Genomic DNA, 43,538 nt, shown 5'->3' with positions numbered 1-43,538 from the left:
CTCGTAATGCGTAGGTCGACGGTTCGATTCCGTCAGGCGGCTCGGGGTAGCAAAAGGCCCTGGTCACTTCGGTGACCAGGGCCTTTGCCGTTGCTCGTATCGGTGTCCGGCTATCAGGAAGATCGGCGGCGGCGGCGCTCGGTGACAAGATCGGTGACAGTGGCCAAGTTCTCCGGCTTCGCCGCAGGCTGGCTCGGACCGAACATCCCGGCCTCCATCGCCGCGGCGGCACGACGGGTTAGCTCCACCCCGACGTCCTGGTACCCACGGGTCGTGCGGATGTCCGTGTGCCCCAACGTCTCCTGAACGATGGAGATGTCCACACCCATTTCCAGCAGCGCCGTTGCGGTGGAATGCCGCATCACATGCACGCGGGCTTCCGGCACCCCAGCTTCCCGGAGAATCTCCTTCCACTCCGCCCAGTCGACGCGCGGATCTATCGGCCGGCCGTCCCGATGGCAGAACACGTAATCGTTCGCCTTCCACCAGGTGCCCGCCTCGCGCATTTCGGCCTTCTGCGCCTCCTGGTGCTCCCGCAGCAACTGGGCCACCCCGGGCGGCAACGCGACAACACGCGGATGCGGCCGGCGTCGCCAACCCTTCGGACGCGTAATCACCAGTCCTCCATCCTGTTTGTTCGGGCACGTTGATGCGTGTCCCTCGCAATCGCGCGGGCACGGCGGCGGGCAGCCGCGCTTTCCCTTGTGCCGCTTGCAGTCTTTCGGGCACGGCTCGAACCGGTGCAGCCCCTTGCGATTCTTCGGCCGCGGCCGGGCACCGCACGCGTGCGGGTCGTCGCAGCCGTGCCGCCAGGTGAGCCGCTGCAGCTGCCACTGGATCGTGACGACCTCGTTGTCCAGGTCCAGATCGGGCCAGCGGAGCCCGAGCGTCTCGCCCTGCCGGGGGCCGATGGCGAGCCCTACGTACCAGCGGGCGCCGTTGCGGCGGCGCCGCGCCACCTCCAGGACCGCCCGCGACTCGTCTCGCGACAGGGATTCCCGAGCCGTCGTCGGCGCGCCCGGCGGGTCCATCAGCTTCGCCACGTTCCGGGTAACCCGCCCACGCCGCAGCGCGATCTCCAGCCCTCGCCGGATCACCGCGTGCGTCTTCAGGACGTGCCCCTCCGAGCACGGCTTCGGCTTCTTCGAGTACATCGCCTTGTACAGCCGGTCGAGATCCTCGGTTTCTAGCGCGTCGACCAGGAGCCCGCCGAGGTGCGGGAAGATCCAGTTGCGGCAGCGGGACCAGTAGTCGTCGAGGCTGCGCCGGGCGAGCTGCTTCGCGCCGTACGGGGCGATGTCGGTCAGCCAGGTGGTGAACCACTGCTCGACGGTCGGCGTGCGGCCGACGCGCGGCTTGTGGCCGGCGTCCACCTTCTTCAATAGGTCGCGGAGCTTGCCCCGTACATCGGCTTCCGTCTTGCCGGACCGGTGCCGGCGGTCGAGCTGTCCGTTCGGCTTTCGGCCGACAGTCACCTTGGCGTGGTAGAGCCCGTCGGGGCCGAGGGTGACCGGCACGTCCCGCCAGTGCGGCACATCCATGCTCAGTCCGCCTCGCGCTCGCGGCGACGCCGGGCCAGGTAGCGGATCATGGTACGGATCTCCTGCTTCTCGGCCTCGGAGACGTTGGGATCGCGCAGCCGGCGAGCGACCTCCTGCATGTCGGGTTCCAGATCCAGCGGCTCGGACGGTTGCGGCTCCCCGTCCTCGGCCCATCCGAGCGTCTGGTACGCCACGCGGATCGACACGCCGAGGCCTTCGCAGAAGCCCCGGACCTGGCTGGCGCGCGGGTCCTTTGTCCACTCGCCGCTGCGCCACCGATACAGCGTCGCCGAGCTGACCCCGGTCGCCTTGACGATCTCGTCAATGGTCATGCCGCGCTCGCGGGCCTCGCGTAGCGCGCGGTCAACGAGACGACCGAACTTAGCGGCCCTGACCTGCGCAGATGTTGACATGCGCAGACGGTATTTCCCGTGATCGGGAAGGCCTTCCTGTCCACGGAAGAATTCCCGATCTCGACGACGCCGCGGCGGGCTGAGGAGCCGCATCGGTCGGACCGGGACGCGGCCCCCCAGCAAGCCTGAATTGCTCTGCATGGCTTGACCATAGACGTACAGGAGATCAACAAGAACTGACCGAAAGTATGAGTCCTTCCCGATGTCGAGAACCCGGCCGGTGGCGTACGGTCTTCTCGAACACGAGAAAGGATTTCTCAGTGATTCCCGAGATTGAGAAGACTGCCCCGCCCGCAACCCGCGACCTGTATCCCGTCAACGACGTCGCCTACCGGCTCGGTGTCACCCCCCGCAAGGTCTGGATGCTGATCTCCAAGAACCGCATCCGGACCAAGCGGCTCGACGGCCGCCGGCTTGTCCCCGCCGACGCCCTTGCCGAGTTCATCGCCAACCTGCCGGACGGCGACTCCGACAAGGCGAGCGCGGCATGACGCACCCGGGTGGCGGATCCGGTGGCACCGGACCAGGTGGCGGTGCTGGCACCGGCCCCGGCCGCCTGCACCGCCGCCTCGGCGGGCTCCAGCCACCGCGGCTCGGTGAGCAGTTGGAGCTGGTCGCCGCCGTCACGCAACCGCCGCGTTTGCACCCCGGGCCGCACGTGCCCGCGCCGATCCAGCCGGGCCGGCCGGGGCAGTCGGGGCCGCACGCCCCGAAGCCGACGCCGGTCAGGTAGCAGCACCCGACACGACGCGAGCCCCCGGCCGGTGCAACGGCGCGAGGGCTCCACACCCGGACACACCAACCGCGAAGCAAGGAGTCCAGATGCACCCGAACCCTATCCCGGCCGAGCAGCCGCGCACGATCAAGGCCCGGTACCTGGCGGCCGGCCTGTCCGTCGTCTACGGCGACGGCACCCGCGACCTGGTCGCCGACGTGGTACGCGACGGCGACGACGTCACGGTGACGATGGCGGACGGCGCGGCGGCGTCGTACGACGTCGAGGAGGGCGTCACGGTCCTGCGGACGACCAAGGACGAGCTGACGATCCCCGCTGGCGCGGTCGACGTCCTCGCCGCCCGGATCGCCGACGTCAACGCCGAGGTCGCCGAGGTCGAGTTGGACCCGCGCCGCGCCGCCTACGAGCTGGTGCTCGCCGGGGTCGCCGCCGGCCTGCCCATCCCCGACGAGACGTGGATCCCGTCGAACAACACCGTCTTCACCGTCCACCTGGCCGACAACGACCCGGCCAGCGTGGACAGCTGGGCCGCCTTCCTCGGACTGGAGACGCCGGCCTACGGCAGCACCATGCGGGGGCCCCGGCGGCCGTTCCGGTCCTACGAGGCGAAGGGGCGGAACTGCCCGGGGATGCCGGGTTGGTTGGTGGACGTGCAGAGCTTCTGCGACGTCGCCGAGCTGGAGGCGCAGCAGGCCGGCGGTGTCCAGTGACGGCCCCGGACCTGCCCCCGGTGCAGCCTCTCGGCCCTACCCCCGGCACCGGCTCCGGCAGCCGCCCCGGCCCCGACTTCGACGCGACGGGTCTGCGCTACGACCGCGGCGACCTGGAGGAGCAGCCCACCACCGGCGTGCTGCCGACCGGGGTGGAGGGCTGGTCCGCGACCGGCCGCCGGACCTCCGCCGACGTGTTCACCGTCCAGCTCAAGCCCTGCTGCGGCGACGTGCTGCTCGGCGAGTACTGCGACTGCGCGGAGTTCGCCGCCGGCCTCGACCTCGCCCCGGTGATCGTGATGCCGCCCTTCGACCTGCGCCGGCTCGCCGAGCAGCACGTGACGGCCGCCGAGTGGGACCGGCGCGAGCGGGGCGCTGCGTGATGGCCGCCCTGATCATCGCCGTCGCCGTGCTCGCCGCCACCGTGGCCGTCCTGGTCCGGCTGCTGGTCCTCGCCGACCGGCAGATGCGCTCCCTGTCGGTCCGGGTGCGGCACCAGGCGGACCGCATCCGGGCGCTGCGGGCGGAGGCCCGGTCCCGCGCGGACGAGGTGGACCTGCTGTCGGCGGCCTGCGACCGGCTGACCGCCCGCAACGAGGCCCTGCGCGACGAACTGGACGCCCGGCAGGGCCGTCGCCCCTCGCTGACCGACTGGTGGCAGGCGTACGTGGCCGAGCTGCCTCTGACCCACCCGGGAGATGCCCGATGACGACCACCGACACCCCGACCACCGCGCTGGACCTCGACGCCATCCGCCCCGCCACCGACCTGCTGATCACCCAGCTCCGCGAGGCGCTCGGCGAGATCAAGGCCCACACTCACCCGGCCAGCGGTGAGGACTTCAACTGCCTGAACCTCGTGAGCTGGCTCGGTGAGCGCATGGGGCCGGTCTTGCGCCGGCTCGCCGACGAGCAGGCCGAGACCCGGAAGTGGCAGGAGCGGAACGCCGCGCTGGCCGACGAGTTCACCGCCGAGGCGGACCGGTTCCGCGCCGCCCTGGCCGCCGAGCAGACCCGGACCTCCCGGCTGGAGGACGCGCTCGCCGCCACCGAGCAGCAGGCCGCCTCCATGCGGATCGCCCTCGACCGGGCCGACGCCGAGGCGGAGGGCCGATGAGCACCGACGAGCTGGCCCCGCTGCACCCCGACGCCACCGGCCTCACGCTCTTCCGGGCCCTCCCGAACGACGACTGCCGCGCCTACAGCGAGGTCGAGTTCACCCAGGGCCGGGCCGGCGTCGCGCGCTTCCTCCACCGCCTCCGCGCGCTCGGCTACATCCGCAACAGTTCCGCCGACCCGAAGTCCGGCTACGGCGTCCTCGACGTTCTCAACGCCGACGGGGACATCGTCCAGGACTACGAGGTGACGTCGTCGCGGGCGCACGCCTACATCAAGCGGAAGCTCCGCCTGACGGTCGTGCGCCCGCCCGCCGAGGCGGCCCGGTGAGCCGCGCCTACACCGGCCTGCACCGGCCGGACACCGTCCAGGCCGTCGGCCCCGACTACAGCCCGCTGCACCCGGCGGACCGGCTCCGCCTCAACCCGACCACGTGGCAGGACCCGGCCCGGGCGCTGCCCGCCGGCCCGGAGGAGCGCACCGGCGTCATGCCGGCCGTGACCGCCGCCGACACGGCCGTCATCCCTGCGGTGCCGGCGTCCCGTGACGACGTGCTCGCCGAGATGCGCGCCGACCTGGGCGCCCCGGCCGGGCCCCTCGACCAGTGGGCCACCGCCGGCCACCCCACCACCGACACCCGAGAGGAGCAGCAGGCGTGACCGATCTGGACCTGCGGCTCGCCGACCTCGTCGGCACCGACGACCCGCCCACCCCGCCGCCGGCGCCCGCCACCCGCGAACTCGAGTTCGCCCCGCAGCAGCAGGAAGCCATCCAGCGGATCACCGACTGGTTCGCCGACGACACCAGCCAGGTGTTCCGGCTGTTCGGGTACGCGGGCACCGGCAAGACCACCCTCGCCCGACACATCGTCGAAGGCCTAGGTGTGTCCGCCCTCTACGCCGCGTTCACCGGCAAGGCCGCCTACGTGCTCCGGAGCAAGGGCTGCGACAACGCGTCCACCGTCCACAGCCTGATCTACCAGCCTGTGGAAAAGGCCCGCAAGCGGCTGGAGGAGCTGAAGGCGCAGCTGCGCGACACCGACGACCCGGCCGAGCGGGCCGAGCTGGCCCGGCAGGTTGCACACGAGCAGTCGAAGATCGACTCCCCGGACTGGATCCTCCGCGACGAAACCGAACTGACCGCCGCGAACCTCCTCGTCCTCGACGAGGTGTCGATGGTCGGCGAGCGCATGGCCTACGACCTGCTCAGCTTCGGCACGCGGATCCTGTGCCTCGGCGACCCGGCCCAGCTGCCCCCGGTCGACGGCGGCGGCTACTTCATCAACCACGCCGCCGACCACCTGCTCACCGAGATCCACCGGTCCGCCCTCGACTCGCCGGTCACCCGCATGGCCACCGCCATCCGCAACTCGGAACCCGGCCGGCGCGACTACGGCATCGGCGGCCGCGACGGCGACTCCGGCCGCGTCGACCGCCTGTCCATCGCCGACCTGCTCGCCTTCGACCAGGTCCTCGTCGGCCGCAACGCCACCCGCTGGCAGGCCGTGCACCTCCTCCGGGCCCTGCGCGGCCTCATCGGCGCCCCGCAGTCCGGTGACCGGATCATCGCCCTGGCGAACTCCGGCGAGGCCGAGGTGTTCAACGGCCAGCAGTTCGACGTCATTGACGCTCTGGACTCCGACCGGCCGGACCGGCACCGCCTGGTCGTCCGCGACGACGAGGGGAGCGAACGCGACCTCACCGTCTGGGCGTCCGGCTTCAAGGACCTCGAAGGCGAGAAGCAGGCCAAGCGCGACGGCCGCGGCACCATCGTCGCCGCCACGTTCGCCCAAGCCATCACCACCCACAAGAGCCAGGGGTCGCAGTGGCCGCGGGTGCTGGTCGTCGACGAGTCTTCGGTGTTCTACGGCGCGGCGTACCGCGAGCACGCAAAGACGCTCGGGCCGGCCACGGCCGCCATCGAGGGGCACGTCAACGGCCGCCGCTGGCTCTACACCGCCGTCACGCGGGCAGCCAAGCAGGCCGTCATCGTCCCCAGCCTCAACGGAGTCCTCGCATGAGCCAGATCGACATCGGCGCCGATCAGGACCGCGTTGACGCCTTCAACACAGAGCACTCGGTCGGCAGCTGGGTCCGCTACTGGACCGGCACCCGCCAGGACCCGGCCAAGAGCGGTCAGACCCGCACCGAGGCGCAGCTGCTCAGCGGCCACACCCCGGTTGTCTGGGTGACCGGTCACGGCGCGTGCGTCGCCCTGACCCACGTCGACGTGATCCCGGGCCAGCCGGAGGACATCGAAGACGACAGCCGAGACCTGCCCAACCTCTACGCCGCCGCCGAGCGGGTCGGCGAGTACATCGCCGCCAACGGCGACGGCATCTACGACGTCATCGGCGGCCACCCGCTGTACGCCCGCGACCTGGAGGCCCTGCGCCAGGCCGCCAACGACGTTGAGCAACTGCGCGAGATGCTGCTCAACGAGCGCGAGGCGCACGCCAAGACCATCCGGGACCGCGCATGACCGCCGCTGTCTCCGACGCCGAGCTGGCCGCGCTCATCGCGTCCCTGCGCATCGACCAGCCCGCCCCCGCGCCGGCGCCGGCCGGCCCGCCGCCGTCAACGGTCGCCGAGATGCGGGAGGTCCTGGGCGACCTCGACGCGTCCCGGCCCCGCAGCCAGCAGACCCGCCTCGGCCCGTCCGAACTCGGCACCCCGTGCCAGCGGCAGATCGCCATGAAGCTGGCCGGCATCGTCCGTCAGCCGGAGGACAAGCGGCCGCCGTGGGCGCCGATGCAGGGCACCGCCATGCACGGACTGATGGAGGAAGCCCTGCGCTTCCACAACCAGCAGCTCGGCCGCGACCGGTGGGTCATCGAGGAGAAGCTGACCGTCGACCCCGGGCTGCCCGGCGTCGACCCGATCACCGGCCACGGCGACGCCTTCGACACCGACCACGCGTGCGTCGTCGACTGGAAGTACACCGGCGTCACCGCGCTGCGTGCGGTCAAGCGCAAGACGGTTCCCAACGCCGAGCTGGTCAAGCCGGAGTACCGCATCCAGGCACACCTCTACGGCCGCGGCCACGAACGCGCCGGCCGGGACGTGCGCTACGTGCGGCTCGTCTTCCTGGCCCGCTCCCACGACTACGCCGACAGCGCGGAGTGGACGGAGGAGTACCGACCCGACATCGCCGACTGGGCCATCGACCGGTACTTCGCCACCCACGACCTCATCGGCCCCCACGGCCTGGACGTGGCCACCAACCCCGACCGGTGGCCCGCCGTGCCGGCCACCCCCGGCAAGGCGTGCGACTGGTGCCCGTTCCGCCGGGTCGGCGGGCCCGCCGACGCCACCGGCTGCCCGGGCGACACCGACCAGAAGATCACCAATCAGCTCCGCGGCCTCATCGCGTAGCACACCACCCCTCAAGAAGGAGAACGTCATGAACGTCATGGACGCAAACGCCCTGCTCATGGGTGGCGGAGTCAAGTCCGTCAACTGGAAAGACAACCCGATCGGCCACACCGTCATCGGCACCATCGCCGAGACGCCGAAGGTCGAGCAGATGAAGAAGTTCAACTCCGACGAGCTGGACTTCTGGCCCTCGGGTGACCCGAAGATGCAGATCGTCGTCACCCTCCAGACCGACCAGCGGGACCCGGCCAACGAGCAGGACGACGGCAAGCGGCGCCTGCACATCTCGCCGCGGATGATGAGCCCGGTCCGGGAGGCCGTGCAGCGGATCGGCGCGAAGGGCCTGGAGATCGGCGGCCGGCTCGCCGTGCGGCGGGTCGGCGGCAGCGGCGCCGTCGGCGACCCGTACACCTTCGCCGCCGAGTACGGCGCCCCCGCGATCGACCCCGGCAGCCTCCTCGGTGGCAACGGTGGCGGGCAGCCGGCGCAGGCTCCGGTCAGCCCGGCCCCCGCCGCCCCGGCAGCGCCGATGCTCACGCCGGCGGCCCCCGCCGCCCCGGCAGCGGCGCAGTCCCTCGGCATCACCCAGCCCGCCGCCGGCGCCATCCCGTGCCCGGCCGGCATGGACCCGGAGAAGTGGGCCGCCCTGCCCGAGATGCAGCAGCGGGCCATCGCCGCCGCCATGGCCCCTACCGCGGGCGCCGGCATCCCGTTCTGACCCACCCGCTCAACCGTTCCTAGCAGCCCCCGCCCCGCCCTTCGGGGCGGGGGCTGCCCCACCCAGATCGGAGCATCGATGACCATCACGACGGCAGGCAGCGCGGCAGGCGTCACCATCGACCTGGCCGCCGTCCGCCGCTGGCTCGGGATCCTCCACGGCGACTCCCCGGGCCACGTGCATGTGTGCTCCACCGGCGACTGGACCGGCCGCATCTTCGGCGACCTCGACGCCGCCACCACGTACGCCAGCTACCTCGACCAACAGGGCCGCGAAGGCATCTACCTCCGGATCACCACCCTGCGCACCGACCGCACCATCGGCGGCCGCGGCGGCGCCACCGACTCCGCCGCCCTGCCCGCCCTCTGGGCCGACCTCGACCTCGCCGGCCCCGGCCACGCCGAACAGGACCTCCCCCCGGACGAGACCGCCGGCCGCGCCGTCATCGCCGCCACCGGGCTCCCGGAGCCAACCATCTGGGTGCACTCCGGCGGAGGCCTCTACCCGATCTGGCTCCTCACCGAACCGCACACCATCACCCCCGACAACCTCGACCAGGCCAAGGCCCTCGCCCGGGACTGGCAGCGGATCATCGAACACGCCGCCGCCTCCATGGGCTGGCGGTACGGCCGCGGCGTCGGCGACCTCGCCCGGGTGCTCCGCATCCCCGGCACCGTCAACCGCAAGGAAGGCCTCGCCCGGCCCTGCCGCATCGTCGGCGCCATCCCGCACCGGTACACCGTCGCCCAGCTCCAGGTAGCCCTCGACGCCGCCATGCAGCGCATCGCCCCGGCCCCGGCAACCCCACCGACGGCGGCCAGCCCGATCATCAGCGGACCCACCAACGGCACCCGAGCACCCGGCCAGGTCCACCCCGGCGAGGACTTCAACGCCCGCACCGAATGGTCACAGGTCCTCGGCGTTGCCGGGTGGCGCGAGCACTACCGCTCCGACGACGACGTCACCTACTGGACCCGACCGGGCAAGCCCACCGGCATCAGCGCCTCCACCAACGCCCTCGGCACCGACCGACTCCACGTCTTCACCACCAGCGCGGCCCCGCTTGACGGCGGCGAGTCCTACAGCAAGTTCGGCGCATACGCGGCGCTGCACTTCGGCGGCGACCACAAAGCCGCAGCCCGGGCACTCGGCCAGCAGGGCTTCGGCAGCGGACTGCCCGACCCGGCCACCGAACAGGCCACGATGATCCGCGACCTCGTCGGCCACCTCCACCAGCCCGGCCCGGCCACCGCCACGCCGACTGCCGCCGGCAGCCCTGCGACCGAGCCGACCCCGGCCGACCCGGCCCGCACGCCGCCACGGATCTGGACCCCGGAGATCGACGTCACCAACCCGGCCGTCGCCGCCGACTGGCTACGCGAAGAGGCAGGGCGCGGGAAGCTCGCCGGCCTGTTCCGCCGCCTCGACGCCATCGTCCACACCCCTCGCGAGGGTGAAGACGGGTACGTGCCGCTCACCGACGTCGAGACCAACAACGACGGCCCCGCCCAGGTGCGCCCGGTCAACGACTCCACCCTTGCCAGCAGGATCACCTACACCTACGGCTGCTTCCGCTGGACCAAGAAAGGCGAAGAGGACGTACCCGTCCAGGCTCTCTTTCCCCGGCCCGCCGCACGCACCGCCATCGACGTGCCCGACATGCTGCCCAACCTGCGGGTGCTGCGCGGCGTCATCCACACCCCCGTCGTCCGCCCCGACGGCAGCCTCATCGAAGCCCCCGGGTACGACCCGGCCACCGGACTCCTGCACCTCCCGGAGCCCGGCCTCGTCGTGCCCCGCGTCCCCGAGCAGCCCACCGACAGCGACGTCCGCGATGCCGTGAAGCTGCTCCTGGAGATGATCGACGGATTCCCCTTCATCTCCGAGCACTACCGCGCCAACTACCTCGGTGCCCTGCTCACCCCGCTGCTGCGGTCGCTGACCCCGCCGCCGTACAAGCTCCACGCCATCGAGGCCCACCAGCCCGGCTCCGGCAAGACCCTGCTCGCCAATCTCGCCCGGCACATCCACGGCGGGGTGTTCCGCGCTGAGCTGCCCGAGGACGACGCCGAGCTGCGCAAGCAGATCACCGCCATCCTCTCCATCACCACCGGGCCCGTCGTCGTCCTCGACAACGTGAGCGGCGCACTGAAGAGCAGCACCCTCGCCGGTCTGCTCACCACCGACCTGTGGGACGACCGGCCCTTGGGCTCCACCTCCTGGACGCGGTCCACCAACGACCGCATCTGGACCGTCACGGGCAACAACATCTCCATCGGCGGTGACCTGCCGCGGCGCACCATCCGCACCGTCATCGACCCCGGCCAGCCCAACCCAGAACTGCGCACCGGCTTCGCCATCGACAACTTGGAAGGCTGGGTGAAGGAACGGCGCGGGGAATTGCTCCACGCACTCCTGACCTTGGTGCGTGCCTGGGTGGCCGCCGGAAAGCCGCTACCGGTCGAAAGAGCCAGCGACAGTTACGCCCGATGGGTCCGCACCGTAGAAGGCATTATCACCACCGCCGGAATCGCCGGCCAATTCGATCACGTCTCCACTCAGGTGGAAGTCGGCACCGACGACGACGAATGGTCGGTTTTCTTGGCTGCCGTGTTCAAGGCGTATAAGGATCGGGCCTGGACGGCAAAAGAGCTCCTCAGCGACGTCGACACCGGCAACCTCATCGCGCCTGGGCTGATTCCTGCGGAAGCGCTGCCGGACGAGCTCGCCGCCAAGGCCGCCAAGGCGCCGAAAGGTCCGGTGGGCATCGCCAAGTCTCTCGGTCGGTGGCTCGCCAACCGCGAGGGCCGGTGGGCCGGTGGTCTGGCTGTCCGCTGCATCGGCAAGGACCGCGACGGGATCAAAGAGTGGCAGATACGGGCGAACTCGGACAGGGGTGAGTCGTGAGTTGCGGGGTTTGGGGGTTTGCCGGGTTTCTTTCGGCCCCCCGCGCGCCCCTGAACGACCAAGCGACTACACATCGTAACCGATTGGTTGGTGGCACTCCCGGCGTCCGTCGCAGAAAACCCGGCAAACCCCCAAACCCCGCAGGCGGTCAACCGAGGCGGACCCGATGAGGCAGCACTTCATCTCCACCACCGCCACCGAAGCCCGGTGCCCCCGCTGCCACGCAGCACTCCTCACCGCCCTGGACGAAGGCCTCCCCGTCCGCGTCGACGCCACCCCGCTGCCCGACCGCGCCGCAGAAATCAACGCACTCCTCGATGGCCGATGGACCTACACCCACACCGCCAACAAACACCTCGTCATCCGCGACGAACACCGAATCGCCGCCAACACAATGCGCGGCACCGTCCACGCAGAACACAAATGCACCGGCCCCACCCAACTCACCATCGAAGACCTGATCGGAGAGAAATGACCGGCCCCCGCGTAATCGGACTCGACCTCTCAATAACTGCCACCGGAATCGCATGGTGCGACGGCAGCACCTACACCGTCGCGACGAAGAAGACCGGTGACTCCCGACTGCTCGCCATCACCGACGAGGTATGCCGCGCCGTCGACGGCCGCTCCATCGACCTCGTCGTCATCGAAGACCTCCCCACCCACGCCAAGGCCGCCGGCATCACCGGCATGGTCCACGGCGCCGTCCGCGCCTACCTGCTCCACCTCGGCACCCCGTACGCCCTCATCACCCCCGCGAGCTTGAAGAAGTACGCCACCGGCCGCGGCAACGCCGGCAAGCCCGAGATGGCCGTTGCGCTCTACAAGCGGGCCGGCCGCGAGCTCGCCGACGACAACCAGGTCGACGCCTGGTGGCTGCGCGCCGCCGGCCTCGACCACCTCGGCCACCCGCCGGCCGACATGCCGAAGAACCACCGGGCCGCCCTGGACGCCGTCCGCTGGCCCACCGCCGCCCAGCTCGCCTGACCCGGAAGGACACCGCCATGACCTACGCCGACCGCATCCCGCTCATCCGCCCCGCCGACGCCCTCCGCCAGGCCCGCACCGCCGGCATCTTCGCCCCGGACCGCCCGGCGCCCACCGACGCCGACCGCATCGAGGCCGAGCGTGACGACCTCCGCATCCAGCTCGGCCGCGAGCAGGCCGAGACCCGCAACATGGTCCGCGACCGCGACGAGGTGATCCGCGAGCGCGACGAGGCCCGCCGGGCGTGCGACGACGCCCACGCCACCGCCGACTACTGGCAGGGCATCGTCACCACCGTCTGCGGCGAGCGCGACGAGGCCCTCGGCACCATCAGCCAGGCCTGGGCCGCCCTCAACGCCGCCGGCCTGGCCAGCCCCACCGCCTCCGTCGCCGAGCTGATCGGCCAGCTCACCGCCGAGCGCGACGAGGCCCGCCGGGAGCGCGACAAGCTCGACGCCGAGGCCACCCGGTGGAAGACGCGGCTCGTCGACGACCTCGACCGCGAAAACCGCGCTCACGGCGAGACCGTCAAGGAGTACGAGCGCGTCGAGCAGATGGCCGACAACCTCGCCGCCGCCATCGCCCGCCTCACCGGCGCCCAGATCGGCGAGCACAGCAGCATGAACTGCCCCTGGGAGAACGCCCTCCAGGCCGCCACCGAGCGGGCCGAGACCGTCCCCACGCCGCGGCCCCCCGGTTCCGCCCCGGACCGCGCGCAGGACGAGCCCGCCGAAGAGCGCACCGAGTACGGCGTCCGGCTCATCCTCGCTGACGGCACCACCGAGACGCTCGACAGAGTCGACCTCGCCCTCGCCGAGCTGACCGTTGCCCGCCACGCCCGGGCCCGCGCCGACAACCCGGGCTGGCGGTGCGTCAGCGCCGAGGTCATCCAGCGGACGCTCACCCCCTCGGCGTGGTCGGTGCGTACCGGACCCGTCGACCCGGCGTGCGAGCAGCACTCGCTCGGCCCCGAGTCGACCTGCACCACCACCTGCCCGGCCAACCCGGCCAACACGCCGGTGGAGGGCTGACCGGTGGCCGCGACCCCGCACTCCGCCCGCGTGTTCATCGCCGTCGACCCGGTCCAGGACTACGAGGAGACCCTGACCATCCTCGGCGTGTACGGCTCCCTCGCCGCCGCGCAGGTCGGCGTGCGGCAGCACCGCGCCCGCCCCCACGGCCCGTACGCCGGGTGGCCAGGCCGCTCCACCGAGGTGCAGGAGTGGGTCGGCGACGAGCATCGCAAGACCTGGACGTACCGCCCGGCGACCGGATGGCGGGAGGGCTGACCGGTGCAGGGACAGATGGAACTGTTCGCCACCGATGCGCCCGCCAACGTGGAGACCGCCGCCCCCGTCCGCACCTGGGCCGACGTGCGCCGCGGCGAGCGGCGCACCTACAACGTGCCCGGATCGCCATGGCGCGGCACCTGGACCGTCCGCCGCATCGAGCAGCACCCCAACGCCCCGTACGCGCTGATCGTCGACTTGGTTAACGAGGACGGCCGCGTCTGGCAGTCGTGCCCGCACCGCGACGCCCCCGCCGACGTGGACGCCACCTCGTGACCGCCCGCCGCGTCCTGGCCGTCTCCGCCGCCGCACTGGTGGCGGGGACGGCCGCCACCCTCGCCGCCGCCGCCGACGCCTGGACCCGCGACGGCGCCCTCGTCCTCGTCGCCCTCGCCGCCGTCTGGACCGCCCAGGCCATCCCGCCGCTCATCCGCACCAGGAGGACCAGGTGAGCCAGCCGTGGCGCCGATCCAGCCGCGCCGACCCTCGGGCCCTACCCCTCGCCGACCGCCACTACAACCGCCAGAAGCCCGGCTCGCCGCAGTTCGTCCCACCCGGACGCTGCCTCGTCCTGCTCACCGACCCCGCCGACGCGCTCTGGGTCACCTCCTGGCCCATCGCCGCCTACGTCCGCCATGCCTGGGCCGGCGCGTGGATGAACAGCCTGTTCCGCCGGGAGCCGGAGTGCGAGTACCTCGCCTCCGACCTCATCGCCGCCGCCGTCGCCGCCACCCGCGCGCACTGGCCCGATGTCCCGCCCCTCGGGATCGTCACCTTCGTCGACCCCACCAAGACCCGCCGCAAGCGCGACCCGGGCCGCTGCTACCGCCGCGCCGGCTTCACCCCGGTCGGCGAGACGAAGGGTGGACTGCTCGCCCTCCAGCAACTGCCCGCCGACATGCCCGACCCGATCGACGCCCGCCCCCCGGCCGCCGCCGGTGGCCAGGGCGACCTGTTCGACCTCACCGCCTGAGGAGCACCGTGATCAGCCCGCACCACCTCCACGCCCTGGCCGCCGCCTGGTCGCTTCACGCCGCGCTCGCCCGGCTCACCAAGCTCACCGAGGACGAGGCCACCCAGATCCTCGCTGAGTGCCTCGAAGCCGCCGACAGCCTCCGCTCCCCGAGCTGGGGCAGCCGACACGCCAGCGGCGGCCACAGCGACCCCGTGAGCGGCCTCCTGCTTGCCAGCCAGCGGACGGAACGGATCAACCGGTGGGCGACGCTGGCCGAACGCGCGGAACGCCGCCTCACCGGCATCGCCGGCATGCTCCGAACGCCGGCAGACCTCGGACCGCTCGGCCAGATCATCACCGCCATCCCGCAGCTCCAGCCCGGCACCGCCGCCGTCGTCCACCGGCACCTGGTCGACGAGGACACCTGGGTCCGCGCCGCGGTCGGCCTCAGCCCAGACCGCAAGCCCTTGCCCGGCGTCGCCTGCCCGCACTGCGGGGAGCGGCAGCTCGTCGTGCAGGCCGCCGGCCCCGTCGAGGCCTGGACCGTCGTCTGCGCCACCGGCCGGCTCTGCGTCGGCCGCGGCTGCCCGTGCGGGATGCCCGGCGCGGTGGAGGGTGCCGCTCACATCTGGCCCCGGGCCGCCGTCCTCGGTGCGGTCGCGGGGCCGCACACGCCCAGACCCGCTGACCCGACCGACCCGAGAGGACCGACCATGCCGGTAGAGATCGCGAAGTGGAAGACCGTCCACGCCATCTGCCACCACGTCTACGGCGACGAGTGGGACGACGAGGAGGCAGCCCAGGCGTACGACGAGGAAGGCAACGGCCTCTGCGCCGACTGCGGCTGACCGCTCCGGCCCGGGGTGCGACCGTGCGCCCCGGGCCACCCGACCGTCAGAAGCCCAACGCCGTCAATCCGAGCTCAGCCAGCGTCGATGACGCCGACTGGCCGCCGCGCTGACCAGCAACCTCGGCAAGCGTGACACCAGCAGCGATCAGGGCCTTGATCGTCGTGTCGGCGTCCTCGAAGCTGAGCAGCTTCCGGACCCCGTCCTCGTCGCCTTTCACGGCAACGCTGAGGATGGCCACACCGTGAGCAACGGTCTCTTCAGGGGTCATTGAGCCAGGGTGCCGCACGAGGGCTAGCCCTGCCGGACAGCCAGTGCGCTGGAGCGCTTGCTCGCATATTCACAGCCGGCACTCAGAAAACGCGCATCATAATCGCTGTTATGTGTGGCGCGACCCGCATCAGCCTAGGAAGGTACGGTTAGGACCGTGATCACCGTGGAGGGCCGGGAGTGGGGCACCGCCGAGCAACTCGCCGAGCGCCTGGGCCCCGACGTCACCGTCGCCATGGTCCGCCGCTGGCGCGACCGCAAGGGACTCGCTGTGCGCGCCGGCTACAGCCCGCTCGACGAGGCCGCCGCCATCGAGCACGCTACCCGGACCTCGGCGCGCGGACGGCCTCGTCGACTTGACCTTGCCGCCGCCTGACCGCATCATTTGTTCACATCCCGCGTAGGCGGAGTGTGCCCACAGCCCGGCCGGTTGACCTCAGGTCCCGCCGGGCTGCTGCGTTCCCGGGGACAGGACGCAGGGCGTGACGCGGGCAGGCCGACGTGGTGGCCGGCCTGCCCGCACCAACCACCAGGAACCACCGGGGGCACCGCGAAGTCCGGGGGAGGTGACCATGCCCACCACCACCGACCGCGGCCTGGGCTGGGAGCACCAGCAGGCCAGAGCCCGCGCCCTCGCCGTCCTCAAGCCAGGCACGCCCTGCCACAAGTGCGGCCACCCGATGGACAAGGCCACGCAGAAGCTCGACCTCGACCACCTCAGGCCCCGCGTGTACGGCGGCACCGGTGGACCCCGCCGCCTGGCCCATGCCTCCTGCAACCGACGCGAAGGACAAGCGATCGGCCAAGCGCGACGACGCGTTGCAGCACGAGCGCAGCAGCCTGCGGTCAACTCCCGCCCTTGGTGACGCAGGGTGCGGGTAGGGGGGCACCCTGACGACGCAGAGTGATGCACCCTGACCCTCCGCTCTTCCGTCAGGTTTCTCTCCCCCCGCGCCGGATCTTGGAGGCGGCCATGGCCACGTCGGCAGCGGAACGGCAGCGGCGGTCGCGCCGTCACCGTGCTGGTGACCACTCGCTTTGCGACCCGGCACGTTGTGACGGTGTGACGGTCACACCTGATGTCACAGCCGCTGTGACGCGGGTGCCAGCGAAGCCGGCCGAGGCCCGGCCGCCGGACCTCGGCACCCGGGGCCGCCGAGTGTGGCAGCAGGTGCACGACGAGGGGCCGGAGCTGAAGCCGGCCGAGCGGGTGCTGCTGGAGGAGGCGTGCCGGACGGCCGACCGGTTGGACGTGCTCGACCGGATCCTGCGTGGCGATGAGGACTCCTGGATGACCTTTCAGGCGATGTCCGAGGACGGCGACGTCGTCCGGGTGGTGCTGAACAACGCGCTGGCCGAGGCGAGACAGCAGCAGGTGGCGCTCAAGCAGTTGCTGGCAGAGCTGCGGCAGTCCCGGGCTGGGGTCGTGGGTGGCGGCAGGTCGGGAACGCCGCGTAGGCCGGCGGCGAGCGCTACGGAAGGCGGCGGCGGTGGCATCACGGATCTCACCGCTCGGATTGCTCGGCGGGCGCAGCCCGCGGGTTGACACCCAGCCCGCCTCGGTCGACTCGTACGGGCCGGAGGCAGTCGAGCTGATGCGCCGGGCCGGGCAGCCGCTCGACGCCTGGCAGGAGGATTCGATCCACGCCATGCTCGCGGTCCGCGAGGACGGCAAGTGGGCGTGCTTCGAGTTCTGCGAGTGGTGCTCCCGCCAGAACGGCAAGTCGGCCGTGCTGGAGGCCCGGGCTCTGGCCGGTCTGCTGCTCCTCGGTGAGCGGCTGATCATGTGGTCGGCGCACGAGTACAAGACGGCGATGGAGCAGTTTCGCCGGGTCGTGTGGATTCTGGGTCGGCTCGGCACGAGGCTCAACGACAACCTGTACGACGTTGACGGCATTCTCATCAAGGTCATCAACACCAACGGTGAGGAGTCGCTGGAGCGCCTCGACACCGGCGCCCGAATCAAGTTCGTCGCTAGGTCGAAGGGCTCCGGTCGCGGGTTCAGCGGCGACGTGAACCTCATCGACGAGACGTTCGCGTACACGCCGGTGCACCAGGCGGCGCTGATGCCGACTATGAGCGCCCGGCCGAATCCGCAGGTCGTGTACGCCTCGTCGCCGCCGCTGACCGGCGAGACCGGCGAGGTGATGTTCGCGCTTCGGCGCCGGGGCGACCCGGGCGCACCGAGGGGTGAGGATGACCCGCCGTGGACGCAGGATCCGGCCCTCGGGTACCGGGACTGGGGTCTTGCCGGCGACCTGGACCACCTCGACAAGGTTGATCTGGGCGACCAGCGGCTGTGGGCGGCGACGAACCCGGCCCTGGGTATCCGGATCAGCCTGGAGCACATCGCGCGGGAGTTCCGGGCGATGTCGCCGGAGGACTTCGGGCGCGAGCGGTTGGGCATCTGGCCTCGGTGGGTCGGTGGAGCGGAGCCGGAGTGGCAGGTCATCGGCGAGGCCGAGTGGTCAGACGCGCAGGACCCCGCGTCGCAGCTTGATGGACGGCCGGCGATCGGCGTGTATGTGCCGCCGGACCGGTCGTACACGGCGATCGGGCTGGCTGGGGCGGCTGTGGGCGGCGGTCGGCACATCGAGGTGGCCGGCGACGGCACCGTGCTGGATTACCGGCCGGGCACCGGGTGGGTCGTGGCCCGGCTGAAGGAACTGGAGCGGCATCAGCCGAGCGTGTTGGTGATCGACGACAAGGCGTTGGCCGAGGAGGCGGAGGCCGCCGGGTTGACGGTGCACCGGGCGAACGTCGGGGACATGGTGGCCGGCTGCCAGCTCCTCTACGACGGCATCTGCGGTCCGGACGTGGGTGGCCGGGATGTGGCGCACATCGGCCAGGGCGTGCTCACCGATGCCGCGCGGGGCGCGGTGAAGCGGGACGTGGGCGGGTCGTGGGCTTGGGCGCGCCGGGACGTGGCTGTCGATACCACCACCCTGGCGGCCGTGAGCTTGGCCCTGTTCGGCCACTCCACGCCTCGGCTGCACCGGCCGGTGTCGCGGATCCCGCTGGCCGCATTCGCCTGAGACGAAGGAGGTCCCCGGTGGCGGTGCTTGAGTACGCCGACGTGACGCGGGTGGACCGGGTGGACCGGATCACCGCGCAGGCCCGGCAGTGGCCGGCCGGGCGGACCCTGCTGGGGCTGCTGGCGGCGTTGCTGGTCGGGATCGGCCGCCTGGCGTTCGCCGTGTTCGCCGTGCTGTGGCTGGCGTGCACCTGGTGCGCGGCGGCGGTGAAGGTCGGGTGGGACGACGCCCGGGCTGCCCGGCAGGCGCGCGTCGACGAGGCGATGAGGCGGGCGGACGATGGCGTCAGCGCTTGAGCGGGTGACCGCCCGGCATCAGGCGATGCGACGGCCCGGCGGCGAGGTGAAGGGCTGGTCGGAGCCGCCATTCTGGCGGATGGAGCAGCTGCGCAACGCGCTGATCGGCTCGTCGGCCCCGGACCGGGAGCGCATCGAGCACGAGTTCGAGGGCTACGTCCAGGGCGCGGGCAAGGGCAACGCGGTGGTGTTCGCCTGCTGCTACGCCCGGCTGCGGGTGTTCGCCGACGTGCAGATGCTGTGGCGGGACCGCGTCGACGGGCAGCTCGGCCCGTTCTACGACTCGCCGGAGTTGGCGTTGCTGCGGCGGCCGTGGCCGACGGGCACGCTGGCGAACCTGCTGGCGTGGATGGAGGTCGACGCCACGTACGCGGGCAACTCGTACTCGACGTGGTGCGACGACGTCGGCCGGTTCGGTCGAGCCGCCCGCGGCCCGGGCCTGCGGTTGACGCGGCTGCGGCCGGACTGGGTGACCCTGGTGATCGGCTCCCACTCGGAAGACCCATTCGCGGTCGACGCCCGGGTGGTGGGGCTGCTGTACGAGCCGCCGACGTCGGGGCTGGGTGCCAGCACGCGGGCGAAGCCGGTGCTGCTGACGCCGGACGAGGTGTGCCACTACTCGCCGATCCCTGACCCGGCCGCCCGGTTCCGGGGCATGTCCTGGTTGACGCCGGTGCTGCGGGAGATCGGCGCGGACCTGGCGGCCACCGAGCACAAGTCGCGGTTCTTCGAGAACGGCGCCGCGCTGAGCACCGTGGTCAGCCTCGACAAGGACGTTACGCCGGAGAAGTTCGCCGAGTTCGTCGAGCTGTTCAAAGCCCAGCACGAGGGGCCGCGCAACGCGTACAAGACGCTGTTCTTCGGTGGCGGCGCGGACGTGACGATGCGCGGGGTGGACCTGCGCAGCCTGGACTTCAAGGCGGTGCAGGGCGGCGGGGAGACCCGGATCGCGGCGGCGGCCGGCGTGCATCCAGTGGTGGTGGGCCTGTCCGAGGGCTTGTCCGGGTCGAGTCTGAACGCCGGGAACTACAGCGCCGCTCGGCGCAACGTCGGCGACGGCACGCTGCGGCATCTGTGGGGTGAGGCGGCGGCCAGCCTGGAGACGCTGTTCCCCCTGCCGCGGCCGGCGGCGGAGCTGCGGCCGGACACCCGGGACACGGCGTTCGTGCGGGAGGACGCGAAGGACGTCGCCTCGATTCAGCAGACCCGGGCGACGGCGCTGCGGTCGCTGCTGGATGCCGGCTACGAGCCGGACGCGGCGGTCGAGTACCTGCGCACCGACGACCTGGCCCGCCTGGTGGGCCGACACTCCGGCCTGTTCAGCGTGCAGCTTCAACCGCCCGGCGCCGGCCAGGGCGATCCGTTGACCGAAGGAGGCGCGGCGTGACGTTCGAGGTTCGGAAGATCGCGTACGCGGTGACCGTCAACGTGGTCGACGGGGTGCCGCAGTGTCCGTGCCATCAGGAACCGATGGTCAAGCGCAGCGAGGGCTGGATGTGCGCGGACGGCGCCGTCGTCCTCGACGCGCTCGGGCCGGCCATGGCCCGGCTCGACATGCTGATGGGGGTGGCGTGATGCAGGTCAAGGCGCTGCGCGGGGTGGAGATCAAGGACGTCGACAAGGGCACCGTCGAGGCGGTGTTCTCGACGTTCAACGTGATCGACTCCGACCGGGACGTCACCCTGCCGGGCGCGTTCGAGGACGGCGCGCCGTGGAAGATCAGCGCGTACGGGCACCGGTCGTGGATGGGTGTCCTGCCGGTCGGCAAGGGCACCGTCCGCACGACGAACACCGAGGCGATCCTCGACGGCCAGTTCTTCATGGACACCACCCACGGCCGGGACACGTTCGCCACCGTGAAGGCGATGGGTGAGTTGCAGGAGTGGTCGTACTCCGTGCACCCGACCAAGGAGTCCTACGGCGAGTTCGAGGGCCGGCAGGTGCGGTTCCTGGAGCAGCTCGGTCCCGGCGAGGTGTCGCCGGTCCTCGCGGGCGCCGGGATCGGCACCCGCACCCTGGCGGCGAAGTCCGACGGCGGGCTGCTGCTGCACGAGATCGAAGAGGCGCTGGCGGCCATGGGCGTGGTCGACAGCGCGATGACCAGCGCAAGCAGAGTGGGCGCTCTCCGCGCTGAGCGAGGCAAGTCCCTGTCACGGGTCAACGCCGATGCCCTCGCCCGCCTCGGTGACGAGCTGAAGCGGCTCGGCGAGGCGTACGAGGCGCTGAAGGCCGGCGACCCGGGCACCGACCCCGACGGCGAGGCGGCCGAGGCCGTCGCCCGCGAGTACCTGCGGGCCGTCGCACGAGCAAGGAGAGCGTGAGCGTGAGCGACACCCAGGAGATCGAGTTCCCGGCGCTGAAGGAGGCGCAGGGCAAGCTCGACGCGAAGAACAAGGAGCTGTTCGCCGTCCTCGACGAGGCCGGTCCGGACTACGACATGAAGCTGGTGAAGTCCCTGCAGGGCGACACCATGGCGAAGGTCGAGTGGATCCGGGCGAAGAACGCCGAGATCGACGAGGTCGGCAAGGAGGTCGAGGGCCTGCGGCAGGTGGCCAAGGCCGCCGCCCGTCGTGGCGCCGCCGGCCGGGAGAAGGGTTCCGAGCCGGACTCGACGAAGGCCGGCCGGACCGGGCAGGGCCAGCCGGAGCTGAAGTCGTTCGGTGAGCTGTTCGTCGGCTCGGCCGCGTTCAAGGGCAAGCAGGGGTCGATCGGTCCGGAGGCCACTCTCGACCTCGACCTGAAGACGCTGATGCAGACGTCGGCCGGCTGGCTGCCGGAGACGACCCGCACCGGCCGGATCGTCGACTACGCCACCCGCCCCATCCAGGTTCTCGACTACATCCCCACCACCACGACCGCCCAGGCCGCGGTGGTGTACATGGAGGAGACGACCTTCACCAACAACGCGGCGGAGACCGCGGAGGCGGGCACCTTCCCGGAGTCGGCGCTGGCACTCACTGAGGTGTCCAGCCCGGTTCGGAAGGTCTCCACGTTCATCCCGATCACCGACGAGCAGCTGGAGGACGTCGACCAGGCCCGCGGCTACGTCGACAACCGGCTGCGGTTCATGCTGCGCCAGCGCATGGACGGCCAGGTGCTGGTCGGTAACGGCACCGCCCCGAACCTGCGCGGCATCAACAACGTTGTCGGCATCCAGACGCAGGCCAAGGGCACCGACCCGACCCCGGACGCCTTCTACAAGGCGATGACCCTGATCCGGACCGTCGGGCGGGCGATCCCGGACCTGCACATCATGCACCCGCTGGACTGGCAGGACATCCGGCTGCTGCGCACCGCCGACGGCGTGTACATCTGGGGGTCGCCGAGCGAGGCGGGCCCGGAGCGGCTGTGGGGCCTGCCGGTCGCCCAGTCCGACGCGCAGACGCAGAACACGGGCCTGACGCTCGACACCTCGTTCACGGAGCTGTCGATGCGCCGGGGCATCGTCGTGCAGGTCTCCAACAGCCACGGCACGTACTTCGTCGAGGGCAAGCAGGCGGTCCGCGCGGACGTGCGCGCCGCGTTCATCGTCTACCGGCCCACCGCGGTCTGCACGGTCACCGGTATCTGAGACGGCGCCGGGGGCGGGCCGGTCCGGTCCGCCGCCCGGCGCGCAGAAGGGACATCGACATGCCGATCCTCACGGGCGGTCAGGTGATGCCGGGCAACGGCATCCCCACGAGCGCGTTCACCAAGGCGGGCGCGCTCGCCGCGAACAACTTCGCCGGCCAGTGCGTCGTCGGGTCGCTGGCCATCGACACCTCGGCGGGCGTGCTCTACATCTGCACGGCCACGAACGGCACGACCACGGCGACGTGGGTGACTGTCGGGTCGCAGACCTGATGGCACTCGATATCCAGCGACTCAGGGACCAGGAGGGCCAGCAGATGGCGGGAAACATCAAGGCGGACCGGCGAATCTACCGCACGACCGACGGGCAGCTGGTGCGGGAGAACGACCCGCGCGGCGCGTACCTGGCGTACGCGGTCGGCGACGACGTCGCAGACGGGGAGGCGGACGCCTACCGCGCCCTGGTCGACGGAGACGCCGCCGAGCACGAGGTGCCGGGGCTGATGCACGACCGGCTGGCCACCCAGATCGCCGACGCGCAGCGGGTCATCGCGAACGCCCCGGGCTCCCCGGCGGCGGACGTGGCCGCGGACCGGATCGCCGCGGCGGCCGACCAGGTCGACGCCGGGTCGATCCCCCCGCCGCCCGGCCGGGACCACACCTCGCCGGTGGCGATCGTGCGGGAGTTCGCGGCCAGCGGGGACGGCCAGGACACCGGCCAGCCGGCCGCGAAGGGCCGCCGCCGCGCCGACACGAAGGCGACGGCGAAGCCGGCGGACAAGGCCGTCGACAAGCCCGCCGACAAGGCGTCGGGGAACTAACCCGTGTATGACGTCGGAGACACGGTCACGCTCAGCGCCACGTGCCACGACGCGGCGGGTCAGCCGGCGAACGCGGCCACCGCGACGCTGACCGTGACCCGGCCCGACGGGACCGTGGACCCACAGACGCCGACGAACCCGCCGGCGTCTGCGGGCCTCTACCAGCACCCCTATGTGCCCAGCCAGTACGGCCGGCACGTGGTCCGCTGGACGTTCACCGGTGGGGTGCCCGACCAGGCATACCCGGACGTGGTGAACGTCGCGGACGCGTCCTGGCCGGCCATCGTCGGACTCGGCGAGACCAAAAACCACCTGAACATCGACCCGACCAACACCACCCACGACGACGAGCTACGCGGGTTCATCCTGTCCGCCTCGGAAGTGGTGGAGTCCATCGTCGGGCCGGTCGCCCGCCGCACCGTCGTGGAGACACACGGCGGCGGCGGGCATCAGGTGGTGCTACGGCAGCGGCCGGTGCTGTCGGTGACGAGCGTGGTCGAGAACGGGGCGACCATGCCGCCGTCGGAGTACACGGTGACTCCGGCCGGGGTGCTCAGCCTCGGCTCGTCGTACTGGTGCAACCCCACGGTCACCTACGTCGTCGGCCGGCTCGCCGTGCCCGCCGCCGTGCTCGACGGCACGAAGGAGCTGATCCGCATCAACTGGCGACCCCAGACCGGCGGCAACGGGTCGGTGTTCGACCAAGGCCGCGGCGACACGTTCGGCCCGACCGGGCAGGGCGAAGTCCGGCTGGGGTTCTTCGTGCCGAACACCGTCATGCAGCGCCTGGAAACGGCCGCACGGCCACCGCTGGTGGCGTGATGGCGACGTCCAGCATTCCCGCCGCCGTGGACTACCTGGTGGCCACCGCCCGAACGCTGCCGGGCCTGACGTCTGACTCGGTGTCGGACGGCTTCCCGGCTGGCGTCGCCAACCCAGCGTTCGCGGTCGGCGTGGTCCCGTTCGACGACGGCGACACCGCGAACGAGGTCGTACACGCCCAGCTCGGCGCGCAGATGGAACGCGAGACGTACGAGATTCCGTGCGAGATCGCTGTCGGCGTCGGCGGTGGCGAGGAAGCCGCGAAGGCCGTCCGCGACCAGGCGTTCGGCATCTTCGACGCGTTCGTCACGGAGATCCGCCGCGACCGGACCCTCGGTGGTGCGCTGCACTCCGGCGCTGCGCTTGTGACGCGGGTGCGCATGGATCAGACCGCGACCCCTGAGGAAGCCGGCCGGGGCCGTATCTGCTCGATCAAGTTCGCGGTCCGCTGCGACAACCGGTTCTGAGGAGGGGCTATGGCGAGGGTGAAGCAGCCGTACGACGAGGCGCGGTTCGTGCCGTGGATCGGCCGGTCGGTCGCGCCGGGCGACATCGTCGAGGTCCCGGACGAGGACCTGGCGAACTACCTGGAGGCCGGGTGGACGGCCGCGCAGGACAAGGACACCAAGAGGGCCGTCGAGAAGCTCGACAAGCCCCCGACCAGCGGTGAGGAGCAGGGCTGATGGCGATCGGATCGGGGCTCGGCTCGTCGTTCGGGCTGGCGCCGGAGGTCACTTACGGCACGTACGTCGCGCCGAGCCGCTTCCTTGAGGGAACGGCTCAGCTCAGGAAGCGGAAGACCACCTACCAGGGTGGCGGGATGGCGGCCGGGCGGATGGTGCATCCGGGTGGCCGGCGGTATGTCACGACCCGGGGTGCGGGCGGCAACCTGTCGATGGGGGTCTACTCCAAGGGTATGGGCCTGCTGCTGGGCGGGTTGATGGGTGGCACGGTGTCTCCGGTGCAGCAGGGGGCGACGGCGGCGTACCTCCAGACGCACCCGCTCGCCGACCCGGCCGGCAAGAGCTACACCATGCAGGCCGGCGTCCCGGACCTGGGCGGCACGGTCCGCCCGTACACGTACCTGGGCTGCCAGATCACCGCCGCGGAGTTCAGCTGCGAGGTCAACGGTGGCCTGACGGTGTCGATCGAGGTCGACGCGCGGGACGTCTCCGAGGCGCAGACCCTGGCCGCGCCGTCGTACCCGGTCGTCAACGAGTTCCACTTCGCCCAGGCCGCGCTGAAGCTCGGCACGTACGGGGCGGAGGCGCTCGTCGACGGGATCCGGTCGATGTCACTGCGGATCGAACGGCCGAAGCACGACGGCGGCCCGTACATGGGCTCTGCCGGGCTGCGCAGCCAGGGCGTGCTGAACGCCTGGTCGGCGGTGTCCGGCACCATCCAGGCCGACTACCTGACGAAGGCCGACCTGGCGGACCGGTTCGCCTCGGACACCCCGACCGCGCTGGTGTGGGAGTTCGTCGGGCCGCTGATCGCCTCGACGTACTACGAGACGATCCGCTTCAAGGTGCCGATGATCTTTTTGAACGGTGACACGCCGACGGCTGACGGTCCGGGCGTGGTCAGCACGTCGTTCCCGTGGGTCGGCCAGCACGACGGCACGAACGCCCCGGTGACGATCGAGTACATCTCGTCGGACACCACGCTCTGATGCAGATCCAGGTCCAGGGAGGCGACCGCTTCCAGGTCGTGGCCCGCCGGCTGCGTACGGCCGCTGAGCGGAAGGACCTGGTCAAGGAGTTGCGGAAGGGCATCCTCGACGCGGTGCCGGCGCTCAAGGCCGCGGTCCGGGCAGACGCTGCGGCGTACCTGCCGGATCGGTACGCCCGGGAGCTGGTGCCGTCCATGCGGATGACGACGGCGACCACGACGACCGGCGACCAGGTGACGGTACGGATCACCACAACCGCGAAGGGCGCTGGGGGTAACCCCCGGCAGGTCGCCGGCCTGGAGGGCGGACGGCTCAAGCACCCGGTGTTCGGGCGCAGCCGCCCGCTGAAGCGGCACGCGAAGCACCGGGCGACGTCCCGGGCGAACCCGTGGGTGACTCAGGCGGTGAAGCCGAAGTTCGTCACGGAGCCGATGACGGCCGCCCGGCCGGCGGTGCGAGCAGAGATCGAGGCGGCGGTGGACCGCGTCCTCGACCAGATCACGAGAGGCTGACCATGGCGATCATCCGGGTACGGCTGTGCGAGGCCGACCGTGACGAGTACGGCGTTGACGGGATGTCGCTGCCTGAGGAGCTGACGCTCGACACCGAGGCGCTCAAGGATCTGACGGCGGGCGAGCTGGAGGCGATAGACGCGGCGATCGAGGCCCCCCTCGCCGCGTTCATGCCGCACCTGGAGCGGGGTCCGCTGAAGCTGTCGCAGGCCCGGTGGGTGGCGGCGTGGCTGGCCATGCGGCAGGCGACCGGCTCGACGCGGCGGCTGACCGACTTCCAGGTGCGGCTGCTGCGGGCCGAGCTGGTGCGGGAGGACGAGCAGCGCCCCCCGGCTGGTGGGACCTCGGGGTCTTCCTCCGAGGTCGCCGGGTAGCCGTCCTGCTCGCCGCGATCGAACCGTTCATGACGTTCGAGGCGCGAGTGCCTCCGTACGAGCTGCGCCGGATGACGGCACGGCAGATCCGTGACCACCTGGTGTGGTGGGACAACAACCGCGGCGGTCTCGACCTATCGCTGTGAGGGGGTGCCGTGGCTGAGCAGGTGCGCTTCGACGTCGTCGGCCGGGACGCTGGCGCGTCGAAGACCTTCAAGGACGTCGGTGACGCGGCGGCGAAGACCGGCGACGAGGTCGCCAAGCTCGGCACGAAGGCCACCGTCGCCGGTGAGCAGGTCGAGGGCCTGGGCGACAAGACCCGACGGTCCGGCAAGGAGGCTGACGAGGCCGGCGACGAGTACCGCGGCCTGGCGGCCGACATCGCCGTAGCCGAGGCCGCGATGCGGTCCCTGGCGGCGGAGATCGACCGGACCGGCAACAAGGACCTCATCAAGGACCTGAACCGGCAGCGGTCCGAGCTACGGAAGCTGAACAACGTCCAAAAGCTGCTGCCGGACCTGGAGCAGCAGGGCGAGGAAGCGGCGTCCGGCTTCGCCGCAGCGTTCGTGGCCCGAGTCGGCCCGTTGATCGCCCGGGCGCCCCTCGGCCCAGTGGGGGCGGTGGCCGCCGCCACGCTGGCCGCGTTCCTGGTGCCTACCCTCTCGGCGGCGGTGGCCGGGGCGGTCGTCGGCGGGGTTGGTGTCGGCGGTGTGGCTGGCGGGATCGCGTTGGCCGCCCGGGACGCACGGGTGAAGGCCGCCTCGGCTGATCTCGCCGACACGGTGATGGGTGACCTCGACGAGGTCGGCGCCCAGTTCGTGCAGCCGACGATCGCCGGGATCGGTGAGATCCGGGCCGCCTGGAACGACATCTCCGACGACATCGACGGTGCGCTGGGCGCCGCCGCCGAGTACGTGCAGCCGCTGGCCCGTGGGGTCGGTGACCTGATGCGGGAGCTGGCGCCGGGGATCCGGGACGCCGCTGAGGCGGCCGGGCCGATCGTGCGGGAGATTTCCGAGGGCCTGCCCCGGCTGGGCGACGCCCTGTCCGACATGCTGTCGACCTTCGCCGACGACGCCGACGAGGGCGCATCGGCGCTGCGGTACGTGTTCATGGTCGGCGAGTCGGGCATCCGCACCGTCACCACGCTCGTCGATACCTTCGCCGACCTGTACCGGGGTGTCCTCGATGTGGCCGATGCCGGCTACACGGCGGCGGACGCGCTGTGGGGCTGGAACCCGCTGTTCTCGGACCGGATCGACGACGGCCGGGCGAAGGTCGACGAGCTGAAAGGCGCTCTCGGCAGCACCGCCGTCATCGGGAAGATCGCTGGCGACGAGACGGCCGACGGGCTGCGGAAGGTCGACGAGGCCGCAGGATCTGCTACCGCCGAGGTGAAGTCGTTCCAGGAGCAGTTGCGGGAACTGCGCGACCAGAACCTCGCCGTCATCGACACGGAGATCGCATTCGAACGCTCCTTGGACGACACGGCGGCGGCGGCGAAGCGGGCCAGCGGCGGCGTTGAGACCAACAGTGAGGTCGGCCGGAAGAACCGGGAAGTCCTGAACGGGCTGGTGCGGGACACGAAAGCTCATGCGCAGGCGGTGCTCGAACGGACGCAGAGCGAGGACCAGGCCGCCGCGGTGACCGAGCGGGGCCGGGCGGCGTTCATCCGCAGCGCCGTGGCGATGGGGGCGTCTCGCAGGCGGGCTGAGGAGTTGGCCGCTGAGATGTTCGGGATCCCGAACATTGAGCGTGAGGTCAAGGTCGACACCAGCCAGGCTGAGCATGACCTGAAGACCGTCCGGGGGCTGATCGCGGCGATCCGGTCCAAGCGGGTGGTGATCACCACCCAGCACAACGAGGTGGTGGTGCGCTCCGAGGGCCGCAACGTGCCCATCGGCACCGGCATCGGCGGCCGGGCCGGTGGCGGACCGGTCGAGGCCGGTGAGACGTACTGGGTGGGTGAGCGGGGCGCGGAGCTGGTGACGTTCGGTGAGGACGCGTACGTGCACGACGCGGGCCGGTCGGCGGCCGTGGCCAGTGCCCCGCTGCGGCAGCTCGCGCCGGCCCGGGCCGCAGGCGCGGCCGGGCGGTCTGGGGGCGGGCCTGACGACGCGCTGGCCGAGCAGTTCGGCCGGCAGATGGAGCAGGCGCTGACCCGGGTACTGGCCCGGATGCCGATGGTCCGGATCGACTCTGGCCGGACCGCTGACCTCTACACGCGGGCGGGGTGAGGCGTGGACACTGTCCAGTTCGTCGATGCGATCTCGGCCACGCCGACGGTCCGGCTCGACCTCAACGACGACATCAGCTGGGGCCTGCGGTACGAGGGCACGGACCTGTCGCCGCCGGAGCTGCGGCGGGGCATGTCGCAGACGCTCCTGACCGACGGGGCGACGGTCACCGCGGCGGTGTACGACAACCGGACGCTACGGCTGCGCCTGGAGCTGATCGTCTCCAGCGCGGACACGGCGGCGTCTCGCCTCCAGGCCCTCAGCCGTGAGCTGGACCGGCCGACCAACGTGCTGCGCTGGCAGCCGGGCACCACCGCGCCGGTGTTCTTCCGGACGCTGAGGTCGCCGATCAACCGCATCACGGAGGTGGCGGGGTCGACGATGCTGCGGTTGGTCGACGTGGACATTCTCGCCGAGCCGTTCGCGTACGGCCTGCGCGAGACGCTGGCCCCGGTCACCGTGCCGAACAACCCGGCGAGCCCGGGCGGCTGCTACCTCGACATCGCCGGCGTGCGCGGTGACGTAGAGACGCCCCTCTACCTGCGGCTCGGCGGCGACGTCATGGGCAGCGTCTACGACTACCGCACCGTGGCGATGGGCATCCGCCGGCGGGGCACGCCGTCGCAGATGCCGATGGTGCTCCAGGCGGAGGCGATGACCACCGGCACCGCCACGGCGCTGGCCGCCTCCAACGACCCGCTGATGAGCGGGACCGGGCCGAACTACGCCCGGATCACCCCGACGACCTCGTTGATGGAGCAGCGGCTGTACGCCACATCGTGGCCGGCGGTCGCCACCCCGGACGTGCGCGGCCGGTACCGGATCCTGGCCCGGATGCGGCACTCGCAGATCTCCGACGTGTGGTCGGTGCAGCTGGTCTACGGCAACACCACCAACCGTCCGATCTACAACACGCCGGTGACGGTCACGCAGAGCGGGGTGGTCGCCTACTACGACCTCGGCACCATCCAGCTGCCGGTGGGCGCTGACCCGGTGTACGACGGCTACTCGGCGACCGAGACGCCGGTCGGCGGGACCAGGATCGCCGTGTACGCCCAGCGTGTGTCCGGCACAGGCACCCTCGACGTCGACCTGCTGCAACCGGTGCCGGCGGACGATCGGTACGCGGTGGCCCGGGTGTGGTCGGACTCCGGGTCGGCGGCCGGGATCGTCGACGGCGCCAGGCACATGGTGTACGCGGTCGGCGCGGGCGGTGAGGTGCGGATGCCGGCGCAGCCGGATTCCCCGGTCGGTGGCCTGCCCCTGATCTCGCCGGGGGTCACCAACCGTGTCGTGTGGCTGGTCGACGGCGGGAGCCCTCGGGACGTCCTGACCTCGACATCGACGCTCACCCCGTACTACTGGCCGCGCTACCTCTACGCGCGCCCACCGTCGAGCTGAGGAGGTGCCGTGAGCCCCGACGAGCCCATCGAGCAAGTTGTGTACCCCGATGGCGTCACCTCCGCCGAGGTGCTGGCCGAGCTTGTCACCATCCGCTGGCGGGACAGCGACGGCACCGTGATCTGGGAGGGAAAGCTCGAAGACCCGGAGGCAGACGCGTGAGCCTGCCCATCCCCCTGACGGTCCGGCTCCGCACCCCCCGCGTGGACCGGCACGTCACCGTCGACGCCCGGGACCTGGTGATGCGGTGGACCGACCCGGGCGGGTACGCCTCGTGCACGGTGCCACTGGCCCGGCCGCTGACCACCCAGCCCGACGAGATCGCCTACTACGGGCAGGTCACCGTGTACGACGCCCGCGACGGCAGCGTGGTGTGGGACGGCCGGATGGAGGACCCGGGCCGGGGGGCGGGCGGCGACGGGCAGATCTGGGACCTGACGGCCGTCGGCGGCCAGGCCCACACCCGGGACCGCACGGTGCCGCTGATCTACGTGCAGCGCCTTGGCAGTAGCGACTTCCGCCGGGCTGCGGTCAACGTGACCGGGGCGACCGTCGGCGGCGGGGACGACCCCGGCGGCAGCGGCAAGGACGCGCTCGTGGTCCAGTTCCCCGACGGGCTGCACATCTCGAACACGTCCCGGGTGAGCGCCCGCTACGACGGGATCGCTTTGGCCGGTCAGAAGATCGCGCTGATCGGATACGCCTGGGATGGCGGCTCCAACGATGCCAATATGAACGTCGATGCAATCCTGAGCACCGGCGGTGGCGCGAACGACACGGCCCGCACGGCGACGATCAGCACCAACGGCGGCCCGTACGCCACCCGTGTGGTCGGCACCAACTGGGCCAATGGCAGGGACACCCTCGACCTGCGGTACTGGCGCACGGCCGGCGGGCTGTATACGGTGCCCAGCGATCTGGCGTGGGCCAGCTTCACCGACATTGCGGTCGTGGCGATGCGTTTCGACGCGACCGGCAGTGAGCGGACCACGGGGTACGCGGATACGGTGCTCGCCTCCGAGGTGGTCGCCGATCTCATCGGCCGGCTGCTCACCGACTACGACGGCGCGACCGCCACCATCGCGGCGACGACGCACGCAATCGATCAGCTCGCGTACCCGGACGGGGTCACCGCCGCCCAGGTGCTGGAGGACCTGCTCGCGCTGGAGTCGCGGTACACGTGGCGGGCATGGGAGCGCACCGACGCCGGCCGGTACCGGTTCGAGTGGGTGCAGCGCCCCAGCTCGGTCCGGTACGAATGCGACGTCGTCGACGGCTACGACTCCCAGGGCAGCGCCGACGGGCTTTACAACATGGTCACCGTCCGCTGGCGCGACTCGGCCGGGCGCAGCCGGTTCGTGTTCCGGTCGTCGGTGGTGCCGGAGCTGGTCGCTGCTGGGCTCAACCGCCAGGCGTCGATCGACCTCGGCTCCGACGTCGGTTCGTCAGCGGACGCGATCAGGGCCGGGGACCAGTTTTTGGCCGAGCACCAGTACGCCCTCAACGGCGGCCGACTCAGGGTCGCCCGGCCGATCCTCGACATGGAGACCGGCCGGATGGTCATGCCCTGGGAGATCCGCCCCGGCCTGATCCGGGTGCGCGGCATCCTGCCCAGGATCGACGCGCTCAACGCGACCGACCGAGACGGCGTCACGGTCTTCCGCATCGTCTCCAGCGAGTACCGGGCGTCGGACGGCGCGGCCACGTTGGAGCTTGACTCGTACGCCCGCACCACCCCGCGGCTGCTGTCCACGCTGATGCGCCGCATGCCGTCCTTCCGCCGCCGCTGACCTGGAGGCCCCGTGTCCCTGTCCCTGCCCGAGCCGCCGGTGACCGGCATCGTCACCGACTCCGCCGGCATCGAGTGGCGCCGCGACTCAGCGGGCTGCTGGAACCCGGGCGGATGCCCGACCTGCGGCACCGTGCTGGCGACCGGCCTGTCCTGGCCGGAGCTGCTGGAGCGCCGCGGCCCCCTCACCCCTGTAACCGGAGGACCATCGTGACGAGCGCCCCTGCCCCGCTGCTGGCCGTCCGTCAGCTGCTGCTTCAGCACCTCGACATCAACAAGGGCACCGCCCGCGCCGCCGACCTGGACCCGGCGGAGGTCGGGATCGTCGGCGACCCCGCCCACATCGGCGGCTACCACTGCGGCTCGGACCGGGTTCGTCGGGTGTCCGGCAAGGTCAGCGACTACTCCGTGGTCGAGTCCCCCCGGGATCAGGCTGGGCTGGCCGGCTGGGCGTGCGCCCTGGACGTCGGCGACTGGTCCGTCCGCGTCGGCGGCAAGACCCATGACCTGCGGTCGTTCTCCCTGTGGCTGGTCGCCCAGTGCAAGGCGGGCACGGCCGACACCCGGGACATCCGTGAGGTCATCTACTCCCCGGACGGCAAGACCGTCAAGCGGTGGGACCGGCTCGGCCGGCGCACGACCGGCGACTCGTCGCACCGCTGGCACACGCACATCAGCTACTTCCGGGACGCCATCAAGGCGGGACGGGACCAGACGGCGGTGTACCGCCGGTACCTCACCACCATCGGCCTGATCAAGGCCCCCACCAGCAAGGAGAGCACCATGACCGCTGCCGAGTTCCTGGCCATCCTGAAGGACCCGAAGGTCGCCGCCGAGATGTCCCGCCTGCCCTGGGCGTTCGTTCCGGCCGGCTTCGACGGGCGGACCGCGCACGGGATCGTGCTGGTCGACCAGACGGCCGCGCTGGTCACGGCCAACAACCTGGCCACCAACGCCGACGGCCGCACGCTCCAGATCCTGGAACTGCTCACCGGGTCGGGCGACCAGACGGCCGCCGAGGTCGCCGCCGCGCTGGTGGCCGCAGGCCAGGACCCGGCGGCGCTCGCCGCCGCGCTGACCGCGCTGGCCGGCCCGGGCCAGGCACGTGAGTGAGGCTGGAGCGACTCACCCGGGCGCTACGCGACCTCGGCTGCGTCACGGTTGGCCTGGGGGTGATAGTCCACCAGACCGTGCTGGTCCCGGCCGGCCGGGCTTCGGAGGCGCTGCTGGTCGCCGCAGTCACGCTGCTGACCGGGCCGGCGGTGGGCGGGGTGCTGGGGCTGCGACGCGAGGCGGCGACGTCGGACGGATCTGGCTCTCCGTCACCGCCATCGTCGTCGCCGCCGTCCTTATCGTCGCCGGCCCCATCATCCGGGGCGGGTGATCCGCGGTGACGGTCCGAGGCTGGCACGTCCTGGTCGTGGTGCTGCTGACGGCGGTATTGGCGGCCGGGCTGGCGCTGGTGTCGTCAACCCGTTCGGCGGCCCTGTCCGCTGAGGCGCGGCGAGAGTCGGAGCGCCGCTGGTGCGGGGTGGTGGTGGCCCTGGATGACGCGTACCGGGAGTCCCCACCGCAGACCCCGGCCGGCCTGCGGATCGCCGCGAGCATCGCCCAGCTCCGTACCGAGTTCGGCTGTCCGGGCTAGGGTCGCCCGCGCCTCACTGCTGGCACTGGTGCCGGTCCTGCGTCACCCGGTCGCATCCGGGCCGCCGGCACCGCCACTGCCTCCCCATCACCCCGCAGCCCGGCACCGGGCACGCACCCCACGCCGGGGTCGTCTCGGCATGCCCGGCCGGGCACGGCTCTGGGATCTCCGCCCAGCCGGCGGGGACCCGCCTGTACCGCACCATCTCACGACCGTACCCAGGAGGTACTGATGACCCAGATCCCCTCGCTCGACTCTGCGGCCACGGAGCCGCTGGTGACCGTCGGCGTGCTCACCGCGGCGGTCACCGCTGTGCTGGCGCTGCTGGTGGCGTTCGGTCTGCCGATTTCCGACGCCCAGCAGACGGCGATCCTCGGCGTGGTGGCCGTGCTTGCGCCGCTGGTGGTGTCGCTGGTGGGTCGGGGCCGGGTGTGGTCCCCGGCGACCGTGGCCCGGGTGGCGGCACCACGCCGGTAGGTTCTCCACTGCGGTGCCCGCCGGTGAGCTCCCGGCCGGCGCCGACCAGACAGACAGCGCCCCCGCTCTGGCCTCACGCGGCCGGGCGGGGGCGCATCGTCGTGTCCGGGCTACTTCACCGCCCAGCGTGGCGTCACTTCCTCGCCTTCCGGCGCGTACTCCACAAACGCTGGCCGCTTCTTCCCCGGCACCGGGAACGTGATCCACCCGCGCACGCACCGGCCCGGCGCGAGGGCCTTCTCCGCCCACGGGTACGCCGGCTCCGGGAACGATTCGTAGCCGGTAGACGACGGCTCGGCGACCGTGTCGTCGGCGAACACGAGGACCCACGGCCCGTGGGACACCCCTACCGACGAGGCGGAGATGTCCTTGTTGGCGCACACCTTCACGTCTGCGGCGCCCCACACGTAGCCGGGCTGCTCGTCGGGGCGGGGCGCGCTCTTGGCGACGTTGTGCCGGTAGCCGTACACGGTCGCGGTGACGTACCCGTCGGCGGTGCGGGTGCTCTTGCCGAGGGGCAGCGGTGTATCCGGGTTGACGGACGGGCTCGGGCTGGCGGTGGGGCTTCCGGTCGGTGAAGAGCTGGCAGTCGGCGGTGGTGGCGAAGATGGCGGCGCGGCTGCGGGCTTGGTGTCGCTGGAGCAGCCGGCGAGCGCGGCGGCCAGGGCGACGAGCGCGGCGGTGGCGGGGAGGGCGCGGATCATCCGCGCACCGTAGCGGCGGCGGTCAAGCGGGACTGTCCGGGAGGCGACAGCCGCCCCGGTAGGATCGGCGGCGCGGTGCTGCCCGGTGACGTCCCGGCCAGCGCCGACCAAACCTCAGCGGCCCCGCTCTCCCCTGGTGGGAGGGCGGGGCCGATTCGTGTCTGGGGTCAGTCCTGAGGTGCGGCGAGCGCGGCGAACAGGCGCCGGCCGGCGCGGATCAGGTCCTCGTGCTCCTGCAACTTGGCGTCCCGTGCCCGGCACTCGTCCCCGTGCTCGTTCAGCCGGTCGACCAGCGCCTCCAACGTGTCGGCCAGGCTGTCCACGGTCATCTCCTCTGGGGATCGGGCGCCCCGGAGACCACCCCCGAACGGCATCCGGCCGAGGATGCGGAACAAGCGGAGGCGGTCCTGAGGGGTCAGGGCGCTGGTCGGGGTGGCGGTGGCGGGCTGGCTCATGGGATTCCTCCAGGTCGGTACGGGGTGGGGCCGACCTGGTGGTCGGCCCCGGGGGGCGGTCAGCGGTCCTGGGCGGGGAGCCCGGCCCGCCAGGTGGCGGCGGCGAGGGCGGCCTCGGCGTTGAGCAGGATGCCGGTGGCGGCGGCCAGGGTGGGGGCGGTGCCGGCCTGGACCATCTGGCGGGCGGCGGTGCGGATCTGGGCGGCGGTCATCTCTGTCTCCCTCGGTTGGTGCGCTCCCCTTACGCCAACTAGTTTGGCACAACGGGTTGGCGTGACGCAAGCGGGTAGGCCAAGTTGTTTTGCCAAGCTGGTTGTGCCACACTCGGCCCATGGATGAACTGGAGGCCCTCGGCCAAGAGCACCGCCAGGCCAAGGCGGCCCTCGACGACGTACGCCCCCGCCTCGCGGCGGCCATCGTCGAGGCAGCCCGCGCCCGGCGCCCGCAGCGCGAGATCGTCGCCGCCACCGGCTACACCCGGGAGCGAATCCGCCAGATCTGCCGCGCAGCCGGCGTCGAGCCCGCCGAGTAGCCCTCCCCCGCACACGCAGCGCCCCCGCTCGGCTCCGGCCGGCGGGGGCGCTCTCGTGCGTCCAGGGATCAGCTCGTGGGCTGCTCGGCGCGGGCCGCCCGCGTATCCCGGATCCGCCGCTTCGCCGTCGACTCGCTGACCCGGAACCCACCCATCACGGTGGCGACGATCTCGGCATACGGCACACCCCGGAAGTCGAGGCGGTCGATGACGTCCTCGATCGTCTCCGGCTCGTCCTGCTCGTCGTCGCCGTCCAGGTCGAGGTCCACGTCGGCCTCGCGGGCCGGCGCCGTCCTGGCTCCAGTGGCCCGGACGCGCTGGCCCCCGACCTCCACGATCCGCCCCCACCAGCCGGTGTCACGAGTGGTGTCATCGGTGTCAGACGCCGCGCTGACCTGCGGTTTGACACTGACACTGGTGTCACCCTCCCCGGTGGGGGAGGGGTCCTGACGGGACCGTACGTGGTGGTGGATGGTGGCCCCGGCGATGTAGACGGCGGCGACGATGGCCAGGGCGATGGGCCCGCCCCAGCCACGGGACGGCTCCTCGGCGGCGGCCAGCAGCGTGGTGGTGGTCAGCATCAGGCAGCTCCGAACAGGAGGGCGGGCAGCGGGGCGACGACGCCGGTCACGATGTCGACCAGCGAGCGGGTGAGGTCCCCGACGACGCCGCCGGGCAGGTCGGACATCATGCCGAGGATGATCGCGACGATCCAGAGCTTCCCGTTGAGCCGGTAGAGCGGGCTCTGCGGGAAGCTCAGCGTCGCGAACCGGCCGAGCTTCTTGCCGAGCTTGACGGGCAGCAGGCAGCCGATGGTGTAGATCCAGAGCAGGCCGATGATCGCGCCAAGGATCGCGTTGACGCTGGCTCCGGCGATGTAGGCGCCGCCGGTGGAGTCGAGCAGGCTCTGGATGACGCCGCCGGCTGCGGCGACGGTCTTCTGGTCGGCGGGCGACCCGTTGAAGCCCTCGCGGATGGCGGGCAGGGCCATGAAGAACGCGGCCCGGTCGCGCAGCGAGTTCGGGCCGATGCTCATGTAGTCGACGACGATCGCGAGCAGCAGCAGGATCGCCACCGCCGTCGGGGACATGGTGTGTTCCACGTCAGCCCCCCAGCCAGTCGAGGACCGTCGTGCCGGTCCGGGTGTCGCGGATCTCCAGCCGCGGGGAGTCCATCGGTTCGTTCTCCGCCCGCGCCGCCCGGGTGAGGGCCTGGAGCAGGCGGTCGAGCATCCCATCGACGCCGGGGCCCTCCAGGTCGAGCTGGTAGGTGATGACGCGCTTGTGCAGCACCTCGTACTGGCCGTCGAAGACGTGCACGCGGTAGATGGTCACCGGTCCATCTCCAGGTGGGCGAGCGCGGGGAACAGCAGGAGGCCGTTCACGACCATGGCGCCGGCGGCGATCCCGGCGAGCAGCTCGTGGCCCTCCAGGATCGCGATGAGCGCGGCGGCCAGGGCGCCGAGGACCGCACCGGCCAGGCCAAGGGCGATGGGCGTCCAAGGCATGGGCCGGGTCAGCCAGACGACCGGCACGGCACCGGCCTGGCATAGCTCGGCCGCCCGCCGGTTGGCGTCGTCCTGCGTGCGGGCGGGGAAGGTGATGGTGTGGCCGGCGAGGGCCCGCAGCGGCGAGTCGGCCGGCACGGTGCCGGCGACCCGGTAGGGAGCGGTCATCATGGGTGGTGCCTCTCTGTAGGTGCGGGGCCCGGCCGGGCTGTCCAGGCGTAGGCCGGGCCCCGCGTGGGTGGGTCAGCGGGCGCCGCGCCGCCACGCGTCGTACGCGGCGTCGATCTCCGCCGGGGTGGACGCCCTCGCCACCGCGTCCCGGACCGCCCGGGCGCGCCCGAACTGCGGGCTGTCGATGTCCCGGGCGGCGGCGGTGTCCTCGTCGTCGGTCGCCTTGATGAGCCGGGCGACCTGGTCCTGCCGCACGGGCGGCTCGGGCTGGCGCTTGCCGAACATCAGCTCTCCTCGGTGGTCTTGGTCCGCTCGGCGCGGACCAGGTTGATGGCGGTCTGGGCGTCACCGGCGCTGGTCCAGCGCATGCGGTCCATGACCGTCCGGCGGCCCGGGATGTCGCCGCGGTACGCCCGCTTCAGGTCGCGAACCATGTCCCGGATCCGGGGCGGCACCTCGCCCCCGGCGGCGGGGCTGACCGGGCGGGCGCGGTCCACGCGGGCGGTGGTCCGCTGCACCGGAGTGGTCCGGACGGCGGGCACAACCGCGCTGGTCGCGGGCTGGTCCACGGGGGCCGGGTTGGTCCGGGCGTGGACCAGGTCGCGCGGCCCGGTCTGGTCCGGGATCTGGTCCACCTCGCTGGTCCGGTCCGGTCCGGCCGGCTGGTCCACCGGAGTGGTCCGCGACTGGTCCAGGTCGGCGGCCGGGATCTGGTCCGCCGGGTGGTCCAGGTCAGGGGCTTCGGTCTGGTCCACCGTGCTGGTCCGGAATCGGTCCAACCACTCCTGCGGAATCTGGTCCGGGATCTGGTCCGCAATGTGGGCCGGCATCAGGACGCCGTGGACCATCCGGTGGCGGGCCTGCGGCCGGGCGTCGACCGTCCGGATCTGGTCCACCTCGTTGCGCCACTTCGCTGTCGTCATCCGGGTGCTGATGCGGATCTCGTCCATCAGCTCGCGCTCGGTCGCGGTCGGCTGGGTGTCGTCGCGGAACAGCTCGGTTTCGATCGACAGGACCCGGCGCAGTTGCTCCCGAGCGGCCTGGACCGTGTCGGCGTCGGCGGCCTTGGTGAGCTGCTGGAGCCGGCGCAGTGCCCCCGCGAGCGGGTCGGACTTGCGGCGACGCCGCCACCGCGACGGCTCGGCCGGCTTGTCGCCGCGCAGCTTCGCGGCCTGCTGCTGGACGTACAGCTCCATGCCTGCCTCGACCAGCGCGGAGATTCGCCGCTGAGCGAACACCTCGGTCAGGTCGTCGACCGCGCCGGGCTTGAGTAGGCCCAGGCGCACGCCGATGCGCTGCGGCGTCCAGATCCACCGGGACGGCTGCCGCTCGGCGGGCTCGACGTCGGCGTACAGGCTCATGTACCAGATACCGGCTGCCAGCGGCGGGGTGACGAGCCGGAGCACCACCTCGGTGACGGAGTTGGAGGCGGTGGAGGCGATGACACCGGAGGCGACCGCGACGAGCCACACGAACCGCATGTGCCTGGTGATGTCCGGGGCTTGACCCTCGGCGGCGGCGGCGAGCTTGTGGGCGGCCAGGCTGCCCTGGTGCAGCATCACCACCTCGAACGTGGCGCAGAACATCAGCGACCCGGCGGTGTTGAGGCCGAGGGGCCCGTGGGCGACCTCGAACATGCCCTCCATCGCGAAGAGGGTGGCCAGGCTGACCGCGACCACGCCGAGCTTCTCGTGCACCTCACCGGTGCGCAGGAACCGCCAGATCAGGGCCAGGGCGAGCAGCGCAGCCACCACTCCGGCGCCGAAGAGCATCGGCTGGCCGTAGCCGGTCAGCCAGGCGAGGACGGCGTCGATCGTGGGTCGGATCGACTCGGGGATCTGCATGCCGGTCACCGTACAGCCATATGCATGAGGCAGCAAGGATGAGTAGAGTCGAGTCTCCAAGGAAGTTGCGCGATCAGGCAGTAAGGTCAGCCGCAGGTCAGCGCGAGTCGAGGGGGAGCCGGATCATGGGACAGCCGAGGTGGGCCACCACCTCCGACCAGTACATCCTGCCGACAGCCGGAGACGCCTGGGCAGCCGAAGCCTCCGCTGGTGGCGAGCGGGGCAGCCAGCGCATCCTCAGCGCCGGCACGATTCCCGCCCCGGACGACATCGCCGAGGGCCTGCGCATCCCGGCCGGCACGTCGGTCGTCGCCCGGCGACGGTTGATCCTCGCCGACGACCGGCCCGTCGAGATCGCCTGCTCGTACTGGCCAGCGAGCATCGCAGGGATGACCATCCTGGCCGAGCCGGAGAAGGTCTCCGGCGGGACCGCCCGGTTCCTCGCCGAGGTGGGCTACGAACCGCACGAGGTGCACGAGGACATCACCGCCGCCGCAGCGCAGGCCGTCACCAGCCTCGACGAGCGGATGGCGATGCAGCTCGGAGACGGCGACCCGGTCCTGGTGCTCACCCGCATCGTGCTTGACGCCGCTGGCCAGCCCTACCAGGTCGACGTCAACGTGATGGTCGCCGGCAGGCATACCCGCTACGTCCGATCGGCAGGCTAACCCGGTGCCCACCCCTCCCCGCGACACGCGGCCCCGCAGCCAGCAGATCGCCGCCGACCTGCGCGCCGACATCATGAGCGGCGACCTGGCCGCCGGGGCGAAGCTGCCGTCCACCGCCGAACTGGGCCAGGCCTACAGCGCACCCGGCGCGACCATCCAGAACGCCATCGGCATCCTCAAGGCCGAGGGCTACGTCGAAGGGCAGCCCGGCCGGGGCGTGTACGTCCGTCCCACCCAGCAGCAGACCGTCACCCCGGCCGAGTACGCGGTCCCTGCGGCGCCCGGTCAGCCGTACGCCTGGATCACTGCGGCGACCGAGCGGGGACAACGGGGCGCGTCCCGGCTACTCGACGTCGGCGAGGTGGCGGCACCGGTGCAGGTGGCCGCCGCGCTCGGCCTCGCCCCAGGGCAGCCGGTGGTGCGCCGGGCGCAGGTGCTGTCCCTGGATGACGACCCGGCGGAGTTGGTGCACGTCTACTACCCGGTCGATCTGGCGCGGGGGACGGCCCTGGCGGAGCGGCGGCGGATCCGGGGCGGGGCGGCGGCGGTGCTCGCCGAGCTGGGCGTGGAGCTGACGGCGTTCGAGGACATCATCTCGACCCGGCCGCCAACCAGCGACGAGTTTGTGACGCTGGAACTGCCGACAGAGGTGCCGATTCTCAGAACGTTCCGGGTGTGGGCTGCGGCGGAGGGCCGACCGGTCTATTGCGAGGTGCTGATCAAGTCGGGGCATCTGCATGAGCTGCGGTACCGCTGTTCTGTGTGACCCTGACGCAGAGCCGCCCCCGACCGTGCTGGTCAGGGGCGGCTTTCTGCGTGCGTCATCGCATCCGATCGACCGCCCCGGGCGCCCACTCCTCCAGCGCCACCTGGAGCGCCAACAGCCGCCACCGGCTCACCGCGACGTGGTCTCCCGGGGCTGAGGCGCTCAGCTCCTCCGGCGGCACCGCGGCGAGCAGTCGGGCCGCCTTGACCGCGACCTGTTCGGCCCGGTCCGCCCTCGACCCGGGGGCGGGGATCTCCAGCACCGGCCGGATGGTCCGGGCGAGTCGCTCGGCCACGGTGGCCAGATGGTCGAGCTGGCTGCGGTCCATGTCGGCGAGGACGGCCGGCAGCGCGTGTGCGGCGTGCTCGTCGGCGGCGAGGGTGATCGCGAGCCACGTCATCTCGTCGTCGGTCAGGGCGGGAGCAGGTGCGTCGGTCACGGGGGCCTCCAGGCGGCGGGGTTACAGGTCGGCGGGTGGTCCGAGGTGCCAGAGGCCGGCGACGATCAGCGCGGCTCGGGCCTCGGCGCGGCGCCAGCAGCGGGCCACCCCGCACCGCGGGCATCGGCCGTCGACGGGACGGTGGGCGATCATCGTTCGCCACCAGGTGCGTTGCCCACCCGTCGTGGTCGTGCTCACCGCAGCAGGCCGATGACGACGGCAGCTACGACCAGGGCGACGCAGATCCAGCCGTAGACGACCTCGCGGGTGGCCAGCGGCAGCCGGCGGCTGCTGGGCGGCTGGGGGACGGTATCGCCGTCCGGCTGCGGGGGCCGGCCGTGCGCCACCGGGTGCGCGTGCGGGAGCGGACCGTCGTGCGGGCGCTCGACCATCGGTGCCTCCGTCGCGGGGGAGGTGGGGGCCGGGCGGGACAGTACGGGGGGACCGCCCCCGCCCGGACCAGATGCCGCGCGACCCGTGCCAACGAGACCGGGCGACCACCCGAAGGTAGGACTCCAAGTGCTCCTAGTCAACCCAGGACACACACAACGTCACCACTGCTGGCAGGCTCGGATGTGCCAACGAGACCGAGGTACGCCATGCCCAGAACGCCCGTGTACCGGGAGATCATCCGCGACATCCGCACCGCGATCGAGACCGGACAGCTTCAACCGGGCGACCGGCTGCCGACGATCGCCCAACTCTGCGAGCAGTACCAGGCCAGCAACACGCCCGTGAAAACCGCGATGCGGCTCCTCGAGGAGATGGGCCTGATCGAGACGTGGCAGGGCAAGGGCATGTTCGTCCGCCAGCGAACAGAGGACGCCAAGTAGATCACCGGTCTACCGGTTAACCGGTGATCCGGTCTACCGGTCGGCTGTCCATACCGTCCGACCTGTGACCCTCGATCCCCACTCCGGGGTGCCTCTGCACCGGCAGCTCGCTGCTGCGCTGCGGGCCCGGATCGCGGCCGGGGAGTGGGTGCCGGGCACGCTGCTGCCGGCGCAGGCCCGGATCGGGTACGACTACGGCGTGGGCAAGGCGACCGCGCAGAAGGCGATCGACACCCTGCGCGCCGAGGGTCTGATCGACGTCGAGCGTGGCGTTGGCATCCGGGTGCGCGGTCCAGCGCCGGAGGTCGATGAGCTGATCGGCGAGCCGGATCAGCTCGTGACGGCGCGGATGCCGACGCCGGAGGAGCGGGCGCGGTTCGGGATGGCCGAGGGCGTCCCGGTGCTGGTGGTGCGCCAGCCGGACGGGCTGATGGACGTGTATCCGGCCGATGAGTACGGTGTGCGCATTCCGCGCGGTTGATTGCCCAACGTCACTTGATGCGCTATCCGCAGATGTGATGTCCCGGCAATCCTGATTCAGGCTGACGGCAGCCCATGTTACGGACACGTTGCGTGGATATCTAGCAGCGCTCGAAGCGTGGGATTCCCGCATTTCATCACGCTGAGTTGATCAGATATCACGTGCAACTTGCACGCGCCACCGACTATCAGGGTGCTTTCAGGATCGCCGGCAGTTGGCCGGTCACCCCCTTCCCACAGGCTCTCGTACAGGTGTTTTATCTGTCTTTCGCAGCCGCAGCGTCCCTCGGGGGGGATACCACATGCGCCACCATCCGTACGCACCAGGCGTCACTCTTGTCGCAATCGTCGCCGGGACCGCTGCGGTCTGCTGGGCGGTCCGGTCGGCGGGGAGGCGAGTCCGAGCGGCGCAGCAGCCGGACACCCGGCTGGAGTACTGGCGGATCTACTCGGACGTGCTGGAGGACCTCTGCGGCCTGGATGGCAGCACGCCCAGGCGGTGACAAGATCAGTGACAGTCGGGGCCGACTGAACGGTTGTGCATCGTCATGAAATGTGTTCCGAAACCCGCTCTGACCTGGGCCGCAGGGAAAGGGTTCATAGCTGATCAGCACTTTCCGACCTA

Annotated in this window: 66 protein-coding genes and 1 pseudogene; 52 read left to right on the top strand and 15 right to left on the bottom strand. The window is 71.6% G+C overall.

Annotated elements, in window-relative coordinates; translation table 11 throughout:
- Positions 1-113 precede the first annotated feature (113 nt).
- Both OOK41_RS31820 and OOK41_RS31815 read right to left on the bottom strand, forming a co-directional pair.
- Positions 114-1,541 carry a site-specific integrase gene (locus tag OOK41_RS31820; protein WP_266268174.1) on the bottom strand — a complete coding sequence of 476 codons (1,428 nt, stop codon included), beginning with the start codon at positions 1,539-1,541 and terminating at the stop codon, positions 114-116.
- Positions 1,542-1,543: 2 nt separating this feature from the next.
- Positions 1,544-2,095, bottom strand: coding sequence for a helix-turn-helix transcriptional regulator (locus tag OOK41_RS31815; protein ID WP_266268173.1), 552 nt, complete (start codon positions 2,093-2,095; stop codon positions 1,544-1,546).
- Positions 2,096-2,214: 119 nt separating this feature from the next.
- On the opposite strand from OOK41_RS31815, the gene OOK41_RS31810 reads away from it, so the two are divergent.
- The 21 genes and pseudogenes from OOK41_RS31810 (at position 2,215) to OOK41_RS31710 (ending at position 15,593) form a co-directional block, all read left to right on the top strand.
- Complete coding sequence (locus OOK41_RS31810) at positions 2,215-2,445, top strand: helix-turn-helix domain-containing protein (protein WP_266268172.1); 231 nt, start codon at positions 2,215-2,217, stop codon at positions 2,443-2,445.
- A 331-nt stretch (positions 2,446-2,776) separates the two neighbouring features.
- Positions 2,777-3,400, top strand: a complete 624-nt coding sequence (locus OOK41_RS31805) for a hypothetical protein (protein ID WP_266268171.1) — start codon at positions 2,777-2,779, stop codon at positions 3,398-3,400.
- Positions 3,397-3,783: a hypothetical protein gene (locus OOK41_RS31800; RefSeq protein WP_266268170.1), complete on the top strand. Its 387-nt coding sequence runs from the start codon at positions 3,397-3,399 to the stop codon at positions 3,781-3,783. The genes OOK41_RS31805 and OOK41_RS31800 overlap by 4 nt, the downstream gene beginning before the upstream one ends.
- Positions 3,783-4,109: a hypothetical protein gene (locus OOK41_RS31795; protein ID WP_266268169.1), complete on the top strand. Its 327-nt coding sequence runs from the start codon at positions 3,783-3,785 to the stop codon at positions 4,107-4,109. Before OOK41_RS31800 ends, OOK41_RS31795 begins: the two co-directional genes overlap by 1 nt.
- Entirely contained in the window at positions 4,106-4,516 is a 411-nt protein-coding gene (locus tag OOK41_RS31790) for a hypothetical protein (RefSeq protein ID WP_266262370.1), read from the top strand. Before OOK41_RS31795 ends, OOK41_RS31790 begins: the two co-directional genes overlap by 4 nt.
- A complete protein-coding gene (locus tag OOK41_RS31785; RefSeq protein WP_266268168.1) occupies positions 4,513-4,845 on the top strand; it encodes a hypothetical protein in 333 nt (110 codons plus the stop codon). The genes OOK41_RS31790 and OOK41_RS31785 overlap by 4 nt, the downstream gene beginning before the upstream one ends.
- Positions 4,842-5,174, top strand: a complete 333-nt coding sequence (locus OOK41_RS31780; protein ID WP_266268167.1) for a hypothetical protein — start codon at positions 4,842-4,844, stop codon at positions 5,172-5,174. The genes OOK41_RS31785 and OOK41_RS31780 overlap by 4 nt, the downstream gene beginning before the upstream one ends.
- Positions 5,171-6,535 (top strand): ATP-dependent RecD-like DNA helicase, encoded by a 1,365-nt coding sequence (locus OOK41_RS31775; RefSeq protein WP_266268166.1) that lies wholly within the window; start codon positions 5,171-5,173, stop codon positions 6,533-6,535. Before OOK41_RS31780 ends, OOK41_RS31775 begins: the two co-directional genes overlap by 4 nt.
- Entirely contained in the window at positions 6,532-6,996 is a 465-nt protein-coding gene (locus OOK41_RS31770) for a hypothetical protein (protein WP_266268165.1), read from the top strand. Before OOK41_RS31775 ends, OOK41_RS31770 begins: the two co-directional genes overlap by 4 nt.
- Positions 6,993-7,889, top strand: a complete 897-nt coding sequence (locus OOK41_RS31765) for a hypothetical protein (protein ID WP_266268164.1) — start codon at positions 6,993-6,995, stop codon at positions 7,887-7,889. The genes OOK41_RS31770 and OOK41_RS31765 overlap by 4 nt, the downstream gene beginning before the upstream one ends.
- A 28-nt stretch (positions 7,890-7,917) precedes the next feature.
- The gene (locus OOK41_RS31760; RefSeq protein WP_266268163.1) at positions 7,918-8,607 is read left to right on the top strand and encodes a hypothetical protein; all 690 of its coding nucleotides are present in this window, start codon (positions 7,918-7,920) and stop codon (positions 8,605-8,607) included.
- A gap of 78 nt (positions 8,608-8,685) precedes the next feature.
- Positions 8,686-11,514, top strand: a complete 2,829-nt coding sequence (locus OOK41_RS31755; RefSeq protein WP_266268162.1) for a hypothetical protein — start codon at positions 8,686-8,688, stop codon at positions 11,512-11,514.
- 166 nt (positions 11,515-11,680) lie between these two features.
- Entirely contained in the window at positions 11,681-11,989 is a 309-nt protein-coding gene (locus OOK41_RS31750) for a hypothetical protein (RefSeq protein ID WP_266268161.1), read from the top strand.
- Positions 11,986-12,501, top strand: coding sequence for a hypothetical protein (locus tag OOK41_RS31745; protein WP_266268160.1), 516 nt, complete (start codon positions 11,986-11,988; stop codon positions 12,499-12,501). The genes OOK41_RS31750 and OOK41_RS31745 overlap by 4 nt, the downstream gene beginning before the upstream one ends.
- Positions 12,455-12,577, top strand: a pseudogene (locus tag OOK41_RS31740) (cellulose-binding protein); the annotation flags it as partial. The gene OOK41_RS31745 and the pseudogene OOK41_RS31740, both read left to right, overlap by 47 nt.
- Entirely contained in the window at positions 12,519-13,532 is a 1,014-nt protein-coding gene (locus tag OOK41_RS31735; RefSeq protein WP_266268159.1) for a hypothetical protein, read from the top strand. The pseudogene OOK41_RS31740 and the gene OOK41_RS31735, both read left to right, overlap by 59 nt.
- A gap of 3 nt (positions 13,533-13,535) precedes the next feature.
- The gene (locus tag OOK41_RS31730; RefSeq protein ID WP_266268158.1) at positions 13,536-13,790 is read left to right on the top strand and encodes a hypothetical protein; all 255 of its coding nucleotides are present in this window, start codon (positions 13,536-13,538) and stop codon (positions 13,788-13,790) included.
- A gap of 15 nt (positions 13,791-13,805) precedes the next feature.
- Entirely contained in the window at positions 13,806-14,066 is a 261-nt protein-coding gene (locus tag OOK41_RS31725; RefSeq protein ID WP_266268157.1) for a hypothetical protein, read from the top strand.
- On the top strand, positions 14,063-14,242 hold the full coding sequence (locus OOK41_RS31720; RefSeq protein ID WP_266268155.1) for a hypothetical protein: 180 nt from the start codon (positions 14,063-14,065) through the stop codon (positions 14,240-14,242). Before OOK41_RS31725 ends, OOK41_RS31720 begins: the two co-directional genes overlap by 4 nt.
- The gene (locus tag OOK41_RS31715; protein ID WP_266262356.1) at positions 14,239-14,763 is read left to right on the top strand and encodes a hypothetical protein; all 525 of its coding nucleotides are present in this window, start codon (positions 14,239-14,241) and stop codon (positions 14,761-14,763) included. The genes OOK41_RS31720 and OOK41_RS31715 overlap by 4 nt, the downstream gene beginning before the upstream one ends.
- Positions 14,764-14,771: 8 nt before the next feature.
- Positions 14,772-15,593, top strand: a complete 822-nt coding sequence (locus OOK41_RS31710; RefSeq protein ID WP_266268154.1) for a hypothetical protein — start codon at positions 14,772-14,774, stop codon at positions 15,591-15,593.
- A gap of 46 nt (positions 15,594-15,639) precedes the next feature.
- On the opposite strand, the gene OOK41_RS31705 is transcribed toward OOK41_RS31710, so the two are convergent.
- Complete coding sequence (locus tag OOK41_RS31705) at positions 15,640-15,864, bottom strand: hypothetical protein (protein ID WP_266268153.1); 225 nt, start codon at positions 15,862-15,864, stop codon at positions 15,640-15,642.
- Positions 15,865-16,020: 156 nt separating this feature from the next.
- Between OOK41_RS31705 and OOK41_RS31700 the strand changes: the two genes are divergently transcribed.
- The 25 genes from OOK41_RS31700 to OOK41_RS31580 all read left to right on the top strand — a co-directional run bounded on the left by OOK41_RS31700 (position 16,021) and on the right by OOK41_RS31580 (position 34,514).
- Positions 16,021-16,239 (top strand): hypothetical protein, encoded by a 219-nt coding sequence (locus OOK41_RS31700; RefSeq protein WP_266268152.1) that lies wholly within the window; start codon positions 16,021-16,023, stop codon positions 16,237-16,239.
- A 196-nt stretch (positions 16,240-16,435) separates the two neighbouring features.
- The gene (locus tag OOK41_RS31695; RefSeq protein WP_266268151.1) at positions 16,436-16,729 is read left to right on the top strand and encodes a hypothetical protein; all 294 of its coding nucleotides are present in this window, start codon (positions 16,436-16,438) and stop codon (positions 16,727-16,729) included.
- Positions 16,730-16,965: 236 nt separating this feature from the next.
- Positions 16,966-17,409: a hypothetical protein gene (locus OOK41_RS31690; RefSeq protein ID WP_266268150.1), complete on the top strand. Its 444-nt coding sequence runs from the start codon at positions 16,966-16,968 to the stop codon at positions 17,407-17,409.
- Positions 17,354-18,898: a hypothetical protein gene (locus tag OOK41_RS31685; protein ID WP_266268149.1), complete on the top strand. Its 1,545-nt coding sequence runs from the start codon at positions 17,354-17,356 to the stop codon at positions 18,896-18,898. The genes OOK41_RS31690 and OOK41_RS31685 overlap by 56 nt, the downstream gene beginning before the upstream one ends.
- A gap of 17 nt (positions 18,899-18,915) precedes the next feature.
- Positions 18,916-19,194: a hypothetical protein gene (locus OOK41_RS31680; RefSeq protein WP_266268148.1), complete on the top strand. Its 279-nt coding sequence runs from the start codon at positions 18,916-18,918 to the stop codon at positions 19,192-19,194.
- The gene (locus OOK41_RS31675) at positions 19,178-20,581 is read left to right on the top strand and encodes a phage portal protein (protein WP_266268147.1); all 1,404 of its coding nucleotides are present in this window, start codon (positions 19,178-19,180) and stop codon (positions 20,579-20,581) included. Before OOK41_RS31680 ends, OOK41_RS31675 begins: the two co-directional genes overlap by 17 nt.
- Complete coding sequence (locus OOK41_RS31670; protein WP_266262347.1) at positions 20,578-20,769, top strand: hypothetical protein; 192 nt, start codon at positions 20,578-20,580, stop codon at positions 20,767-20,769. The genes OOK41_RS31675 and OOK41_RS31670 overlap by 4 nt, the downstream gene beginning before the upstream one ends.
- Positions 20,769-21,515 carry a hypothetical protein gene (locus tag OOK41_RS31665; protein ID WP_266268146.1) on the top strand — a complete coding sequence of 249 codons (747 nt, stop codon included), beginning with the start codon at positions 20,769-20,771 and terminating at the stop codon, positions 21,513-21,515. The genes OOK41_RS31670 and OOK41_RS31665 overlap by 1 nt, the downstream gene beginning before the upstream one ends.
- Positions 21,516-21,517: 2 nt before the next feature.
- Entirely contained in the window at positions 21,518-22,765 is a 1,248-nt protein-coding gene (locus tag OOK41_RS31660) for a phage major capsid protein (protein WP_266268144.1), read from the top strand.
- A 59-nt stretch (positions 22,766-22,824) separates the two neighbouring features.
- Positions 22,825-23,037 carry a hypothetical protein gene (locus OOK41_RS31655; protein WP_266268142.1) on the top strand — a complete coding sequence of 71 codons (213 nt, stop codon included), beginning with the start codon at positions 22,825-22,827 and terminating at the stop codon, positions 23,035-23,037.
- Between the two features lie 44 nt (positions 23,038-23,081).
- Entirely contained in the window at positions 23,082-23,585 is a 504-nt protein-coding gene (locus tag OOK41_RS31650) for a hypothetical protein (protein ID WP_266268141.1), read from the top strand.
- Positions 23,586-23,588: 3 nt separating this feature from the next.
- A complete protein-coding gene (locus OOK41_RS31645; RefSeq protein ID WP_266268140.1) occupies positions 23,589-24,407 on the top strand; it encodes a hypothetical protein in 819 nt (272 codons plus the stop codon).
- 26 nt (positions 24,408-24,433) lie between these two features.
- Positions 24,434-24,874 (top strand): hypothetical protein, encoded by a 441-nt coding sequence (locus OOK41_RS31640; protein WP_266268139.1) that lies wholly within the window; start codon positions 24,434-24,436, stop codon positions 24,872-24,874.
- Between the two features lie 9 nt (positions 24,875-24,883).
- Complete coding sequence (locus OOK41_RS31635) at positions 24,884-25,090, top strand: hypothetical protein (RefSeq protein WP_266262341.1); 207 nt, start codon at positions 24,884-24,886, stop codon at positions 25,088-25,090.
- Positions 25,090-26,079: a phage tail tube protein gene (locus OOK41_RS31630; protein WP_266268137.1), complete on the top strand. Its 990-nt coding sequence runs from the start codon at positions 25,090-25,092 to the stop codon at positions 26,077-26,079. Before OOK41_RS31635 ends, OOK41_RS31630 begins: the two co-directional genes overlap by 1 nt.
- The gene (locus tag OOK41_RS31625) at positions 26,079-26,591 is read left to right on the top strand and encodes a hypothetical protein (RefSeq protein WP_266268136.1); all 513 of its coding nucleotides are present in this window, start codon (positions 26,079-26,081) and stop codon (positions 26,589-26,591) included. The genes OOK41_RS31630 and OOK41_RS31625 overlap by 1 nt, the downstream gene beginning before the upstream one ends.
- 2 nt (positions 26,592-26,593) lie before the next feature.
- On the top strand, positions 26,594-26,965 hold the full coding sequence (locus OOK41_RS31620; RefSeq protein ID WP_266268134.1) for a hypothetical protein: 372 nt from the start codon (positions 26,594-26,596) through the stop codon (positions 26,963-26,965).
- 155 nt (positions 26,966-27,120) lie between these two features.
- Positions 27,121-29,202, top strand: coding sequence for a hypothetical protein (locus tag OOK41_RS31615; RefSeq protein WP_266268132.1), 2,082 nt, complete (start codon positions 27,121-27,123; stop codon positions 29,200-29,202).
- A 3-nt stretch (positions 29,203-29,205) separates the two neighbouring features.
- Positions 29,206-30,603 (top strand): hypothetical protein, encoded by a 1,398-nt coding sequence (locus OOK41_RS31610; RefSeq protein WP_266268131.1) that lies wholly within the window; start codon positions 29,206-29,208, stop codon positions 30,601-30,603.
- A 9-nt stretch (positions 30,604-30,612) separates the two neighbouring features.
- Positions 30,613-30,765, top strand: coding sequence for a hypothetical protein (locus tag OOK41_RS31605; protein ID WP_266268130.1), 153 nt, complete (start codon positions 30,613-30,615; stop codon positions 30,763-30,765).
- Positions 30,762-32,393 (top strand): hypothetical protein, encoded by a 1,632-nt coding sequence (locus OOK41_RS31600; protein ID WP_266268129.1) that lies wholly within the window; start codon positions 30,762-30,764, stop codon positions 32,391-32,393. Before OOK41_RS31605 ends, OOK41_RS31600 begins: the two co-directional genes overlap by 4 nt.
- 12 nt (positions 32,394-32,405) lie before the next feature.
- The gene (locus OOK41_RS31595; protein ID WP_266268127.1) at positions 32,406-32,606 is read left to right on the top strand and encodes a hypothetical protein; all 201 of its coding nucleotides are present in this window, start codon (positions 32,406-32,408) and stop codon (positions 32,604-32,606) included.
- Positions 32,603-33,505: a hypothetical protein gene (locus OOK41_RS31590; RefSeq protein ID WP_266268125.1), complete on the top strand. Its 903-nt coding sequence runs from the start codon at positions 32,603-32,605 to the stop codon at positions 33,503-33,505. Before OOK41_RS31595 ends, OOK41_RS31590 begins: the two co-directional genes overlap by 4 nt.
- Before the next feature lie 277 nt (positions 33,506-33,782).
- Positions 33,783-34,037, top strand: coding sequence for a hypothetical protein (locus OOK41_RS31585; protein WP_266263875.1), 255 nt, complete (start codon positions 33,783-33,785; stop codon positions 34,035-34,037).
- A gap of 231 nt (positions 34,038-34,268) precedes the next feature.
- Positions 34,269-34,514, top strand: a complete 246-nt coding sequence (locus OOK41_RS31580; protein ID WP_266268124.1) for a hypothetical protein — start codon at positions 34,269-34,271, stop codon at positions 34,512-34,514.
- 110 nt (positions 34,515-34,624) lie between these two features.
- Here OOK41_RS31580 and OOK41_RS31575 read toward each other — a convergent pair whose 3' ends face one another.
- The 3 genes from OOK41_RS31575 to OOK41_RS31565 all read right to left on the bottom strand — a co-directional run bounded on the left by OOK41_RS31575 (position 34,625) and on the right by OOK41_RS31565 (position 35,885).
- Positions 34,625-35,218: a hypothetical protein gene (locus tag OOK41_RS31575; protein WP_266268123.1), complete on the bottom strand. Its 594-nt coding sequence runs from the start codon at positions 35,216-35,218 to the stop codon at positions 34,625-34,627.
- Positions 35,219-35,385: 167 nt separating this feature from the next.
- Positions 35,386-35,673 carry a hypothetical protein gene (locus tag OOK41_RS31570; RefSeq protein WP_266268121.1) on the bottom strand — a complete coding sequence of 96 codons (288 nt, stop codon included), beginning with the start codon at positions 35,671-35,673 and terminating at the stop codon, positions 35,386-35,388.
- A 59-nt stretch (positions 35,674-35,732) separates the two neighbouring features.
- The gene (locus tag OOK41_RS31565; RefSeq protein WP_266268120.1) at positions 35,733-35,885 is read right to left on the bottom strand and encodes a hypothetical protein; all 153 of its coding nucleotides are present in this window, start codon (positions 35,883-35,885) and stop codon (positions 35,733-35,735) included.
- A 119-nt stretch (positions 35,886-36,004) separates the two neighbouring features.
- Here OOK41_RS31565 and OOK41_RS31560 point away from each other — a divergent pair, with 119 nt between their 5' ends.
- Positions 36,005-36,205 (top strand): hypothetical protein, encoded by a 201-nt coding sequence (locus OOK41_RS31560; RefSeq protein ID WP_266268119.1) that lies wholly within the window; start codon positions 36,005-36,007, stop codon positions 36,203-36,205.
- 68 nt (positions 36,206-36,273) lie between these two features.
- On the opposite strand, the gene OOK41_RS31555 is transcribed toward OOK41_RS31560, so the two are convergent.
- From OOK41_RS31555 to OOK41_RS31530, 6 genes are all read right to left on the bottom strand, one after another.
- Positions 36,274-36,786, bottom strand: coding sequence for a hypothetical protein (locus OOK41_RS31555; protein WP_266268117.1), 513 nt, complete (start codon positions 36,784-36,786; stop codon positions 36,274-36,276).
- Positions 36,786-37,307 (bottom strand): hypothetical protein, encoded by a 522-nt coding sequence (locus OOK41_RS31550; protein WP_266263863.1) that lies wholly within the window; start codon positions 37,305-37,307, stop codon positions 36,786-36,788. The genes OOK41_RS31555 and OOK41_RS31550 overlap by 1 nt, the downstream gene beginning before the upstream one ends.
- 1 nt (position 37,308) lies before the next feature.
- On the bottom strand, positions 37,309-37,539 hold the full coding sequence (locus tag OOK41_RS31545; protein ID WP_266263861.1) for a hypothetical protein: 231 nt from the start codon (positions 37,537-37,539) through the stop codon (positions 37,309-37,311).
- Positions 37,536-37,880 (bottom strand): hypothetical protein, encoded by a 345-nt coding sequence (locus OOK41_RS31540; RefSeq protein WP_266263859.1) that lies wholly within the window; start codon positions 37,878-37,880, stop codon positions 37,536-37,538. The genes OOK41_RS31545 and OOK41_RS31540 overlap by 4 nt, the downstream gene beginning before the upstream one ends.
- 75 nt (positions 37,881-37,955) lie before the next feature.
- A complete protein-coding gene (locus OOK41_RS31535; protein ID WP_266268116.1) occupies positions 37,956-38,168 on the bottom strand; it encodes a hypothetical protein in 213 nt (70 codons plus the stop codon).
- A complete protein-coding gene (locus OOK41_RS31530) occupies positions 38,168-39,727 on the bottom strand; it encodes a hypothetical protein (protein ID WP_266268115.1) in 1,560 nt (519 codons plus the stop codon). The genes OOK41_RS31535 and OOK41_RS31530 overlap by 1 nt, the downstream gene beginning before the upstream one ends.
- A 125-nt stretch (positions 39,728-39,852) precedes the next feature.
- On the opposite strand from OOK41_RS31530, the gene OOK41_RS31525 reads away from it, so the two are divergent.
- The gene (locus OOK41_RS31525; protein ID WP_266268113.1) at positions 39,853-40,395 is read left to right on the top strand and encodes a GntR family transcriptional regulator; all 543 of its coding nucleotides are present in this window, start codon (positions 39,853-39,855) and stop codon (positions 40,393-40,395) included.
- A gap of 4 nt (positions 40,396-40,399) precedes the next feature.
- Complete coding sequence (locus OOK41_RS31520) at positions 40,400-41,161, top strand: GntR family transcriptional regulator (RefSeq protein ID WP_266268112.1); 762 nt, start codon at positions 40,400-40,402, stop codon at positions 41,159-41,161.
- Positions 41,162-41,216: 55 nt separating this feature from the next.
- Here OOK41_RS31520 and OOK41_RS31515 read toward each other — a convergent pair whose 3' ends face one another.
- Genes OOK41_RS31515 through OOK41_RS31505 form a run of 3 tightly spaced genes read right to left on the bottom strand, consistent with a single transcriptional unit; the run spans position 41,217 to position 41,992 of the window.
- Positions 41,217-41,600 (bottom strand): hypothetical protein, encoded by a 384-nt coding sequence (locus OOK41_RS31515; RefSeq protein WP_266268111.1) that lies wholly within the window; start codon positions 41,598-41,600, stop codon positions 41,217-41,219.
- A gap of 21 nt (positions 41,601-41,621) precedes the next feature.
- Entirely contained in the window at positions 41,622-41,798 is a 177-nt protein-coding gene (locus OOK41_RS31510; RefSeq protein ID WP_266268110.1) for a hypothetical protein, read from the bottom strand.
- Positions 41,795-41,992: a hypothetical protein gene (locus OOK41_RS31505; protein ID WP_266268109.1), complete on the bottom strand. Its 198-nt coding sequence runs from the start codon at positions 41,990-41,992 to the stop codon at positions 41,795-41,797. The genes OOK41_RS31510 and OOK41_RS31505 overlap by 4 nt, the downstream gene beginning before the upstream one ends.
- Positions 41,993-42,199: 207 nt before the next feature.
- On the opposite strand from OOK41_RS31505, the gene OOK41_RS31500 reads away from it, so the two are divergent.
- The 3 genes from OOK41_RS31500 (at position 42,200) to OOK41_RS31490 (ending at position 43,416) form a co-directional block, all read left to right on the top strand.
- Positions 42,200-42,433 carry a winged helix-turn-helix domain-containing protein gene (locus tag OOK41_RS31500; protein ID WP_266268107.1) on the top strand — a complete coding sequence of 78 codons (234 nt, stop codon included), beginning with the start codon at positions 42,200-42,202 and terminating at the stop codon, positions 42,431-42,433.
- A 64-nt stretch (positions 42,434-42,497) separates the two neighbouring features.
- The gene (locus tag OOK41_RS31495) at positions 42,498-42,914 is read left to right on the top strand and encodes a GntR family transcriptional regulator (RefSeq protein ID WP_266268105.1); all 417 of its coding nucleotides are present in this window, start codon (positions 42,498-42,500) and stop codon (positions 42,912-42,914) included.
- 301 nt (positions 42,915-43,215) lie between these two features.
- Positions 43,216-43,416, top strand: a complete 201-nt coding sequence (locus OOK41_RS31490) for a hypothetical protein (protein WP_266268103.1) — start codon at positions 43,216-43,218, stop codon at positions 43,414-43,416.
- The last annotated feature ends 122 nt before the right edge of the window (positions 43,417-43,538 follow it).

The sequence above is a fragment of the Micromonospora sp. NBC_01655 genome (assembly GCF_026339755.1).
Lineage (GTDB): Bacteria > Actinomycetota > Actinomycetes > Mycobacteriales > Micromonosporaceae > Micromonospora.
This window is presented reverse-complemented; position numbering and strand designations above follow the sequence as displayed.

Coding starts and splice junctions, on each gene's coding strand:
- OOK41_RS31820 (WP_266268174.1), bottom strand. CDS start 1,541: ATGGATGTGCCGCACTGGCGGGACGTGCCGGTCACCCTCGGCCCCGAC.
- OOK41_RS31815 (WP_266268173.1), bottom strand. CDS start 2,095: ATGCAGAGCAATTCAGGCTTGCTGGGGGGCCGCGTCCCGGTCCGACCG.
- OOK41_RS31805 (WP_266268171.1), top strand. CDS start 2,777: ATGCACCCGAACCCTATCCCGGCCGAGCAGCCGCGCACGATCAAGGCC.
- OOK41_RS31795 (WP_266268169.1), top strand. CDS start 3,783: ATGGCCGCCCTGATCATCGCCGTCGCCGTGCTCGCCGCCACCGTGGCC.
- OOK41_RS31790 (WP_266262370.1), top strand. CDS start 4,106: ATGACGACCACCGACACCCCGACCACCGCGCTGGACCTCGACGCCATC.
- OOK41_RS31785 (WP_266268168.1), top strand. CDS start 4,513: ATGAGCACCGACGAGCTGGCCCCGCTGCACCCCGACGCCACCGGCCTC.
- OOK41_RS31770 (WP_266268165.1), top strand. CDS start 6,532: ATGAGCCAGATCGACATCGGCGCCGATCAGGACCGCGTTGACGCCTTC.
- OOK41_RS31765 (WP_266268164.1), top strand. CDS start 6,993: ATGACCGCCGCTGTCTCCGACGCCGAGCTGGCCGCGCTCATCGCGTCC.
- OOK41_RS31760 (WP_266268163.1), top strand. CDS start 7,918: ATGAACGTCATGGACGCAAACGCCCTGCTCATGGGTGGCGGAGTCAAG.
- OOK41_RS31755 (WP_266268162.1), top strand. CDS start 8,686: ATGACCATCACGACGGCAGGCAGCGCGGCAGGCGTCACCATCGACCTG.
- OOK41_RS31750 (WP_266268161.1), top strand. CDS start 11,681: ATGAGGCAGCACTTCATCTCCACCACCGCCACCGAAGCCCGGTGCCCC.
- OOK41_RS31745 (WP_266268160.1), top strand. CDS start 11,986: ATGACCGGCCCCCGCGTAATCGGACTCGACCTCTCAATAACTGCCACC.
- OOK41_RS31735 (WP_266268159.1), top strand. CDS start 12,519: ATGACCTACGCCGACCGCATCCCGCTCATCCGCCCCGCCGACGCCCTC.
- OOK41_RS31725 (WP_266268157.1), top strand. CDS start 13,806: ATGGAACTGTTCGCCACCGATGCGCCCGCCAACGTGGAGACCGCCGCC.
- OOK41_RS31705 (WP_266268153.1), bottom strand. CDS start 15,864: ATGACCCCTGAAGAGACCGTTGCTCACGGTGTGGCCATCCTCAGCGTT.
- OOK41_RS31695 (WP_266268151.1), top strand. CDS start 16,436: ATGCCCACCACCACCGACCGCGGCCTGGGCTGGGAGCACCAGCAGGCC.
- OOK41_RS31675 (WP_266268147.1), top strand. CDS start 19,178: ATGGCGTCAGCGCTTGAGCGGGTGACCGCCCGGCATCAGGCGATGCGA.
- OOK41_RS31665 (WP_266268146.1), top strand. CDS start 20,769: ATGCAGGTCAAGGCGCTGCGCGGGGTGGAGATCAAGGACGTCGACAAG.
- OOK41_RS31655 (WP_266268142.1), top strand. CDS start 22,825: ATGCCGATCCTCACGGGCGGTCAGGTGATGCCGGGCAACGGCATCCCC.
- OOK41_RS31650 (WP_266268141.1), top strand. CDS start 23,082: ATGGCGGGAAACATCAAGGCGGACCGGCGAATCTACCGCACGACCGAC.
- OOK41_RS31635 (WP_266262341.1), top strand. CDS start 24,884: ATGGCGAGGGTGAAGCAGCCGTACGACGAGGCGCGGTTCGTGCCGTGG.
- OOK41_RS31630 (WP_266268137.1), top strand. CDS start 25,090: ATGGCGATCGGATCGGGGCTCGGCTCGTCGTTCGGGCTGGCGCCGGAG.
- OOK41_RS31625 (WP_266268136.1), top strand. CDS start 26,079: ATGCAGATCCAGGTCCAGGGAGGCGACCGCTTCCAGGTCGTGGCCCGC.
- OOK41_RS31620 (WP_266268134.1), top strand. CDS start 26,594: ATGGCGATCATCCGGGTACGGCTGTGCGAGGCCGACCGTGACGAGTAC.
- OOK41_RS31580 (WP_266268124.1), top strand. CDS start 34,269: ATGACCCAGATCCCCTCGCTCGACTCTGCGGCCACGGAGCCGCTGGTG.
- OOK41_RS31575 (WP_266268123.1), bottom strand. CDS start 35,218: ATGATCCGCGCCCTCCCCGCCACCGCCGCGCTCGTCGCCCTGGCCGCC.
- OOK41_RS31570 (WP_266268121.1), bottom strand. CDS start 35,673: ATGAGCCAGCCCGCCACCGCCACCCCGACCAGCGCCCTGACCCCTCAG.
- OOK41_RS31565 (WP_266268120.1), bottom strand. CDS start 35,885: ATGACCGCCGCCCAGATCCGCACCGCCGCCCGCCAGATGGTCCAGGCC.
- OOK41_RS31560 (WP_266268119.1), top strand. CDS start 36,005: ATGGATGAACTGGAGGCCCTCGGCCAAGAGCACCGCCAGGCCAAGGCG.
- OOK41_RS31555 (WP_266268117.1), bottom strand. CDS start 36,786: ATGCTGACCACCACCACGCTGCTGGCCGCCGCCGAGGAGCCGTCCCGT.
- OOK41_RS31540 (WP_266263859.1), bottom strand. CDS start 37,880: ATGACCGCTCCCTACCGGGTCGCCGGCACCGTGCCGGCCGACTCGCCG.
- OOK41_RS31535 (WP_266268116.1), bottom strand. CDS start 38,168: ATGTTCGGCAAGCGCCAGCCCGAGCCGCCCGTGCGGCAGGACCAGGTC.
- OOK41_RS31530 (WP_266268115.1), bottom strand. CDS start 39,727: ATGCAGATCCCCGAGTCGATCCGACCCACGATCGACGCCGTCCTCGCC.
- OOK41_RS31525 (WP_266268113.1), top strand. CDS start 39,853: ATGGGACAGCCGAGGTGGGCCACCACCTCCGACCAGTACATCCTGCCG.
- OOK41_RS31505 (WP_266268109.1), bottom strand. CDS start 41,992: ATGGTCGAGCGCCCGCACGACGGTCCGCTCCCGCACGCGCACCCGGTG.
- OOK41_RS31500 (WP_266268107.1), top strand. CDS start 42,200: ATGCCCAGAACGCCCGTGTACCGGGAGATCATCCGCGACATCCGCACC.
- OOK41_RS31490 (WP_266268103.1), top strand. CDS start 43,216: ATGCGCCACCATCCGTACGCACCAGGCGTCACTCTTGTCGCAATCGTC.